This window comes from Nocardia elegans NBRC 108235, assembly GCF_001612845.1.
In the GTDB taxonomy this organism is placed as follows: domain Bacteria; phylum Actinomycetota; class Actinomycetes; order Mycobacteriales; family Mycobacteriaceae; genus Nocardia; species Nocardia nova.
The window spans coordinates 57,672-115,342 of the sequence record NZ_BDBF01000028.1 but is presented as its reverse complement, the minus strand read 5'-3'; the positions used below and the strand labels follow the sequence as shown (position 1 = coordinate 115,342).

The 57,671-nt window shown below is 69.2% G+C and carries 48 protein-coding genes and 1 pseudogene (2 of these 49 cut by a window edge); 30 read left to right on the top strand and 19 right to left on the bottom strand.

Annotated elements, in window-relative coordinates; all coding sequences use genetic code 11:
- The 12 genes from NE2_RS20585 to NE2_RS20530 all read left to right on the top strand — a co-directional run.
- A protein-coding gene (locus NE2_RS20585; protein WP_063028531.1) for an ABC transporter permease crosses the window boundary here: on the top strand, positions 1 to 290 show its end. It extends 574 nt beyond the left edge of the window; 290 of the gene's 864 nt are visible here — the last part of the coding sequence; its start codon lies beyond the left edge, outside the window; its stop codon occupies positions 288 to 290.
- Positions 291 to 294: 4 nt separating this feature from the next.
- On the top strand, positions 295 to 1,353 hold the full coding sequence (locus NE2_RS20580; RefSeq protein WP_063028529.1) for an MlaD family protein: 1,059 nt from the start codon (positions 295 to 297) through the stop codon (positions 1,351 to 1,353).
- On the top strand, positions 1,354 to 2,358 hold the full coding sequence (locus NE2_RS20575) for an MlaD family protein (RefSeq protein WP_063028527.1): 1,005 nt from the start codon (positions 1,354 to 1,356) through the stop codon (positions 2,356 to 2,358).
- On the top strand, positions 2,346 to 3,389 hold the full coding sequence (locus NE2_RS20570) for an MlaD family protein (RefSeq protein ID WP_233429839.1): 1,044 nt from the start codon (positions 2,346 to 2,348) through the stop codon (positions 3,387 to 3,389). The genes NE2_RS20575 and NE2_RS20570 overlap by 13 nt, the downstream gene beginning before the upstream one ends.
- Positions 3,389 to 4,492, top strand: coding sequence for an MlaD family protein (locus tag NE2_RS20565; RefSeq protein ID WP_063909443.1), 1,104 nt, complete (start codon positions 3,389 to 3,391; stop codon positions 4,490 to 4,492). The genes NE2_RS20570 and NE2_RS20565 overlap by 1 nt, the downstream gene beginning before the upstream one ends.
- Positions 4,489 to 5,586, top strand: coding sequence for an MlaD family protein (locus NE2_RS20560; protein ID WP_233429838.1), 1,098 nt, complete (start codon positions 4,489 to 4,491; stop codon positions 5,584 to 5,586). The genes NE2_RS20565 and NE2_RS20560 overlap by 4 nt, the downstream gene beginning before the upstream one ends.
- Positions 5,583 to 6,539 (top strand): MlaD family protein, encoded by a 957-nt coding sequence (locus NE2_RS20555; protein WP_063028523.1) that lies wholly within the window; start codon positions 5,583 to 5,585, stop codon positions 6,537 to 6,539. The genes NE2_RS20560 and NE2_RS20555 overlap by 4 nt, the downstream gene beginning before the upstream one ends.
- Before the next feature lie 40 nt (positions 6,540 to 6,579).
- On the top strand, positions 6,580 to 7,209 hold the full coding sequence (locus NE2_RS20550) for a hypothetical protein (protein WP_063028521.1): 630 nt from the start codon (positions 6,580 to 6,582) through the stop codon (positions 7,207 to 7,209).
- A 42-nt stretch (positions 7,210 to 7,251) separates the two neighbouring features.
- Positions 7,252 to 8,055 carry an acyl-CoA thioesterase domain-containing protein gene (locus NE2_RS20545; RefSeq protein ID WP_063028519.1) on the top strand — a complete coding sequence of 268 codons (804 nt, stop codon included), beginning with the start codon at positions 7,252 to 7,254 and terminating at the stop codon, positions 8,053 to 8,055.
- A gap of 142 nt (positions 8,056 to 8,197) precedes the next feature.
- Complete coding sequence (locus NE2_RS20540) at positions 8,198 to 10,444, top strand: glycosyl hydrolase family 65 domain-containing protein (RefSeq protein WP_063028517.1); 2,247 nt, start codon at positions 8,198 to 8,200, stop codon at positions 10,442 to 10,444.
- Between the two features lie 59 nt (positions 10,445 to 10,503).
- Complete coding sequence (locus NE2_RS20535; RefSeq protein ID WP_063028515.1) at positions 10,504 to 10,734, top strand: hypothetical protein; 231 nt, start codon at positions 10,504 to 10,506, stop codon at positions 10,732 to 10,734.
- On the top strand, positions 10,731 to 11,435 hold the full coding sequence (locus NE2_RS20530; protein WP_063028513.1) for an MBL fold metallo-hydrolase: 705 nt from the start codon (positions 10,731 to 10,733) through the stop codon (positions 11,433 to 11,435). The genes NE2_RS20535 and NE2_RS20530 overlap by 4 nt, the downstream gene beginning before the upstream one ends.
- A 32-nt stretch (positions 11,436 to 11,467) precedes the next feature.
- On the opposite strand, the gene NE2_RS20525 is transcribed toward NE2_RS20530, so the two are convergent.
- Positions 11,468 to 12,430: an acyl-ACP desaturase gene (locus NE2_RS20525; protein WP_063028511.1), complete on the bottom strand. Its 963-nt coding sequence runs from the start codon at positions 12,428 to 12,430 to the stop codon at positions 11,468 to 11,470.
- A gap of 413 nt (positions 12,431 to 12,843) precedes the next feature.
- Between NE2_RS20525 and NE2_RS37210 the strand changes: the two are divergent.
- From NE2_RS37210 to NE2_RS20515, 3 genes and pseudogenes are all read left to right on the top strand, one after another.
- A pseudogene (locus NE2_RS37210) lies at positions 12,844 to 14,451 on the top strand (MFS transporter); the annotation flags it as partial.
- A 129-nt stretch (positions 14,452 to 14,580) separates the two neighbouring features.
- Positions 14,581 to 15,414 (top strand): MSCRAMM family protein, encoded by an 834-nt coding sequence (locus NE2_RS37205; protein ID WP_228817037.1) that lies wholly within the window; start codon positions 14,581 to 14,583, stop codon positions 15,412 to 15,414.
- A gap of 519 nt (positions 15,415 to 15,933) precedes the next feature.
- Positions 15,934 to 16,269, top strand: a complete 336-nt coding sequence (locus NE2_RS20515) for a hypothetical protein (RefSeq protein WP_063012843.1) — start codon at positions 15,934 to 15,936, stop codon at positions 16,267 to 16,269.
- 89 nt (positions 16,270 to 16,358) lie between these two features.
- Here the strand turns inward: NE2_RS20515 and NE2_RS20510 are convergent, their stop codons facing one another.
- Both NE2_RS20510 and NE2_RS20505 read right to left on the bottom strand, forming a co-directional pair.
- On the bottom strand, positions 16,359 to 16,829 hold the full coding sequence (locus NE2_RS20510) for a hypothetical protein (RefSeq protein WP_030513711.1): 471 nt from the start codon (positions 16,827 to 16,829) through the stop codon (positions 16,359 to 16,361).
- 89 nt (positions 16,830 to 16,918) lie between these two features.
- Positions 16,919 to 17,614, bottom strand: a complete 696-nt coding sequence (locus NE2_RS20505) for a MerR family transcriptional regulator (RefSeq protein WP_063028559.1) — start codon at positions 17,612 to 17,614, stop codon at positions 16,919 to 16,921.
- Positions 17,615 to 17,728: 114 nt separating this feature from the next.
- On the opposite strand from NE2_RS20505, the gene NE2_RS20500 reads away from it, so the two are divergent.
- From NE2_RS20500 to NE2_RS20490, 3 genes are all read left to right on the top strand, one after another.
- On the top strand, positions 17,729 to 18,937 hold the full coding sequence (locus NE2_RS20500) for an erythromycin esterase family protein (protein WP_063028509.1): 1,209 nt from the start codon (positions 17,729 to 17,731) through the stop codon (positions 18,935 to 18,937).
- Between the two features lie 107 nt (positions 18,938 to 19,044).
- Entirely contained in the window at positions 19,045 to 20,202 is a 1,158-nt protein-coding gene (locus NE2_RS20495; protein ID WP_063028507.1) for a PucR family transcriptional regulator, read from the top strand.
- An 88-nt stretch (positions 20,203 to 20,290) separates the two neighbouring features.
- Positions 20,291 to 21,727: a lipase family protein gene (locus NE2_RS20490; RefSeq protein ID WP_167356762.1), complete on the top strand. Its 1,437-nt coding sequence runs from the start codon at positions 20,291 to 20,293 to the stop codon at positions 21,725 to 21,727.
- Between the two features lie 41 nt (positions 21,728 to 21,768).
- On the opposite strand, the gene NE2_RS20485 is transcribed toward NE2_RS20490, so the two are convergent.
- Positions 21,769 to 22,161 carry a hypothetical protein gene (locus NE2_RS20485; RefSeq protein ID WP_063028506.1) on the bottom strand — a complete coding sequence of 131 codons (393 nt, stop codon included), beginning with the start codon at positions 22,159 to 22,161 and terminating at the stop codon, positions 21,769 to 21,771.
- 238 nt (positions 22,162 to 22,399) lie between these two features.
- Between NE2_RS20485 and NE2_RS20480 the strand changes: the two genes are divergently transcribed.
- The 3 genes from NE2_RS20480 to NE2_RS20470 are packed head-to-tail and all read left to right on the top strand — an operon-like array spanning position 22,400 to position 25,298.
- Positions 22,400 to 23,071 carry a response regulator transcription factor gene (locus NE2_RS20480; protein ID WP_228816936.1) on the top strand — a complete coding sequence of 224 codons (672 nt, stop codon included), beginning with the start codon at positions 22,400 to 22,402 and terminating at the stop codon, positions 23,069 to 23,071.
- Positions 23,041 to 24,258 carry a sensor histidine kinase gene (locus NE2_RS20475; protein ID WP_084494188.1) on the top strand — a complete coding sequence of 406 codons (1,218 nt, stop codon included), beginning with the start codon at positions 23,041 to 23,043 and terminating at the stop codon, positions 24,256 to 24,258. The genes NE2_RS20480 and NE2_RS20475 overlap by 31 nt, the downstream gene beginning before the upstream one ends.
- A complete protein-coding gene (locus NE2_RS20470) occupies positions 24,255 to 25,298 on the top strand; it encodes a DUF8320 family protein (RefSeq protein ID WP_063028504.1) in 1,044 nt (347 codons plus the stop codon). The genes NE2_RS20475 and NE2_RS20470 overlap by 4 nt, the downstream gene beginning before the upstream one ends.
- Before the next feature lie 8 nt (positions 25,299 to 25,306).
- Here NE2_RS20470 and NE2_RS20465 read toward each other — a convergent pair whose 3' ends face one another.
- Entirely contained in the window at positions 25,307 to 25,603 is a 297-nt protein-coding gene (locus tag NE2_RS20465; RefSeq protein WP_063028551.1) for a LuxR C-terminal-related transcriptional regulator, read from the bottom strand.
- A 402-nt stretch (positions 25,604 to 26,005) separates the two neighbouring features.
- Between NE2_RS20465 and NE2_RS35820 the strand changes: the two genes are divergently transcribed.
- Positions 26,006 to 26,440 (top strand): LppP/LprE family lipoprotein, encoded by a 435-nt coding sequence (locus NE2_RS35820; protein ID WP_167356761.1) that lies wholly within the window; start codon positions 26,006 to 26,008, stop codon positions 26,438 to 26,440.
- Between the two features lie 30 nt (positions 26,441 to 26,470).
- Here the strand turns inward: NE2_RS35820 and NE2_RS20455 are convergent, their stop codons facing one another.
- Entirely contained in the window at positions 26,471 to 26,956 is a 486-nt protein-coding gene (locus NE2_RS20455; protein ID WP_233429836.1) for a GNAT family N-acetyltransferase, read from the bottom strand.
- Between the two features lie 82 nt (positions 26,957 to 27,038).
- Between NE2_RS20455 and NE2_RS20450 the strand changes: the two genes are divergently transcribed.
- Positions 27,039 to 27,932, top strand: coding sequence for a LysR family transcriptional regulator (locus tag NE2_RS20450; RefSeq protein ID WP_063028500.1), 894 nt, complete (start codon positions 27,039 to 27,041; stop codon positions 27,930 to 27,932).
- A gap of 9 nt (positions 27,933 to 27,941) precedes the next feature.
- Here the strand turns inward: NE2_RS20450 and NE2_RS20445 are convergent, their stop codons facing one another.
- From NE2_RS20445 to NE2_RS20435, 3 genes are all read right to left on the bottom strand, one after another.
- Complete coding sequence (locus NE2_RS20445; protein ID WP_063028498.1) at positions 27,942 to 29,477, bottom strand: aldehyde dehydrogenase family protein; 1,536 nt, start codon at positions 29,475 to 29,477, stop codon at positions 27,942 to 27,944.
- A gap of 188 nt (positions 29,478 to 29,665) precedes the next feature.
- Entirely contained in the window at positions 29,666 to 30,247 is a 582-nt protein-coding gene (locus tag NE2_RS20440) for a carboxymuconolactone decarboxylase family protein (protein WP_063028496.1), read from the bottom strand.
- Positions 30,247 to 30,558, bottom strand: coding sequence for a carboxymuconolactone decarboxylase family protein (locus NE2_RS20435; RefSeq protein ID WP_063028489.1), 312 nt, complete (start codon positions 30,556 to 30,558; stop codon positions 30,247 to 30,249). Before NE2_RS20435 ends, NE2_RS20440 begins: the two co-directional genes overlap by 1 nt.
- A gap of 161 nt (positions 30,559 to 30,719) precedes the next feature.
- Between NE2_RS20435 and NE2_RS20430 the strand changes: the two genes are divergently transcribed.
- Positions 30,720 to 32,258, top strand: a complete 1,539-nt coding sequence (locus tag NE2_RS20430) for an acyl-CoA synthetase (RefSeq protein WP_063028487.1) — start codon at positions 30,720 to 30,722, stop codon at positions 32,256 to 32,258.
- Between the two features lie 27 nt (positions 32,259 to 32,285).
- Here the strand turns inward: NE2_RS20430 and NE2_RS20425 are convergent, their stop codons facing one another.
- Complete coding sequence (locus NE2_RS20425; RefSeq protein ID WP_063028485.1) at positions 32,286 to 32,684, bottom strand: hypothetical protein; 399 nt, start codon at positions 32,682 to 32,684, stop codon at positions 32,286 to 32,288.
- Between the two features lie 214 nt (positions 32,685 to 32,898).
- Here NE2_RS20425 and NE2_RS20420 point away from each other — a divergent pair, with 214 nt between their 5' ends.
- Positions 32,899 to 33,435 carry a hypothetical protein gene (locus NE2_RS20420; protein WP_063028483.1) on the top strand — a complete coding sequence of 179 codons (537 nt, stop codon included), beginning with the start codon at positions 32,899 to 32,901 and terminating at the stop codon, positions 33,433 to 33,435.
- A gap of 10 nt (positions 33,436 to 33,445) precedes the next feature.
- Here the strand turns inward: NE2_RS20420 and NE2_RS20415 are convergent, their stop codons facing one another.
- Together NE2_RS20415 and NE2_RS20410 are read right to left on the bottom strand one after the other, a co-directional pair.
- The gene (locus tag NE2_RS20415) at positions 33,446 to 34,882 is read right to left on the bottom strand and encodes a glyceraldehyde-3-phosphate dehydrogenase (RefSeq protein ID WP_373862264.1); all 1,437 of its coding nucleotides are present in this window, start codon (positions 34,880 to 34,882) and stop codon (positions 33,446 to 33,448) included.
- Positions 34,883 to 35,068: 186 nt separating this feature from the next.
- Positions 35,069 to 35,554, bottom strand: a complete 486-nt coding sequence (locus tag NE2_RS20410) for a GAF domain-containing protein (RefSeq protein WP_063028479.1) — start codon at positions 35,552 to 35,554, stop codon at positions 35,069 to 35,071.
- Between the two features lie 297 nt (positions 35,555 to 35,851).
- Here NE2_RS20410 and NE2_RS20405 point away from each other — a divergent pair, with 297 nt between their 5' ends.
- Positions 35,852 to 36,100: a hypothetical protein gene (locus NE2_RS20405; protein ID WP_030513689.1), complete on the top strand. Its 249-nt coding sequence runs from the start codon at positions 35,852 to 35,854 to the stop codon at positions 36,098 to 36,100.
- A 69-nt stretch (positions 36,101 to 36,169) separates the two neighbouring features.
- On the opposite strand, the gene msrC is transcribed toward NE2_RS20405, so the two are convergent.
- Positions 36,170 to 36,655 (bottom strand): free L-methionine (R)-S-oxide reductase MsrC, encoded by a 486-nt coding sequence (gene msrC / locus NE2_RS20400; RefSeq protein ID WP_063028477.1) that lies wholly within the window; start codon positions 36,653 to 36,655, stop codon positions 36,170 to 36,172.
- Positions 36,656 to 36,796: 141 nt separating this feature from the next.
- Here msrC and NE2_RS20395 point away from each other — a divergent pair, with 141 nt between their 5' ends.
- Complete coding sequence (locus NE2_RS20395) at positions 36,797 to 37,168, top strand: nuclear transport factor 2 family protein (RefSeq protein WP_063028475.1); 372 nt, start codon at positions 36,797 to 36,799, stop codon at positions 37,166 to 37,168.
- A gap of 10 nt (positions 37,169 to 37,178) precedes the next feature.
- Here NE2_RS20395 and NE2_RS20390 read toward each other — a convergent pair whose 3' ends face one another.
- On the bottom strand, positions 37,179 to 38,171 hold the full coding sequence (locus NE2_RS20390; RefSeq protein ID WP_063028473.1) for an LLM class F420-dependent oxidoreductase: 993 nt from the start codon (positions 38,169 to 38,171) through the stop codon (positions 37,179 to 37,181).
- 134 nt (positions 38,172 to 38,305) lie between these two features.
- On the bottom strand, positions 38,306 to 39,091 hold the full coding sequence (locus tag NE2_RS20385) for an alpha/beta fold hydrolase (RefSeq protein WP_063028471.1): 786 nt from the start codon (positions 39,089 to 39,091) through the stop codon (positions 38,306 to 38,308).
- A 63-nt stretch (positions 39,092 to 39,154) separates the two neighbouring features.
- Between NE2_RS20385 and NE2_RS20380 the strand changes: the two genes are divergently transcribed.
- Both NE2_RS20380 and NE2_RS20375 read left to right on the top strand, forming a co-directional pair.
- Positions 39,155 to 40,126: an RNA polymerase subunit sigma-70 gene (locus NE2_RS20380; protein ID WP_063028469.1), complete on the top strand. Its 972-nt coding sequence runs from the start codon at positions 39,155 to 39,157 to the stop codon at positions 40,124 to 40,126.
- A 61-nt stretch (positions 40,127 to 40,187) separates the two neighbouring features.
- A complete protein-coding gene (locus tag NE2_RS20375) occupies positions 40,188 to 40,790 on the top strand; it encodes a maleylpyruvate isomerase family mycothiol-dependent enzyme (protein ID WP_063028467.1) in 603 nt (200 codons plus the stop codon).
- Positions 40,791 to 40,805: 15 nt separating this feature from the next.
- On the opposite strand, the gene NE2_RS20370 is transcribed toward NE2_RS20375, so the two are convergent.
- The gene (locus NE2_RS20370) at positions 40,806 to 41,609 is read right to left on the bottom strand and encodes a DUF5995 family protein (protein ID WP_307617863.1); all 804 of its coding nucleotides are present in this window, start codon (positions 41,607 to 41,609) and stop codon (positions 40,806 to 40,808) included.
- A gap of 179 nt (positions 41,610 to 41,788) precedes the next feature.
- Entirely contained in the window at positions 41,789 to 42,388 is a 600-nt protein-coding gene (locus NE2_RS20365; protein ID WP_063028463.1) for a helix-turn-helix domain-containing protein, read from the bottom strand.
- Positions 42,389 to 42,504: 116 nt separating this feature from the next.
- On the opposite strand from NE2_RS20365, the gene NE2_RS20360 reads away from it, so the two are divergent.
- Positions 42,505 to 42,990 carry a DinB family protein gene (locus NE2_RS20360; RefSeq protein WP_063028461.1) on the top strand — a complete coding sequence of 162 codons (486 nt, stop codon included), beginning with the start codon at positions 42,505 to 42,507 and terminating at the stop codon, positions 42,988 to 42,990.
- A gap of 24 nt (positions 42,991 to 43,014) precedes the next feature.
- On the opposite strand, the gene NE2_RS20355 is transcribed toward NE2_RS20360, so the two are convergent.
- Both NE2_RS20355 and NE2_RS20350 read right to left on the bottom strand, forming a co-directional pair.
- Positions 43,015 to 43,806: an FkbM family methyltransferase gene (locus NE2_RS20355; protein ID WP_063028459.1), complete on the bottom strand. Its 792-nt coding sequence runs from the start codon at positions 43,804 to 43,806 to the stop codon at positions 43,015 to 43,017.
- A protein-coding gene (locus NE2_RS20350) for a non-ribosomal peptide synthetase (protein ID WP_167356760.1) crosses the window boundary here: on the bottom strand, positions 43,800 to 57,671 show its 3' portion. It continues 10,506 nt past the right edge of the window; 13,872 of the gene's 24,378 nt are visible here — the last part of the coding sequence; its start codon lies off the right edge, out of view; the stop codon is at positions 43,800 to 43,802. The genes NE2_RS20355 and NE2_RS20350 overlap by 7 nt, the downstream gene beginning before the upstream one ends.

The window sequence follows — 57,671 nt, the reverse complement described above, 5'->3', positions numbered from 1 at the left end:
TGATCGTCACCACCATCCACGGCACGCCGGCCGGCACCTACAACCACTATTTCGATCAGTTCGTGCTGGGCTGGGACGTCATCGCCGCGACGATCAAGGTGATGGTCTTCGCGGTCGCCGTCGTCCTGATCCATTGTTACCAAGGCTTTTTCGCGACCGGCGGCCCGGAGGGCGTCGGCATCGGCTCGGGGCGCGCGATCCGGGCCAGCCTCGTCTCGATCATCGCGCTCGACATGCTCACCACCATCGTCCTCTGGGGATTCCAGTCCCCCATCACGTTCACCGGATGACTCCATGCCTCCTTATGCCCTGCCCGGCACCGAGGTCGGGCCCCGCCGCGCCCGGATCCTCGGCATCGGTGCGGTCGCGCTCGCCGCGGTGCTCGTCGTCGGCTGGCGGCTACTGCCCGACAGCCGACCGGCCGACGAGATGCGCGTCGACCTGGTCACCGCACAGGTCGGCGAGGGCGTCGGCGCCGGAACCGATGTCCGGCTCGACGGTGTCCGGGTCGGCTCGGTCGCCTCGGTCGCCATGGCCGGAACCGGCCGGCAGCGCATCGAATTGACGCTGCGCCGATCCCAGCTGTTCGGCCTGACCGACGCGCTGACCGTCGACTACGCGCCCGGGAATCTCTTCGGAATCACTGCGCTGCAACTGAATCCGAACAGCGGCGGCACTCGGCTACGGGACGGCTCGACCGTGGACCTGAGCGATCGCGATGCCGACCGGGTGCGCGATGCCACCCTCGCCGCGCTGCTGGAATCCACGGGCCGGCTCACCGACGACGTGCTGACCCCGAAACTCACCGAGGTGCTGCGCACCACCTCGCACGACATCAGCGCCTTCACCCCGCTGCTGCAGGCGATCGGCACGACCGCGCGCTCGTTCACCGAAACCCAGGAACTCCCCCCGTCGCTGGTACTGGGCCAATTCGGCTCGGCGCTGCACGGTGTGCCGGCACTGCTCGCCGGCGCGGCCGAACTGTTGCACGCGGATCTGACGAATCAGCAGCTCGCGACGAAGGAGAACGTCGATCGCTTCTCGGAGATGTTCAACCGGGTCCAGAACGAGATGCTGCCGGTGGCAACGGAAACCCTGTACACGGCGCAGCGAAATTTCGGCGGGCTCCTGCCGATCGCCGTCACGATGCTCGACCAGGTCGCCGGTTCGGTCTCCGACCCGCAGCGTTCGGAGAGCGAATTGCGTGAACTGCTCGACCGTCTCGGCGCCGGCTTCCACGACTCGCCCTCGGGCCCGGTGCTGAACGCCCGCGTGGATCTGACCACCGTCCCCGGCTTGGCGGCGCCACTGGCAGCCCTGCTCGCCCACCAGCCCGGTGCGGGAGGTCGCTGAATGTCGACCCGCGCGTTGTGGATTCGAGTGGCCGTGTCCGTGCTGGCCATGGCCGTCGTCCTCGTCGGGGTGTTCCGGTTGATCGAGCGGCCGGTCAGCGGCGACACCGACACCTACACCGCGATTTTCACCGATGCGAACGGCTTGCGGCTCGGCGACGATGTCCGGCTCTACGGGGTGCAGGTCGGAAAGGTGCGCAGCGTCGACTTGGACGGAGCGCTGGCCCGCGTGCGCTTCACCGTCACGCGGGGCCATCCGCTCTACACCGAGACCAAGGTGGCGGTGCGGTATCAGAACCTCACCGGTTTCCGGTATCTCGAGATCCAGCAGCCGGATCACCCGGGTCCCCGCCGCCCGGCGACAGCGGCCTTCGACACCGCGCACACGGTTCCCGCTTTCGACATCACCACCCTGTTCAACGGTTTGCAGCCGGTGCTGGCACAGCTGTCACCCGACGATCTGAATCGGTTCGCGAGCAGTATGCTCGCCGTCGTCCAGGGCGACGGCAACGGCATCGGGCCGGCGCTCGACGCCATCGACATGCTGAGCCGGTACGCGTCCGACCGCGCACAGGTGCTGTCGGTCCTGGTGAACAATTTCGCCCAGGTTTCCGCGCATATGGCCGGTAAATCCGGCAACGCCATGCAATTGATGACGAATCTGACCGAACTGTTCGTCACCATCACCGACAAATTGCCCGGCCTCGTGCAATTCGGAATGGAAATTCCGCCGATGTTGCGCCCGCTGCTGGACCTGCTGGATGTCCTGGGCGTCACCGGTGAGAAGAACCGCGACCTGGACGCGCTCCTGCATCGCGTCCTTCCGAACCCGCGTCAGGCCGCCGATGTGCTGGGACGGCTGCCCGGATTGATCCAGACCATGACGACGACCATTCCCCAGACCGGGCCCGACGCGGCGATGACCTGCTCGCACGGGATCGCACCGGCGCCCGGACCGCTGGCCGTCCTGATCGCCGGACAGAGGATCACGCTATGCCATCGGTAGTCACCCCCGCGTCGGTCACCGCCGCCCTGCGCACGGTCCGGCGCCGGATGTTCACCAGCCGCGACGAGCGCGGCGCCCAATTGCGCTGGGGCATCAGCGGAATAGTCACGGTTCTCGTTCTGGTGGCGGCGATCGGCGTGATCGATGTCGTCGGAACCACGCCCGAGCGAACATATTCCGCCGATATCGCCGAGGCCGGTTCGATCCGCACGGGTGACGATGTCCGGATAGCGGGAATTCCGGTCGGCAAGGTGAAATCCCTGCGGTTGCTTCCCGATCGGGTGCGGATGACGTTCACGGTGAAGGACGGGGTCGCCATCGGCGATCAGACCACCCTCGCGGTGCGAATGCTGACCCTCGTCGGCGGCTACTATCTGGCCGTTCAACCAGCGGGATCGAACCCGTTGGGCAACACCGTCATTCCCGTCCAGCGTGTGATTCTGCCGTACAACCTCACCCAGGCTTTCCAGGACGCCGTCGAGCCCGTGCAGCGGACCGACGGTGACGCCATCCGCCGGGATCTCGCCGCACTGGCCGGTTCGATCGACAAGAGTCCCGACGCGCTCCGGCACGCCGGCCGGGCGGTCGCCGACATCGTCGCCATCATGGACCGGCAGAACGCGGACGTATCCCGGACGCTGGCGCTGACCGACGAATATCTGACGGCGCTGAACAGGAATTCCGACACCCTCGTCACCCTGATGCGGACCTTCGGCACACTCGAGAACGTCGTCGCCGACAATCGGGAACAGCTCAGCTGGGCGCTGCACGGCCTGGCCCAGCTGGTGCAGAAGCTGGTCCCGCTCGGACGGATCTGGGACGACTCGCTACGCGAACAGGCGCAGCCGCTCGTCGACGCGATTCCGAAGCTGCGGGAACTCGGCGACCGCATGGGCGCCCTGCTCGATTCGCTGCACACCTTCGAGCAGCGCCTGACACCGCTGGTCCAGCCGGGCGGCGGAGTGAGCGTCGACCAGTCCGCCGCCACCGTCACCGGCATCTGTGTTCCGGTGCCCGGAGGGGGATGCTGATGCTGAGCAGGATTCTCGGATCGCGCGGCCTGATGTCGGCGGCGGTGGTGCTGGTGCTCGTCCTGGCCGCGGGATTCGCCGTGACGATGAGCAGATCCGAACCGGCGACGCGCAGTTACTGCGCGCGGATGCCCGACAGCATCGGCCTCTACACCGACAGCGCGGTCACCGTCATGGGCGTTCAGGTCGGCAAGGTCACCGCCATCGAGCCCGACAACGGCGCTGCCACAGTGCGTTTCACCGTGCGCGCCGACCGCAAACTCCCGGTGGACGTCGGTGCGGTGACGGTCAGCCACACCATCCTGGCCGATCGCACTCTGGCGCTCATCGGCGCCGAACCCGCCGGAGCCGGTTGGGATCCGAGCCGATGCATCACCAAAACCCTGACGCCCAAGAGCATGTCGGAGACCTTCGACGCACTGGCGAGACTCTCGGATCAGCTCGACGCGTCCGGTGATCCCGCCCAGCGCACCGCCGTCGGTGACGGTCTCGACGCACTCGACCGGGCGACATCCGGTACCGGCGAGCAGCTCAACGCGCTCATCGGGCAACTCAGCCGGGCGCTCGCCTCCCCCGACGCGGCGATCGGACATCTCGGTCAGCTCATGGACGATCTCGCCGCACTGGCCCATCGCGCCCGCAACGGATGGCCGGACCTGGAGAACATCGTGCCGCGGCTGACCCAGACCTTCTCCGATATCAACACCCTCGCGTTCCCGCCCGTGGCCGATCTCGTGACGGCGCTGGCCGGGCTGCTCCCGGAACTCAACGAGGTGATCATGAAGCTCGGCTCCCCCGCGCTGCGCGCGGTGAACGACATCCCCGGGCTGTCGAAGCTCATCGCGTCGGGAGTCGGCTCACTCGCCGAGATCATCCGCATGACCCCGGCCCTCGCCACCGGGTTCTCCGACGCGGTCGATCCGGTCAGCGGCGAATTCACCATCGGGTACGCGCCACCGAAACTGGCTCTGCCGCAGGCGCAAACCGACCAGATCTGCGCGGCGTTGCGGGCGGTCGCGGGGCAACAGTGCGGGACCGCCGGCAACGGTGTGGTGACGGTGCCCGCGCTTCCGGTCCTCCTGTCGGCGGTGAGCGCGAAGTGACACGACCCTCCGCGAAACTCCGCCGGATCTGCGCCCACACGCTGGTCGCCGCCACCCTCGCGGCATCGGCCGGGGCCTGCGGTTTCCAGCCGGCCGACGTCCCGGTGCCGGGCACCGGTGTCGGCGGACCGACCTACCATCTGCGCATCGAATTCGCCGATGTCCTCAATCTGCCGCAAGGCGCCAAGGTCATCGCGGACGGCGTGCGGATCGGGCAGCTCACCCACATCACCGTCGTCGACCCGGCGCCCGCCACCGGCACGGCTCCGGCGCGCACCGGCTATGTGATCGCCGATGTCGCGATCCGCACCTCGGTCCGGCTTCCGGTCGGCACCACCGCCCAACTGCGGCAGGCGACTCCGCTCGGCGACGTCCACATCGCACTCACCGAACCGGCCCACCCCACGGCCGGCGAGATCCGCCCGGATGCGACGATCCCGATCTCCGACACCCGCCCGCAACTTCCCATCGAGGACATCCTCGCGCAGCTGGCCACCTTCATCGGCAGCGGCGCGGTGCACGACATCCAGAACATCGTGCACAACGTGAACGGGATCATGCCCCCGAATCCGGCGGTGACCTCGCGGATTTCGGAGGTCCTCGGTTCGGATCTCGGTGACCTTGCCGCACATACCGATTCGATTCACCAGTTGGTCAGCGGTATTCAGGCCACGGTCGACGAGGGCCTGCTGAATCACACGTCGACGTGGGATCCGCTGCTCACCCCGGGCGGGGTGCAGCACACCACCGATGTGATCCGCGCCGAGATCGGCGTCGTCTTCGTCCTCACCGCCCTCGGACCGTTCGCGCCGTCGACGAAATGGCTGGGGCCGGTGCTGGATTCGACCACGGCCGCCGCGCGCGCGGTGGTGCCGATGTTGTTCGGCAGCGCACCGCTCGACACCGGCTCCCCGTCGAATATGGCGACACTGACGAATCTGCTGCAATCGCAGATCATTCCGTTCGCCGAGCGCGGACCGAAGATCAACCTGGTCGGCGTCGCGGTGCCGCCGTCCGCGGCCGTCGGCACGACACCCGAGGAACAGACCTCCCGCATCGTCGACACGCTGCGGATGATCGGAGCGGTGCGATGAGAATTCGATCGATCGTCTCGCTCACGGCGATCGCCGCCGTGCTCGTCTTCGGCATCGTCTACATGACGGTGGGCGTCCTGCACCTCGATCCGCGCAAGTCCTTCTTCACCGCCGATCTCCGGCTCGCCGAATCCGGTGGGCTGGGCCCGAATTCGCCGGTGCTGTTCGACGGGGTCGCGGTCGGCAAGGCGGAGACGGTACGCAAACAGGCCTCCGGCGTGCTCGTCCGGCTGAAGATCGACGACAAGTATCACATCCCGGCTACGAGCGAGATCCATATCGAACAGCTGTCGGCACTCGGCGAGCCGTACATCGAATTCGCCTCGACGAGCCCGGCTGGGCCGTATCTGCGTGACGGACAAACGATGTCGACCGAGCGGGTGCGCCTGCCGATGAGCATCACGGCGCTGTCGACGCGGGCGGTACAGCTGCTCGACCAGATCCACCCCGAGGCGGTGGCGCGGCTGGTCGACACCTTCGACACCGCGCTGACGGGTACCGATCAGGCGATGCGCACGCTGCAGCATTCGTCCGACCTGCTGGCGGCCACACTGCTGAGCCGTACCGGCGCCATGCGGCAACTGTTCGCCGACATGCAGGCCCTCGGCGGGAACATGGACTGGCTGGGGCCCTCGCTGGAAACCGCCGGACCGCAACTCGGACTGTTCGGCACCATGTTGATCAAGATCGTCGAGGGCGGGTCCGTGCTGTCGAACAAACAACCCGTGGACAACTACTACACCGGCGACGGCCTCGTTCCGTTCCTCGGGCAACTGACCGAGCTGCTGAACAAGATCGGGCCGGGGGTGGCGCCATTGGGCCCCGCCCTGCAGCCGGTCCTCACCGAAACCGTGCACCGCTCGCCACATATCGACGTCAGCGCGCTGATCAGCCAGGCGCTGCAGGGCATCGATCCCGACGGGACCCTGCATTTCCGGATCGCCGTCAAATAGCCGAGTACCAGCCAGCCCGACCGGCAGGAGGAACGAACCGATGAGCACAGCAGTAGACGAGAAGGACATCCGGGCGGCGGAGGCGGATCAGGACGAAAAATCCGGTGCCGCACAGTCTTCCGCGGCTGCCACCGAGCGGCGGGCGCCGCTGACGATCGCCGTCCGGCTCTCCACCGTAGTGACCACCGCGGTGATCGTCGTCTTGCTGGCGGTGGCCATCGTGTTCGGGTGCCTGTACTTCTCGGCGCGTTCCACCCTGTCCGATCGTGACGCCGCGGCCGCCGGCGACAAACACGCCGAGGACATCGCGTCGAAGTACGCCGTCGGCGCGTCGACCATCGACTATCACGATGTGAAGAGCTGGATCGAGCGGTTGAAGTCCGGCACCACCACGCAGCTGGCGGCGAAGTTCGACGCGACCGCACCGCAACTCGAGCAGATCCTGCTCCCGCTGCAGTGGACGTCGAAGGCGACGCCGCTGTCGGCCGCGGTGACCTCCGAATCGGACGGCATCTACAAGGTCAACGCCTACCTGGACGTGACATCGACCAGCGCGCAGACTCCCGACGGCGGTCGCACCACCGTGACCTACTCCCTCACCATCGACCGCAACGCGGACTGGAAGATCACCGACGTCGGCGGGTTGCAAAACGCCCTGCCCACCAAGTGAGTCGGCCGCAGGCCGCCGGCGGCGATAGGACACTATGAGCTGATGACCGATATGCCTGCCATGTTCACCGTCGACGACGCCGGTCGGTACCTGCCCCGGAAGTGGGCGTACGGCCGCTGGGGTGCGGACATGCTCAGCGGCCCCGCCGTCTGCGCGGCCGCCGCGCGCACCCTCGAACGGGAACACGGGCTGCCCGGTTTCGTGCCGGCTCGATTCACCATCGACCTGTTCAAGGCGGCGAAGGGACAGCCCCTCGAGGTGCACACCGAGGTGATCCGCGCCGGGCGGCGGATCCACATCGCCTCGGCCACGGTGCGCCAGGGTGAGGTCGAGGTCGCGGAAGCGCGCCTGGTTCAACTGCGCGCCACCGAGGCCCCTGCGGGCGAGGAGTGGCATTCCGAGCATCCGTTCGACCCACCCGCCGACGCCGGGGTGGATTGGTGGTACCGCAGCGACAACGACTGGTCGACGTCGATGGGCGACCACCAGAACTCCGGCCGCAAGAGCCTGTGGGCGGTGCCGCTGGGGGCGGTCGAGGGTGAGGAGCGCAGCGCGTTCGTGGAGGCCGTGGTCGCCGCCGAGTCCACCAGCCTGGTGACCAACTGGGGGTCGCGGGGCATCGGATACATCAATGCCGACCTCACCGTGGCACTCGACCGCCTGCCCGTCGGCGACCGGATCGGGCTGCGGGCCGAGACCCACCTCACCGCTAACGGTGTATCCGTCGGCACCGCAACGCTTTTCGATTCCCGCGGGCCGATCGGCACCGGCATGGTGACCGCCGTCGGCAACGCGGCCGCCCAGATCGACTTCTCCGCGAACGGGATCGACTTCTCCGAAGACTGAGGCGCCGGGCGATATTTCCGGCCCGATATCGGACCGTGCCGCGCGTGTCGGGTTGACCACGCGACGGCCGGTTCCGACGATCGTCGGGGTGAGCCCGATCCGAAGGACGCCCGCTGCGCGGCGTCGGCGCTTGTGGCCGGTAGTGATCGTCGTCCTCGGTGTGGTGGCCGCACCGCCACCGGTGGCCACCGCGATCCCGGCGGACGAGCTGTGGTCCTCGACAGCGGAATCGTTCGCACCCGGCGATTTCCATACCGCGCCATATCTGGGCAACGGCCGGATCGGGACGGTGCTGCCGCCCAGCGGCGGCGGCTACCACGACTACGGCGACGCGGCGCGGACCTCCTTCCCGCTGCAGCAATCCCGTTATACCGGAACGTATTTGGCGGGCTTCTACGCGCAGGCCGCACTGTCACCGGAATACCTCCGGTCGCCGCAGTACACCCAGGTGATCGCGGCGCTGCCTGCGTGGACGGGGCTGGCCGTCGAAGTCGACGGTCACCGCTACGACGCGGACGTGGACCCGGCGACCGTGCACGACTACCGGCAGACGCTGGACTACCGCACCGCGACGGTGACCACCCGGGCCGACTGGACACCGGATCCCGAGCATCGGCTGCGGCTTCGCTACGACACCTTCGTCTCCCGCGACCGGCCGGATCTCGCGGTGCAGAAACTGACCGTCACACCCGAGCGCCCGGGCGAGCTCGCGGTCGTCGACCGGATCGACGGCGCGGCGGCGCGGCGGGTCGTCCCGGTGACGACGACGGCCGATCCGAGCAGCGGACGCACGGTGTCGGGAGTCCGCGCCGAGGGAACCTCCGATACGGCATTCGTGGTGTCGTCCGTCGATTCCCCGCCGCAGGCCGCGGGCACCGCGCTGCCCGGCGCCGACGGGATCCGCTATCTGCTGCCCGTCACCGGGAACGACAGCTACACCTTCACCGCCTACACCGGCATCTCCTCCACCGACTACGGATCCGATCCCCTGGCCGCCGCCACCGCCGCGGCCGAATCGGGCCGCGCCCAGGGGTTCGACGCCACGCATTCCGCCCACGCCGCGCAGTGGGATCGGTTGTGGCAGCCCGCCATCGAGACTCCGGGGCGCACCGACTACACCCGATGGATCCGCGCCGCGCTGTATTCCGTTCTGGCCAGCGTGCGCGCGGGCGAGCGCTGGTCGGTGCAACCGGCGGGACTGTCGTCCGACGACTACGGGGGCATGACGTTCTGGGATGCCGAGACCTGGATCTTCCCGACGCTGCTGGCGCTGTATCCGGACCTGGCTCGCACCGTGGTCGATTTCCGCGCCGCCGCACTGCCCGCCGCCCGGGCCAACGCCCGCGGCTACGGACTGCCCGGTGCGCTGTATCCCTGGGACGACGGGCCCGCGCAGCGCTGCGCCTCCCCGATCGGCTGCGGCCTGACCGAGGAACATCTGCACAACGAGATCGCCCTGGCCCAATGGCAGTACTACCTGGCCACCGGCGACAGCGACTGGCTGCGCACCCGCGGCGCGCCGGTGATCACCGCGATCGCCGACTACCTGACCGCGCGGATCGGGCCGAAAATGCCCGACGGTGCCTACCATTTCGCCCCGGCCGCCGGATCCGACGAGTACGTCACCTTCTCGGTCGACAACGCCCTCACCAACGGCGGCGTGCGCAACACGATGGACATCGCCGCCCGGGCCGCCGGACTCTCCGGTCTTCCCGTCGACCCGCGCTGGGCCGATATCGCAGCGCATATGGCGATGCCGCCCGATATCGCGCCGGGGGTGCCCGCCGAATATCTCGGCTACACCGGCGCCCCGATCAAACAGGCCGACACGGTGTTGCTCAGCTACCCGTTCACCTATGCGGCGCCCGGCTATTCGCCGGCCGCGACCACGCGGTACTACTTCGACCGCACCGATCCGGACGGCCCGAATATGAGCAACAGCGTCGGCGCGATCCTCAGTGCCCGCTACGACCCCTGTCGCACCCAGTACTACCTGGACCGATCCGTGCAGCCGTATGCCCGCGAACCGTACGGATTCCAGGCCGAGGCGCGCGGGGACCGGTCGGGCGCCAACGCGCAGGGGCAGTCGGCGTGGATCTTCGTCACCGGTGCCGCGGGATTCCTGCAGGGACTGCTCTACGCACCGCTCGGATTGCGCTGGACCGAGAGCGGCCCGTCCATCGATCCGATGCTGCCCGGCGGCTTCCCCGACGGCCTGACCATGCGCGGCCTGGCGATCGGCGCCACCCGGGCGACCGTTCACATCACGCCCGCGAACACCACGCTGACCCTCATCTCGGGCGACCCGATCACCCTGCAGACGCCGGGCGGCCCCGTCGAACTGGTTCCCGGACAACCCCTTTCGATCCCCACCCGCGCCGCGTGCTGAGACGTACAGCGGATGTGCGACAGCGCCACCGGCGGGCCCCTCGCGACGGAGCGGCCCAGGTGAGCGGTGCGCGGTTGCGCGATGCGGCAACCACAACCACCATCGCCGGTGTGCAGAACCACTTCGACCTCGGCGACCCGCAGCACCGGGTCACCACACTCCGCCGCAACGCGGCACCCGACACCGCAGTCGTCCCGCGCTCGCCGAGCGCGCGGACGCGGGAGAAGACCGCCGCCGGCCGGTCGCGGCCGGCCGGTGAACAGCACGAGCGCGGGAGGATCGCCGCATGAGCGCCATCGAGCAGGTCGCCGATTCGGTGTACGTGGTGGCCGGAACCAACGTCAACTGGTCGCTGATCACCGGCGATTCCGGCGTGGTCCTCGTCGACGCCGGCTATCCGCGCGATACCGGCGCGGTACTCGACTCGCTCCGCCGGATCGGCCACGAACCGGCCGATCTGGTGGCGATTCTGCTGACCCACGCCCACCTCGACCACATCGGCGCCATCCCGACCCTGGTCGAACGCACGGGTGTGCCGGTCTACACGGGCGCGGACGAGGCCGCGCACGCGCGCCGCGAATATCTGCAGCAGATCACTCCCGTGGACATGGCCCGCCAGCTCGGCACTCCCGGTGGACCGCGGTGGGTGTTCCAGACACTGCGCGCGCTGGGCGGCCACGTCCGCATGAGCGTCCCCACCGCCACCACCTACGACGAGAACACCCTGCGGCAGTTGCCCGGCGGTATCGTGGCCGTCCCGACGCCGGGGCACACCACCGGCCACACCGCCTACCTCATGCCCGACGAGGGCATCCTGTTCAGTGGCGACGCCCTGGTCACCGGCCATCCACTACTTCCCGACACCGGACTCCAAGCACTACCCGAGGTCTTCAACCACGACGAGACACAGACCCATACCACCGCGGAATCCTTGATCGCCCACCGGCCGCGGCTGCTGATACCGGGCCACGGAAAACCCTTGGCCCGCTGATCTCACCGGCCCAACCGATTTCACCGGCCCGGCTACACCCGCGCCGGATCCCGGTTCTCCGCCTTGGCCGCCTCCCGGGCCAGGATGCGCGCCCGCTGCTCCTCGAAGCGCACGACGTCGCGGCCGAGCTTGTCGAGATAGTCGGCGAGCTCCTGGCGGGCGCGCTCGCCCCGCTCGGTGAAATCGGTGCGGCCGAAGACATTCCAGTGCCGCAGCACCGGGTTGAGCACCTCGTCGAGATGCTGGCGCAGATCGTAGATGCCGTGCTTGACCATCAGCACACCGTTGCGCCGCCAGTTCGGCATTCCGGTGCCGGGCATGGCGAAATTCTTCGCGATCTCGGTGACCGATTCCATCGCCTGATCCGGCGCCAGATCGAACGCCGCCGCCGCGATCGACCGGTAGAAGATCATGTGCAGATTCTCGTCGGCCGCGATCCGCGCGAGCATGTGGTCGGCGATCGGATCGCCGCACACCCGGCCGGTGGAGCGGTGGCTGATGCGAGTGGCCAGCTCTTGGAACGTCACGTAGACGACCTGGTCGAGCATGCCGTGGAAGTACTCGGGCGCGTGCACGCCGCGCGTCATGTGCACCATCCGGTCCTGCTCCAGCGCCACCGGGTCGACCCCGCGGGTGACCACCAGATAATCGCGCATGGCGATGGCGTGACGGTTCTCCTCGGCGGTCCACCGCCCGACCCAGGTGCCCCAGGCGCCGTCGCGGGAGAAATGCTCGCTGATGGTCCGGTGATAGGAGGGCAGATTGTCCTCGGTGAGCAGATTGGTGATCATGGCGACCTTCGCCACCTCCGACAGACGAGACTGTTCGGGATCCCAATCGACACCGCCGAGTGCGGCGAAATTGCGGCCTTCGTCCCACGGCACATAATCGTGCGGATGCCATTCCTTGGCGGTGGCCAGATGCCGGTCCAATTGGTCCGCGACGACCGGCTCCAGTTCGGTGAGCAACTGCAACTGCGTCAAATCCTTTGGCATGCAATTCCTTTCGAGAAGGTAACCATCGGGTTTACGACACACAAGGGCGATCCGAGAGCAGTGTTGCGCGGCGATACGCTACCCGTCGACCTGTGGTTGCCGGAAGTTTCCGCCGCTGTGTCCCCGGTTCGAGCGCGCCGATCACGTCGCACACCGATTACATGCCCGCCGAATCAAACCTAGAGTCCGGACAATTCGGACGTGACATACTCCTCTTCAATTAGTTAGCCATCGCAACTATATTATTTGGAGACCCATTCCGTTTTCCTGTCGATGAGGGAGAGAACTTGGCTTCCGCCCAACCCGCCGAGGACCTGGATACCTCCGACATCCAGACCGTCGGCCGCCGGCTCCGGGTAGATCACGACCACCCGCACTACAAGTGGGTGGCACTGTCGAATACGACCCTCGGCATGTTGATGGTCACGATCAACTCGTCGATCGTGATCATCTCCCTGCCGGCGATCTTCCGCGGGATCCACCTCAATCCGCTCGAACCCGCCAACGTCAGCTACCTGCTGTGGATGCTGATGGGCTTCATGCTCACCTCCGCGGTGCTCGTGGTGATGTTCGGCCGCCTCGGCGACATGTTCGGCCGAGTGCGCATCTACAACCTCGGCTTCGTCATATTCACCGTCTGCGCGATAGCGCTGTCGTTCGATCCGTTCGATCTCGGCGGCGGTGCGATATGGCTGATCGCCTGGCGTGTGGCGCAAGGTGTCGGCGGCGCGATGCTGATGGCCAATTCGACGGCCATCCTCACCGACGCCTTCCCGGCCAGGCAGCGCGGCATGGCTCTGGGCATCAACCAGGTCGCGGCCGTGGCCGGTTCGTTCCTGGGTCTGCTGATCGGCGGTCTGCTGGCCGAATGGGACTGGAAGGCCATCTTCTGGGTCAGCGTGCCGTTCGGCATCCTCGGCACCATCTGGTCCTACAAGTCGCTGCGCGACAACGGCGCACGCACGCCCGGGTCGCTCGACATCCCGGGTACCGTCACCTTCGCCCTCGGCCTGACGGCGCTGCTGGCCGGTATCACCTACGGCATCCAGCCCTACGGCGACTCCAAGACCGGCTGGGGCAACCCGTGGGTGCTGACCGGAGTCATCGGCGGCATCGCCCTGCTCGTGCTGTTCTGCGTCATCGAGGCGAAGTCGCGCCAGCCCATGTTCCACCTGAGCCTGTTCCGCAACCGGACCTTCGCGCTGGGCAGTTTCGCGAGTCTGATGGCCTCGATCAGCCGCGGCGGCCTGCAGTTCATGCTCATCATCTGGTTGCAGGGAATCTGGCTGCCGCTGCACGGCTTCGACTTCGAATCGACGCCGCTGTGGGCCGGTATCTACATGCTGCCGCTGACCATCGGCTTCCTGGTCTCGGGACCGCTGTCCGGCTATCTGAGCGACCGTTTCGGCGGGCGGTTGTTCGCCACCGGTGGCCTGTTGCTCGCCGCGATCACCTTCGTCCTGCTGATCGTGATCCCGGTGAACTTCAACTACTGGCTGTTCGCCCTGATCATCCTGCTCAACGGCCTCGGCATGGGCATTTTCACCTCGCCGAACACCGCCGAGGTCATGTCGGCGGTCCCGGCCTCGCAGCGCGGCGTCGCCTCCGGTATGCGCGCGACGCTGATGAACGGCGGTATGGCGCTGTCGATCGGCATCTTCTTCTCGCTGATGATCGTCGGCCTGTCCGGCACCCTGCCCGGCGCGATGAATTCCGGGCTGAAGGACCAGGGCGTCCCCGCCGACGTCGCGGGACACATCGCGGATATGCCGCCGGTCGGCAGCCTGTTCGCGACCTTCCTCGGCTACAACCCGTTCAAGGAATTGCTCGGCCCGAGCGGCACATTGGACAAGCCGGGGGTGCACTCCGATGTGCTGACCGGCCAGGAGTTCTTCCCGCACCTGATCTCCGACCCGTTCCACTCGGGCTTGGTGGTGGTGTTTCTCGCCGCCGCGGTGATGATGCTGCTCGGTTCGATCGCGTCCTGGTTCGCCCGCGGCGACTACGTCGAACACGAGGCGCAGGAACTGGCCGAAGCGGCCGCCGCCGGTCTGGTCACCGATGCGGACGCCGAGGCCGAAACCGGCCGGCCGGCCGCCAACGGGCATGCCGTATCCGCCGGTCGCCACGCGCTCGCGGCCACCGCGGTGATGTCCGCGGCGGCTCCGCCCGCCCGGTCCCAGCGTTCGATCACCGGACGCGTGCTGCGCACCGACGGTCATCCGCTCGACGGTGTGGCGCTGACGCTCATCGATCAGCAGGGACATCAGGTCTCGCGGGCCACCGGTGATCCGCAGGGCGGCTACGTGATCGCTCCGCCGGCCCCCGGCAGCTACGTGCTGATCGTGTCGGCCCGCGGACAGCAGCCGACCGCGGTCACCGTCTCGGTCGACGGCCGGCCGCAACGCCTCGACGTCACACTGCACGGTTCGGGTGAGTTGTCCGGCTTCGTCCGCGCGGCGGGCCGGGCGGTTCCCGACGCGACCGTCACTCTCACCGATCTGCGTGGCCAGGTCGTCGGCGCGGCGGTCACCGATGCCGACGGCGGATACCTGTGCTCGGGTGTCGTGGGCGGCACCTACACACTCGTCGCGGTGGCCGCGCATCTGCGCCCGGCCGCCATGACGCTGACCGTGCCCGACAGCGGCGTCCTGCACCACGATGTGGAACTGACCCCGCTGGCCGTGCTCACCGGCGCGGTCCGGGCCGGCGACCGGGCGGTGCCCGACGCCCTGGTCACGGTGCTCGACGAGACCGGCGCGGTACTCGGCACCGCCCGCACCGACGGCGACGGCCGCTACACCGTGACCGACCTGACCGAAGGCACCCACACCGTGGTGGTTCGTGGCTACCCGCCGCGCGAGGGCCGGGTCGAGGTCGCCGGCGGCGCGGTCGAACACGATGTGCGGCTCGGCTACGACCTGCCCTCCGGCAGCGAAGTCACCGAACCGGACCCCTCGGAACCGGCATACGACCGGGACTGACCGAGATCGGCCGAGATCGTCGGCCTCCGCGTGGCTCCAGCACAGTGCGGTGCCGGGGCCACGCGTGTTTCGGCGCGAGGAGGCGGCACAGCAGGGATGCCGACCGCCATCTCGCTTCGAAATGGCGTGCGTAGCAACCTGATTCGCCGAACATTTCGGGCTGGACGCGACATCGGCGCGGCACTGCGGATGCACGGGACGGCGGCCGCCTCGGGTCGACATTTCCGACCCACGCCATCTGCGAAGAAGAGGGCATCCGGCGGCGATGAAAGTGCCCTGAACGCCTGTCCCCGTTGATCTTCGGCGCACTCCGCGGGGCGCCGAAAAATGGCCGCTACCTGCGCAGAACGATTTCCGCCTCAGCAAACTCGACCGGACACCCGGCCGCCGGTGCCGCAGCGGCTGCTTGTCACGGCACGAAAAACGCCGTTAAGCTCGAGTTTGCCAGAAAGATGCTGAGACTGAAGCTCCCTGGCCACCGAGTTCGCCCGCGTGTAGTCGACTCGAGGATGGACCGACATGACCTTCCTTGCCCTCGGATATCTGCGCAGAGATGTCTCGCGACGGCACCAGCATTGGGACGAGTCCCAAATCCGATGGCTGGCAGGGCGTCTGGGCTACAACCTGTGCAAGACCGTGGCACTGAGCAACCGCACCATCGATCCGATCCAGCAGTTGATCGACGCGGTGGTACGCCTCGATGCCGAGGCCGTGGTCGTTCCGAGCCTCGACCACTTCGCCGACCGGGTGATCCCCGCCGACCTCCTCGCGATCACCGACGTCATCACGGTGACCCCCGAACACACCTATGCGCGCTGGGCCGGCGGCGAACTACCCGAATTGCACGGCATTTGATCGGCCCGGAAAAACCCTGGTGCGCAATCGGTCCGGCTTCCGTCCATCGGAGTGCGGGCGAATTGCGCCACCGGGGTTCGTCGGCGGGATCAGCTGCCGGTGATCTGCTCGTAGTAGAAGAAGTGGTGGCCCTTCGCATCACAGGAGAAGCTGCCGTGGAACCCGACCGCACACGTCGACCCGGCGTGCGAGACCGCGGGTCCGGCCGTCGGCCCGGACCCGGCGCTCTGGCCGTAGGTCGAGATGTCCGGATTGCCGCCGGGCAGGGTATGCGGAGTCCCGGCATCGAACCCCGGATGCGCGGGCGCCCACGGCACGTCGATGACGACCTCGCGGACCGGGAAGGGCACCGGCACCGACACATTGCCGCCGAGCTGGATGGACATCCACGTCGGATCGGCGAGGTCGCATCCCACGCTGCCGTCGTCGGCGATCGAGCAGTTCAACCTCCCCGCGGAGAAGTACACGGGCCCGGGAGTGTCGGCGCCGGCCACGCCGCCGAACGCCAACGGCGCCGCCGCACCGGCCATCGCCAACGTACGCACGATCCATCGTTTCACGCTGCCTCCTTGGGTGTGATCATGTTCCTGACGTACCCATCGCCACACCGCCACAACCCATTACGGCGCGGCGCGACCGTCCGGGCCGGCTACCGGACCCGATCCACCTGCGTCAGGTACTCGTCGAGGCGAGCCGCGCCGGTCACGAGATGTCGGCTGCGGGTGGTCAGGCGATCCTGCCACGCATCGAGAAAGGTACTCAGCGCCTGCGCGCCGCCCGCCGCGCGCAACGACTCCAGGAACTGCGCGACCTGCGGCAACAGATAGCCGCCGCGACGCAGTTGCCTGGCGATATCGGCGTCGCGCACGCAGTCCGGGCCGTACCGGCGATAGCCCGTCACGCGGTCGCGTTCCGGGCGCAGGATGCCGTGAGTTTCCCAGGTACGCAAGGTAGCCGGGTGTACCCCGAGCCGGCGCGCGAGCTCGCCGACGGTCAGGGGCGGGCCGGGAACCGGTGTGGGCGCGGCGGACAGGCCGCTCAAGGCCGCGGCGACTTCGGTGCGAGTGCCGCGTTCGGTCAGCAGCGCGACATGCGCGGCGTCGATGAGCCGGTAGGCCGATTCGAGGTCGCCGCGATGGATCGAGCGCATGATCTCCGCGGCCTGCTGATGTCCGTGCCCGGTGCGAAGGGCGAGGAATGCGCTCAGCGCCAGCGCGTGCAACGCGGTGTAGCGACGATACCCGGCGTCTGTGCGCTCGGCCGGCGGCAGGATGCCCGCCTCGTCGTAATTGCGGATCGCCTGGGCGGACAATCCGTGTTCGCGGGCGAGATCGACGGGTCGCAGGATGTACCTCCGTTTGAGACTTCTACGGGTGTTTTTCCAGGTCGCTTCGGCAGAAGTTTCACTCGAACCTTCAACGATAGTGTCGAAGGTATTCGCTGCCGGAAAGGGGTATCCATGTCCACTGCCACCACACTGCGTGCCATCGGCCGCCCACTCGACGACCCGGTGAACCTGGGCCGCACCCTCGACGAACTGCTCGCCGCGTGCCCTGAGGCCCCGGCCCTGCTCGGCCTCGGCGAGCCGACCCACGGCATCGCGGCATTTCCGTTGCTGCGCAACGATATTCTGGCCCACCTCGTGCAGCGGGGATTCCGGTCGATCGCGCTGGAGATCGACTTCTTCGCCGCCACCCGCGTCGACGACTACGTCCGCGGCGCCACCGCGGATATCGACGAGGTCCTCGCCACCGGGTTCAGCCACGGCTTCGGCGTAATACCGGGCAATCGCGAACTCGTCGAATGGCTGCGCGCCTACAACACCGGCCGGTCGCCGGAGGATCGCGTGCACTGCTACGGCTTCGATGCACCGGTGGAGATCTCCGCGGCACCGAGTCCGCGACGTGCGCTGGCCGCGGTCGCCGACTCTCTGCCCGCGGCGCTGCGACCGGCATCGGCAGCCGACCTCGACGCCCTGGCCGGTGCGGATGCCGACTGGACGAACGAGGCGGCCATGTTCGACCCGGCCGCCTCCATCGGCAATTCCGACCGGGCCCGCGCCCTGCGCATCGTCGCCGACGACCTCGCCAGTGCCCTGCACCGCGCGGGTCCGGGCCTACGGCCGGCCGATCCGACCGGCTACGACCGGGCGGCCGACCATGCGCGCACCGCACAGGGCCTGCTGCGTTATCACGCGGCCATGGCGACCCCATCCACCGATCGCCTCGGCGACCTGCTGAGCCTGCGCGCCGAGATGATGGCCGCCAATCTGCTCACGATCGTCGAGCGGGAGCGGCATCGCGGGCCGAGTCTCGCCTTCGCGCACAATGCCCACCTCCAGCGCGCGCACTCCCCCGGCGAGGAGGCGCCCGGCTGGGGCGGAGCCGGAGCCCTCGTCGCCCTCAGCCTGGGAGCCCGCTACACGGTCGTGACGACCGACGGCGCCCCCGCCACCGATCCGGCCACCCTCCAGGGCGTGCTGGCACAGGCGACGACGCGCCGAACCCTTTTTCCCACAAGCGAATTGCGCGAGCACCTGCCCTCCGCGATCGCCACGGGCGAACCGATCGTCCTCGGCCACATCCCGCTGCGCCGGGCGGATCTCGACACCGCCGACGCCACCGTCTTCATCACCGACACCGACGGGAAGCAGGTCCGCTACTGGTAGCGGAACCTTCGGGTTCGAATCCGAACCGCAGGCCACCCCGGCCCGGGACCGATACCATCGAGCGAATGTTGTCGCCGTAATCGTCGCGCGGGACGGAGGGGCCTGCCATGACATCGCTACCGGGACCGGGAATCGATGAGCTGCACCGCAGCGTCGTGGCGATGGTGGACGGGTTCTACGCAGTGGTGCCACCGTATCCGCGGCTGCCGGAATCGTTGGTGGCAGCGGATTTCGCGCACGGGGTGAAACTCAACGTCGACCTGTTCTTCTGCTATCTGCGCACCGGGATCGAACCCGGCGAGAACGACACCGCCGATATGGTGCGGCTCGCGGTCGAACGGGTCCGCGACGGTGCGGCGGTCACCGATGTCCTGGACCGCTACCGGCTCGGGGCGGCGTTCGTCTGGGATCGCCTGCTCGACTCGGCGACGGCGAGCGACCGCGAACTGCTGCTCGCGGCGGCCGCGCCGCTGATGCGCTATCTCGGCCTGCTCACCCAGCGCATCGTGGCGGCCGCGGCCGACCGCGCGCACGATCCCCACATTGAGCTCATGGAACACCGGCGCGCGGTGACCGACGCCCTGCTCACCGGGCATGATCCGCAGCAATGGCCCGGGCGGACCACCGTCCGGCTCGCCGAGCGCTACCTGATCACGGTGTTCCGGCTGGGCTCCGATATCGGTGATACGGCGGCCGATCTGCGCCACCGGGTCGAATCGATGCCGGGAGTTCTTCTGCGGATGGACATGTCGGGCTGGGTCGCGCTGATTCCGCTGCCGCCGGGCGACGACGGCCGCGACACGACAGCGCTGCTGCGCACCCGCCTGCCCCGGAGAGCACCGGCGTACTGGGTGGGCACGGCGACCGCGGCCCGGCCCGACATACCGTCGGGCTACGCCGAGGCCCGGATCCTCGCCGAACTCGGACGCTGCCTCGACCGTGACGAAAACATCTGCCGCAGAAGTGATCTGCAGTTCGAATACACCGTCGCCGCCGGTGATGCCGCGCGGCCCGGGCTGGCGGCGATGCTGGAACCACTCGACACCCAGCCCGTCCTGGCGCGGACGCTCGAGCTGTTTCTGGCGACCGGCCTCAACCAGCTGGCCACCGCGCGCCGCCTCGACATCCACCGCAACACCGTCAACTATCGCCTGTGCCGGGTCCGGGATCTCATCGGGCTGGACCCGCAGAACCCCACCGAGGCGATGACCGTGGCCGCGGCCCTCACCGCACAGCGGCTGCAAGCACACCACTTCGCGCCCTGAGCGCGTTTGGGCACTTTTCCAAACGGCGCCGCGCCCGGCTGTCGAATTGCCGGTACCGGCGGTACCGGCGATGCGGTGTGCTGACAGGGTGGACAAGGACGTCACCGCGCACAGCATCCGCCCGTCTCGTCGTCGGCACGCACTGGTCGTGGCCGCCCTCGCGGTGGCCACCGTTCTGACGGTCGCCGGGGTCTCGACGGCGGCCCCGCCACCGGATCCGCAACCGTCGGTTCCGGTGAAACCGCCACTGCCGTTTCCGGTTCCGCCGCTGCCGCCCGAACTCGACCCGCAGTTCTATCACCCGGATCGGTCGATCGTGGACGGTAAGCAGCCGGGCGAGATCATCGCGGCCCGGCAGGTCCACCTCGCCTATCTCGGTGTACTGCCGTTCACCATGGATGCCTGGCAACTGTCGTTCCGCTCGACCGACACCCGCGGCCGCGCGATTCCCGCGGTCACCACGGTGATGAGACCGCACGACGACAGCCCCACACCCCGGCCCCTGCTGTCGTATCAGTTCGCCGAGGACTCGCTCGGACAGTACTGCCGCCCTTCGTATCTGAGCCAGGTGGGCTCGCTCGGCCCGCTCGCCGGCTCCGCCGAAACCAGTAGCCTGTTCGCGGTCCCGATCGCCGCCGCGCAGATGGGATGGGCGGTGGTCGTCACCGACACCGAGGGCGCCGACCAGGCCTTCGGCGCGGGTCCGCTCGAAGGCCGGGTCACGCTCGACGGTATCCGCGCCGCGGAGAATTTCGCCCCGATGGGCCTGGACGGACCGCAGACCCGGGTGGGGATGATGGGCTATTCCGGCGGCGCGCTGGCCACCGGGCACGCCGCCGAACTGCATCGTGACTACGCCCCGGAGCTGACCATCGCCGGCGCCGCCGAAGGCGGTATTCCCGCCGATGTCGGCGCGGCGCTGAAGATGGCGAGCACCAACGCCGGCGCGGGCATCGTCTTCGCCGGCGCGGTGGGGGCGAGCCGCGAATATCCCGAACTGGCAGACCTTTTCGACAAGTACCTCACACCCCTCGGCCGGGCGATCGTGGCCGCCGAACAGAACCTCTGCCAGGTTCCGACTTCCCTGGTCGTGCCGTTCGTCGACTACGACAGCCTCTTCACGATCGCGCACCCGCTCGACGAGCCGCGCGCGGTGGCGGTGATGAACGAGATCAAGATGGGCCATCACGTGCCCGATATGCCGATGTTCATGCTGCACGCCAACCCCGACTGGCTGCTCCCCGTCGGACCGGTCAACGATCTGGTCGCAACCTATTGCGCCGACCCCGCCGCCCGCATCCGGTACCTGCGCGACCATTTCAGCGAACACCTGACCCTCGACACGTTCGCGATCCCGCTGATGATCAAATTTCTCGCCGACCGCTTCGCCGGCATCCCCGCCCCGGAAGGCTGCGCCACCGAGGACGCCGGATCCGTGCTCCTCGCACCGGAACTCTGGACCACCCTCCTCCCCCAGATCGCCCCCTTCATGCTGAACCTGTTCGGCAAGCCCGTCGGTCAGTAGGGAATAGCAGGATCACACGACGGGGACGACCGCCGGAGCGCTCAGGACAGGATCGAGTGGACGTGGCGGTCCTGGAGGGCGTCGTGGGTGTGGGCGGCGAGCCAGGCGGCGAAATCCGTGTGGGCCGTGGGTGTTTGGTCGAAGAAGCCTGCGCTGACGAGGGTGTCGTCGCGCTCGATGACGACGTCGATCGTTTCCCCGCGCTGGGTGACCGCGAAGGCCGCCGCGGGGGTGCGGAGCAGGTGATGACGGCGTCCCGCATCCGAGGGGCGGATATCGCTGAGCGTCGCCGCGACGATGTCGACGACGTTGTCGTGCCGGCGGCGCAGGCGGCGCGGCACATCGGTGACGACCGTGTGCACGGCGAGAATCAGCTCGGCGAGATCGTCGAAATCCACCGTGACCGTGGGTACATGGCGCGGTTCTGCCGTCACGACAACCACGCCTCCTTCCTCGAACCTGGGGCGCTGCCATCCCATACCGCTCAGTCTGCCCCGCCGTGGCGAGTGCGTCAGTCGGCGTTTCGCACGACAACTGGTCAATTGTCCGTGAACGCCCGAACGGCCGGACGTAATGAATTACCCCGGCGGAGTGAATAACAATCATCATTCGTCGGCGGATTCGCGCGCCGAGACCGGCGTAGCCGGGCGCGGGTCGGCAACAGGAGGGGGCATGATGCGGGAGAATGTCGCGGACGGGGACCCCTATCGCATCGGTGTCGTCGAGGATCACCAGGTCACCATCGCCGGCCTGCGCCAGATACTCGCCGGTGAGCCCACCGTCACCATCGCGGCCACGGCCGCATCGGTAGCGGAATTGCTTTCCTTCACAACGGATCTGGGGCTCGTCGTCCTCGATCTGCGACTACCCGACGGCTCCTCCCCCGCCACCAATATCGAGCAACTGCGGGCCGCCGGCATCGAAACCCTCGTATTCACCTCCGGCGACGAACCGTTCCTGGTGCGCGCCGCCGCCCGGGCCGGCGTTCTCGGAGTCGTGCGGAAATCCGAACGCGACGAGGTGGTCGCCGCCGCGGTGCGCGACGCCGCGGCCGGCCGCCAGGTGCCGACGACGGAGTGGGCGGTCGCCATCGACTCCGACGAGAACTTCGCCACTGTCACCCTCAGCCCTCGCCAGCGCGACGTTCTCGCCCTGTACGCCTCGGGCGAATCGGCGGCCCGGGTCGCGCGGCTCACCGGCCTCACCGAAGACACCGTCAACGCCTATCTGGCCCGGATCCGGCAGAAGTACGCCGAGGCGGGGCGGCCGTCGCGCACCAAAACCGAACTGTTCAAACGTGCTCTGGAGGACGGGTGGCTGCCGATACCACGTCGACGCCGGTAGCTCCGGACGCCGGTCACCCACGGACGACGGTAGGCCCGGCGGAGGACCGCATCACCCGGTTGTTCGCCCGCTTCCTCTCCTCCGGTTATGTGGCCTATCTGTTCCTGATGGCCGCGACCATCTCCAGCCAAGCCGACGATCTGGCCCTCTGGTGGACGGTGCTCGCGGTGGGCGTCGTCTACGGCCCGGCGATCGTGACGGGCCTGTTCTCGTTTCATTCCGACCTCCGGTGGCTCCGCGCGACCGCCGCCGTCACCGCGCTCGGTTTCGTGGCCGCGGCCGTCCTGTGGCCCGTGGCGTGGAACGGCGAACTGCTGCGCGCCGATGCGTGGATCTCCACCATTCCCGGCCTGGCCGGACTGTCCGCGGCGCTGGTCTGGCCGGCGGGCCGGACGGTGGCCGTCCTGCTCGCGGCGGTGGTTCCGGTCCAGCTCATCAACCATGTCTGCCGCGCGCCCGGCCACAACGGCCGCTTCGTCCCGGATCTGATGTTCGCGATCAGCTTCTGCCTGCTCTTCGTCGCCGCCGGGCTGATGGCGATGCGCACCGGACGGATTCTGGACGCGACCAGGACCGAAGCCCACGAGGCCGCGGCCGCCGCCGCGGCAGCCACCGCGCGCATCGTGCAACGCGCCCGCTTCAACGCCCTGCTGCACGACTGGGTGATGTCGACATTGCTGGCGGCCGCGCGAGGGACGCAGCGGTCGGAGGTGCGCCACCAGGCCGAACTGGCGCTGGCCAAGCTCGACGACGTGGGTTCCGAAGGCGCGCAGCGCTTTACGGCGTCGACGGCCGCCGCGCACATTCGCACCGCGGTCGCCGATGTCGACGACCGGCTGCCGGTCACGGTGAGCGAGGACGCGGCCACCGGCGACCGCTACTTCCCCGCCGAACCGATACAGATCCTCGGTGCGGCCGTCGCGGAAGCCGTGCGCAACAGCGTCATTCACGCCGGAGCACACGCCGCGCGCACGGTGAGCCTGCGATTCGCCGACGGCCGGATCGAGGTCACCGTGGCCGACGACGGCCGCGGATTCGATCCGGCGAAGGTTCCGGCCCACCGCCTCGGGCTGGCCGTCAGCATCGTGGAGCGGGTGCGCCGCCTGCCCGGCGGCGACGTCGAGGTGCGGAGCCGTCCGGGCGCGGGCACCCGGATTCACCTGTCCTGGCAGGCGGACGAGCGATGAGCGCCGCCACCGGTCCGGTGCGCGATGCTCGCACCCTGCTCGGTATGGACACCCGGCCGGCCTGGCTGATCGCGGCCTTCTACCTGATTTCGGAAGCGGCACTGAGTCTTTCGTCCGCACAACAGACCCGTCACCTGTGGCCGGTACCGACCGGATTGGCCATCACCGCCGCGGCGACCGCGGCACTGTTGCGCATCCGCCCCGATCCGCTGCCCCTGCCCGCCACCGCCGCGCTGGCCGCCTCGATTCCGGCGACAGCCGCTCTGACCCTGTTCAACCTGCCGATACCCCCGACCTCGGTCGCGCAACTGTGGTCGTTCGGGGCCGGCACCGTGACCGCGACCTTCATGTGCGTGCGCGGACGCACGGGAGCCGCGTGGGCCGGTCTGCTGTCGCTGATCGCCACCTCCGCCGTGTGGTCGTGGCAGAGCGGACAGGGATTCGGTCACGGCGTGGCGATTTCGGTGATCAACCTGGGCCCGCTGATGATGGCGACCTTCTTCGCCTACACCCTGCGCCCGGCGGCCCGGGCCATTTTCCGGTTGCGGGAGGAGTCGACGCGGCAGGTGGGCTCCGAAGCCGCCGCGGCCGCCGCACTCGACGAACGACGAGCCCAGGTCCAGCGCCTGGACGATATGGTCCGCCCCATCCTCGAACGAGTCGCGGGCCCCCAGCCCCTCGACGAGCGCACCCGCGAGGACTGCCGGCTGATCGAGGCACATCTGCGCGATACGCTGCGAGCCCCCGCACTCGCCACCGAACCGATCACAACAGCCGCGCGCCACGCGCGGTTGCGCGGCGTCGACGTCGTCCTGATCGACGACCACGGCCTCGACGACCTTCCCGCCGCCACCCGCCGACGGGTACTCGGTACCGTCGCCGCAGAGCTGACCACCGCGTCCGCCGGGACGGCTCACGTTCGAATCCTGCCGCCGCACAGGGCGATTCTGGCCACCATCGTCGTCAACGATCCCCGCTCCGGCATCCGCCGGATCGAGATCGACACGCCGGCACGCCCGGCACTGCGACCCGATCCGTAACCGCGAGCTCAGATGTCGTCGAGGCTCAGATACCCGTCCTGCAGCGCGCGTGCCAGCAGCGCGGCCTTCGTCGGCGCCGGCCGACCGGCCGCGCGGTACTTCTCCCGGATCCGGGCGAGGTGCGTGTTGACCGTTCCGGGCGCGATGAACAGTGTGCGGCAGACCTCGCCTTTGGTCTCCCCGAGGATCCACGCGAGCAGTACTTCCACTTCCCTGGCGCTGAGCTGCGGCCGTGGTTCCGAGGCAGCGGCGGGCGCTGTGCGATCGGCGATCGCGTGGGCGAGACAGGCCGGAACCGGCGACAATTCGGACACGATGTCTTCCTGTTCTGCAGAAGCCGACGGCGTCGCCGTCCCCGGCGACGTGTGTGTGGACACGCTACGCAGTTGCCGGGCCGCCCGGCAGGTTCCAGTTGCTCGACCCGAGAACTGGGGTCACCGTTCGCTCGGAAAACGAAGGGACTCATCGCGTCGATCCGCCACACTCGACAGATGACCGTCGCCGCGCAACGCTCCGCCGCCTCTCGCCTCCCGCACCGACAACTCCGGCGGGCCTGTCTGCCGGTGATTGCCGGCACGGCTCTCGCCACCGCACTGACCGGATGCGGCAATGGACCCGAAACCGCTTCCGCCACTCCGAATTCCGCTACCTCGGCGGCAGTGTCGCCGACGCGGGTGGCGCCCACCACGCAGGGAACCGTTCCCCCCGTGACGACCTCCGGTTCGGCGGACTGCGCGACCGACCTCTCGGCACCGGAGATTCGCCGGGCCGTCGCCACCCTGCCGCCCTACGACGCCGGTGGCGGTGACACCTGGGCATGGAACGACAACCCACCCGCACTGCGCGGCACCTACAACCGGTGTTCGACACTGTCGGTCGTGGTGGTCACGATTCAGCGCGCCACCGCGAGCTCACCGGAGCACGCGCTGCTGTTCCACAAGGGCGACTACGTCGGCACCGCCACACCGAAAGCCCAGGCGTTCACCACGATCGACACCGGAGCCGGTACCGACGACACCGTCGTATTGACCTACAAGACGCCCGGTAGCTGCAACGCCTGCCCCGACGGGACCTCGACGACGGTGTCATTCCACTGGAACGGCTCGGGCGTGGACATGCAGGGGCGTCCGCCGATCAACTGATCGCCGGATTCCGGACCGGCCGCCGGGGGTTCAGACGGACGAAACCTGTTCCGCCAGATCGAATTTCATAAACACATCGGCACGATCGTAGGGAATGGGCCGCAGCTGCTCCGGCGGCACATGGACGAATCCCACCGATTCGTACAGATGCACGGCGTCGGCCAGGCGCCCGTTGCTCGCCAGGAACAGCGAGGTCGCGCCGCATGCGCGCGCGTGGTCGATGGCGGCGTTCAGCAGCAGACGGCCGATGCCCCGGCCCCGGGCCCGCGGCGCGACCGCCATCTTCGAGATTTCGAAGACGCCCGGATCCTCCGCGACCAGCGCGACGCACCCGACGCGGTCGTCACCGTCGCGCGCGATCAGCACCTGCCCGCCGTCGGCCACGATCCGCTGCGGATTGCCGAGGGTGGCGAGGTCGGCCGGTTCGACGCCGAACAGAGCGGTGATCCATTCCAGATTGAGTTCTTCGAAGGCGGCGGCGTCGGCCGGCCCGGACATCGGTTCGACGAGAATCACGTCACCAGGATGCGCGCCGGAACCCATAGCGTCCAATATTCGATAGCTCCGATTGATATCGTGAACTTATGGATGGCGGCCTGTGGACGGGGTAGAGCTGCGGCACCTTCGCTACTTCCTGGCGGTCGCGGAGGAACTGCATTTCGGCCGTGCCGCGACCCGGCTGCACATCGCCCAGCCCGCCCTGACCCAGCAGATCCGGCGGCTCGAGACGCTACTCGGCGCCCGGCTGTTCGATCGCACCTCGCGCACGGTGGCCCTGACTCCCGCCGGCGCCGTCCTGCGTGATCGCGCCGAGGCGCTGCTCGGGCACGCACAACGCGATCTGGCCGAGGTCTCGCGGATCGGGCAGGGCGGGCAGGGGACGCTCTACCTGGGCTTCGTGCCGTCGGTACTGCCGCTCGAACCCCTGCGCGGCGTGCGCGCGTTTCGCGACCGCTATCCGCTCGTCGAGGTCGACCTGATCGAGGGGTTCACCAGCCATCTGATGGAGCGGCTCGCCAACGGCGCCCTGGACCTCGCCATCGTGCGCGATCCCGACCCGCGGCCGGGCACCACCATCACACCGCTCATGACCGAGCCGTTCGTCGCGGTGGTGCCCGACGACCATCCGCTGGCCGGACGCGATTCCGTCACCGGGGCCGAGCTGGTCGATCACCCGGTGGTCTTCTTCCCGCGCGCCGCCGGCTCCCTGGCCCACGACCGGAATCTGGCTCCCCTGCTGCGATCGGGCCGCCGCCCGCGCATCGTGCAGGAGGCCACCAATTGGACCATCATTCTCTATCTGGTGGCCGCGGGCCTCGGCATCACGGTCGCGCCGCGCAGCGCCACCTTCACGGCGCCGGCTTCGGCGCGGATCATCCCGCTGACCGAAACCGACGCGGACACAACCATTTACACCGCGCACCGCACCGGCGACGAGCGAGCGCTGGTCCACAATCTGCTCACCCTGTTGCCCGGCCCGGCCGCGGCGTGAGCGCGACCGTCAGGACAGCAGTTTGCGCAGGATCTTGTTGCCGAACCCGTAGCGGATGAGACCGTCGAGGTTGCGAATGGTCTTCTCCGAGTAGGGGTACCAGATGCTTTCCTGCTTGGACTGCCAGCGGTCGATCAGGACCGGCTGGGCATGGGTGAAGCTGCGCAGCGCGCCCGGACCGTTGACCTGGCCGACGCCGCTGTCCTTGCGCCCGCCGAAGGGCGCCTCGGGCACACCGTAGATGACAGCCGCGTCGTTGTGCACGACCGAACCCGTGGTGAGCTGGGCCGCGATGCGCCGGGCCTTGGCGGCGTCCTTGGTGAACACCGAGCCGCTGAGCCCGTATTTGCAGTCGTTGGCCAGCCGGATGGCCTCGTCCTCGTCACGGACCCGCATGATGGTGGTGACCGGACCGAACGTCTCCTCGGTCATCAAGTCCATGTCGTGGTGCGCGCCGACGACGACGGTGGGCTGGAAGTACAGGCCCTCGCCGGTGTCGGCCGCGCCGCCCACCACGATGTCGGCGCCCTTGGCCTTCGCGTCGTCGATGTGCCGGATCACGATGTCGCGCTGGCGATCCCAGAACAGCGGGCCCATATCGGTGTCGCCGGGACCGTAGGTGACCCCCGCCGCCTTCTCGGTGACCAGCCGGATGAACTCGTCCGCGACGCTGTCGACCACGTAGATGCGTTCCACGCTCATGCAGACCTGGCCGGTGTTGAACATCGACAGATACACCGCGCCGGCGGCGGCGCGCTCGAGATCGGCGTCCGCGCAAACGATCATGGCGTCCTTGCCGCCCAGCTCCAGGGTGCACGGCAGCAACCGGGTCGCGCAGGCGGCCGCGATCTTGCGGCCGGTGCCGACGCTGCCGGTGAAGCACACCTTGTCGATATCCGAATCGACCAGTGCCGCACCGGTTTCGCCGTCGCCGTGCAGCACCTGCACGACATCCTCCGGCACCCCCGCCTCGTGCAGCACCCGCGCCACCCATTCCCCCGAACGCGGCGTCACCTCGGACGGTTTGAACACCACGGTGTTGCCGGCGACCAGCGCCTGCACCACCGGATTGAGCGACAGCACGAACGGCGCGTTCCACGGCGTCACGACGCCGATCACGCCGAGCGGCTGATACTGCATGTACAGCTTCTTCATCGGTTTCAGATAACCGTGCAGCCGCTGCCGGTGCGAGCGCAGATCACGCCGGGCGCGCGCGGTCCAGTAGTTGAGGAAGTCGCAGGCGGGCACGATCTCGACGCCGAGCGCCTCGGCCTCCGGCTTACCGGTCTCGGTGCGGATGGTCTCGGCGATCTCCGCGCGCCGGGCGACGATCACACCGATGGCGGCGCGCACGATCTCGGCGCGCTCGGCGATGCTGCGGGCGGCCCAGGCGGGCTGGGCGGCGCGGGCGCGCGCGACCGCGCTCTGCACCTCGGCGGTGGTGTCCACCTCGAGTTCGCCGATGCGCCGGCGATCCACCGGACTGTCCAGCGCCAGCGTGCGCCGGTCACCCTCGGTCGTCGGCAGTGGGTGGACGATGGCCATGGTCTTCCCCTCGGTCGGAGCTGGCGTTCCAGTGCGATTTCGGTTGTGACACAAGGTTTGTCGCAACCGAATCGACGGCACGGCGAAACCCTCGTGAACTAGTAGACAACTTACCAAAACTGTCTACCCATTGCGAGAACTTGTTCTAGATTTCCACCGGACAGACATCCGCGGACCGCTTCCGCTCGCTACCGATAGCCTCGCTTCAGCAGGTATTTCGCGCCCGCGTCGAAACCGTCCGGACCCAGGACGTCGAATCCGAAGGCGTCGGCAAGCCGGTTGGTCGTGTTGAAGGCGGCGCAGACGGCCAAGGCGTCCTCGACCTGTTGTGGCGACACTCCGGCGGACAGGACCTTTCGGACGTCGTCGGCATCGACCTCCCCGTCGCGGGTCAGCTTGCCCAGGAGCAGCAGCGTCGCGCGCAGGCCCGCGTCGATCGACGCGGAGTCCGGATCGTCGAGCACCGCACGGACTTTCGCCTCGTCGGCATACGCGCGCCTCGCGGTCGCGCTGTGGGCACCGACGCAGAACGCGGAGTCGTTGACCTTCGACACGTACGCGGCCATCAGCTCCCGGTCGGCGACCGCCCATTCGGAGGGTCCGCGCATCGCCGCGTGGGTGAACGCCTTCGCTCGCGTGCCGTAGAAATCCGGTCGATAGAACACCAGCTTCGCGGCATCGGGCAACGGCTGACCGGAGAACACTCGGATCGCCTTGAACAGGAGTTTGGTTCCGGGGCGATAGCCGTGGTTCAGGATGCCCGGCCGCATCAGCCACGCTCCCCGGCCGCTTCGGCCAGCGCCGCGAGCCCGGCGTCGTACTGCCGTGCGGACTGCCCGACCGCGGCGGCGATGACCAGTTCGACGAGCTCGTCCTCGCCGAATCCCGATGCCCGCGCCGCCACGAAGTCGGCATCGGTCACCTCGGTCGGGCGGGTCGCGACCTTGTCGACGAGTTCACGCAGCGGAGGCGGTCCGGCGTTTCCGAAGGCTTGCGCCCGCTGCTCCCGTGGGGCGCTGCCGTCGCCGTCGCGAATCCGCTTCACCAGAGCCCGGAACACCTCGCGCTTGTCCTGCGCCATCTCGCCTCCTCACAGCCGGTTCCGTGTGATGGACGCGAGCCGTGACGGGCAGGCGCCACGGACACGAATGTACGCCCCGGGAGCCGGTTCGCAGGCTCGACCGGCAGAACAGGCTCGCGATTCCCCACCAAACTAGTTGGACGTCCTATAATCTCCGGCCTATGAGTCTCGATCCCCGCACGCACACCATCGACGGCGTGCTGCACCGTTCGGCGGCGAAGGTCCCGGGCCGCACCGCGCTGACATTCGAAGGCCGGGCCTACACCTACCGGGAACTCGACGCCGCGGTCACCCGGGCGGCGGCCCATCTGCTCGACCTCGGCCTGGCCGCGGGCGATCGGGTCGCCGCCTACGGCACCAATTCCGACGCGTACGTGATCGGCTTCCTGGCCTGCGCGCGGGCAGGCCTGGTGCACGTACCGGTGAACTACGCCTTGAAGGGCGGCGAGCTGAGCTACCTGGTCTCCCAGTCGGGCGCGCGGGCAGTCCTGGCCGATCCCGCGCTGATCGGCACGCTCGATCAGGTGCGGGGCGAACTCACCGCGGTCGACCACGTGGTGCCCCTGCGCGATGCCGACGGATCGCTGCGGGAGGTCGCCGACACCGCGGACGAGGTCTCGGACTTCTCGTCCCGGGCGTCCGCCACCGATCTGGCCCAACTGCTCTACACCTCGGGCACGACGTCGAAACCCAAGGGCGCCATGATGACTCATGAGGCGCTCGTCTTCGAGTACGTCTCGTCGGTGATCGCGCTGGACCTGCGTGCGGACGACAATCCGCTCGTCGCCATGCCGCTGTACCACTCGGCGGGCATGCACGTGTTCATGCTGCCCTACCTCGCGGTCGGCGCGACCGTGCACCTCATGGCCACCCCGGATATCCCGGAGATTCTGCGCCGGGTCGAACAGGACCGGATCGGTTCGCTGTTCCTCGCCCCGACCGTCTGGGTGCCGCTGTCCAACCACCCCGACCTCGACCGCCGCGACCTGTCCTCGCTGCGCAAGGCCCAGTACGGCGCCTCGATCATGCCGGTGACCGTGCTGAACAGGCTGCGGGAACGCTATCCCGACCTCGGCTTCTACAACTGCTTCGGACAGTCGGAGATCGGGCCGTTGGCCACGGTGCTGCGCCCGGAGGAACATGCCGAGCGGCCGTCGTCGTGCGGGCGGCCGGTGTTCTTCGTGGAAACCCGTGTGGTCGACCTCGACGGCAACGATGCCGGCCCCGGCGAGCCGGGGGAGGTCCTCTATCGCTCACCACAGCTGTGCCGGGGGTACTGGGACAATCCCGAGGCGACCGCGGAGGCCTTCCGCGACGGATGGTTCCACTCCGGCGACCTGGTGACGCGAGATGCCGACGGGTACATCACCGTCGTCGACCGGATCAGGGACGTCATCAACACCGGCGGCATCCTCGTCGCCTCCCGCGAGGTCGAAGACGCCCTCTACACCCATCCCGCCGTCGCCGAGGTCGCGGTCGTCGGCACCCCGGACGAGAAGTGGATCGAGGCCGTCACCGCTGTCGTGGTGCTGCACGAGGGCCGCGAGACGACGGCCGATGCGCTGATCGCGCACGTCAAGGAGCTGATCGCACCCTTCAAGGTGCCCAAGAACATTCGCTTCGCCGAGTCGCTGCCCCGCAACCAGAGCGGGAAACTACTCAAACGCGAACTGCGCGAACCACTTACGACTGCGGATTGATCGGACCGGCGGTCATTACGGGGCTCGTCACCACGGGCCGATGACGTGCTCGAGCAGGGCGAGCGCGAACGCGCCCAGCACCGCCAGCCCGAATCCCGCCGCGAAGGTGAGCGCCAGCGAACGCCCGAGGCGCCGGCCGTGCGCGCGCACGATCGTCAACCCCGCCGCACCCCCGAGCACGGCCAGCAACATGCCGCCGCCCATCACGAGATAGAACACCGCGGCCAGCGCGGCGTTCACCGCCTCGCGAAGTCCTTCGGCGTACTCACCGAACGGAATCGGGAACCGATAGACGCTCGCCACCACCGCCGCAGCGAGCGGTGCGGTGAGCACGGCCGCCAGCGCTCCCCACAGCACACCGACCCACAGGGCCACCCCGGTCACGCCGCGCGGCTCCCCCGCCGGACCGCCGTCCCCGAACCCCATAACCTGACCTCGCGTTCCACCTGTCGCCGGGCACTACACTCGCGCACGCGCCGGGCCCGAATGCCCGGCTCTGCCAGAGCAAACCAGACGAACGCGCCGCACCGCCAGGTGGGCCGGTCACCGATGTCCTAGGGTTGTTCGCGGCGGCCCGCCTGCCCCACCCGTGCCCGACCCGTGGCCGCGCCCGCACCGGACGATCAGAAACGGGAGACTCATGGACGGCAGCCGCGACGCACTGCTCCACGGTCCCCTGTTCTCCCGGCGCAATCCGCTGGACCGCAGCAATGCCGCCAGCCGGATCAGCGCCTACGTCTACGGAAACATCCTCATCCTCGCCGCGCTGATCCCGGTGACCACCACCGAGGAGCACGTCGGAATCCTCGTGGTCGTCGGCACCGCGCTGTCCACCTTCGTCGCGCACGCCTTCGCCGAGGGCGTCGGCCAGGCCGTGCGGGAGAACCGCGCGCTCACACCGCGGCAGCGGTGGGAGGAACTGCGCGATTCGGTGCCGATTCTCAGCTCCGCGGTGCTGCCATCGATCATCCTGGCGTGCGCCGCCGTCGACTGGCTCGAACCCCGCACCGCACAGATCGCCGCCGAGGTGGCGATGCTCGTCCGCATCGGCGGCATCGTCTTCGTCATCGAACGGCTCAAAGGCGCCAGACCCGGCCGCTCGACCATTTTCACGGCACTCCTGCTGACCGCCGTCGCGACGACGGTGGTCGTCGTCAAGGTCGTCCTCACCCACTAGAGGGACGCGGCTATCCTGCCTCGACCGCCGCGAGCGCGCGCACATCGGCCGCATCCTGCGACCGATCCGCGAACCGCGGATAGGTCGGGTACTCGATGCCCGAGATGTACTGCACCGTCCGGACCACCTGGGACGAATAACCGAATTCGTTGTCGTACCAGCAGTACAGGATCGCGGTATCGCCCTCGACGATGGTGGCGTTGGCGTCGATGATCGAGGCCGCGCGCGAGCCGATGAAATCGCTGGACACCACGTCGGACGCGGCGATGTAGTCGAGATTGCGGCTCAGCGGGCCGGCGAGCGACACCTGCCGCAGGTACTCGAGCACCTCGGACTTCGTCGTCTCCCGTTCGAGTTGCAGGTTCAGGATGGCGACGGACACATCCGGGGTGGGGACGCGAATCGAGTTACCGGTGATCTTGGCCTTGAAGTCCGGCATCGCCTTGGCGACGGCGGAGGCGGCGCCGGTTTCGGTCAGAACCAGGTTGAACGGCGCGGAGCGGCCGCGGCGGTCCGCCTTGTGATAGTTGTCCAGCAGATTCTGATCGTTGGTGAACGAGTGCACGGTCTCCACGTGGCCGCGGGTGATGCCGAATTCGTCGTCCATGGCCTTGAGCGGCGGCACGATCGCGTTGGTGGTGCAGGAGGCGCACGAGAAGATCCGCTGCGTCAGATCCAGGTCGCGGTGGTTGACGCCGTGCACGATATTCGGGACGTCGCCCTTACCGGGCGCGGTGAGAACCACCTTCGCGATGCCGGGGCGCAGATGCTGCGACAGCCCGTCGCGATCGCGCCACTTGCCGGTGTTGTCGATCAGGATCGCGTCGTCGATTCCGTATTCGGTGTAGTCGATGGTCGTCGGATCGTCGCTGTAGATGAACTTGATGACGTTGCCGTTGGCGATGATCGTGTCGTTGTCGGCGTCGACCTTGATGGTGCCGTTGAAGTGCCCGTGCACCGAATCCCGGCGCAGCAGCGACGCGCGCTTGGCCAGGTCACCGTCGCCGCCGCGGCGAACCACCACCGCACGCAGGTTCAGCCCGTTGCCGGAGCCGACCTTCTCGATGAGCAGGCGGGTGACCAGCCGGCCGATCCGGCCGAAGCCGTACAGCACGACATCGCGCGGACCCTGCGACTGCGCCTTGTTGCCGCCGATCACCTCGGCCAGAACCACCTCGGTGAACTCACGAACCGAGAGCCCGCGGTCGTCGGCGCGATAGGCCACGACCAACTGCCCGAGATCGATCTTGCACGGGCCGAGATCCAGTTCGTCCAGGACGCGCAGGAACGGCAGCGTCTCGTCCACCGACAGCTCTTCGCCCTCGATCTGGCGGGCGAACCGGTGTGTCCGCAGAATGCTGATCACCGACCGGTTCACCAGCGACCGGCTGTGCAGCAGGACCGTCACACCCTTCGCCCGATACAACGTGCCGATGATGGGGATCATCGCCTCCGCGGCGGCTTCCTGGGCGTTCCAGCGGTCAAGTTGTTCGGTAGTCAACGCAGGTCCTCGGTTTCCTCGACGGGTACGCCACGTCGATGCTAATGAGGGCCCTGATATCACCGACGGCGGATCCCCGGCGGTGAGCTTTCGAGTGGCGGCGACCACACCGCCGCCGCGACGCGTACCGCGTCAGTCCCGCCGCAGCCGCGGTGGATTGCGGCGGCGGATCTGCAACAGATCGGTGGCACAACGGCACACCGGATGCAGTGCGTCCGCGAGTTCTTCGGTGAGTACATTCGCGGCGGGGGTGTAGATGCTCAGCACCCCGACCACCGCGCCGTCGTCGTCGGACAGCGGCTGGCACTGCACCGCCTGCACTCCCCACAACCGCAGTTCCGCGCCGCACCCCGGCCAGCGCGAACTGCCGGCCAGATCGGTGATCACGATCGGCACGCCGGTCGCCGCCACCTCACGAGCGGGGCTGTCGGGGTGGAGCAGCTGAGCCTCCTCGACCATTCGCGCGCGATGCGTCGTCGCCGCGACGATCTCGAGCACCGTTCCGCCGTGCGCGGTCACCCCGGCCATCGGTGAGCCGGGCAGGGCACGCAGCAATGCGGCGACTCCGGCCGCCGAAACAGGCGACGCACCGGTGCGACCGGGTGGGTCACTGTGCATAACGGACCTCGATCCGACGCGATGAGTCAACAACACCGGCCGCATACCGACCCGGCAAAGCGGGGCCGAGGTATGACGACCAGTCTTCGAGTGCCCCGCTGCCCACCGCGGCAAACCTCGTCCCGGCGAGCCCGCCGGCGCGGAGGACGAATGTTCGTCCGGTACAAGCCGTTTGCCTCATTGCGCCTCGAACGGGGAGCGCCGTTTTCACGGCGCGTCGCCGGGGTACCCATCGACAATCCGCACCGGAACGAACCTCGTCACCGTCGAGGCCCATCACCACAGGAGGTGTGCTGTATGGACGATCTCCAGCGCAGAGTGTTGACCGCGTTGACATCTGCGCGGCGCGGGCTGAAGACCGCGGACGCACGCCTGCTGGAACGTCGAATCGTGGGGCTGCGGGCAGAAGTCGACGCCGCCGGCTATCCCCGCCCCCAGCATCTACGCCTGAAGGCGTCGTGTGCGGAGGCACTGGCCGCGGCCAGGTGGACGTTGGGGCGACCGAGCCCCCAGGCCTTCCGGCCCGCGATGCAGGCGGCCTCGTAGCCGACCGGCGACACCCGGAACACGCCTCCGATTCGGTTGCGGCACTGCGACTTCGAGCCGGACGTCCGCTCAGTCCCTCCCCTCGACCGAGGCGAGATAGATGGCCGCGATCTCCTCCAGGCCCCGCTGATCGACCGGACCGAACCGGTCGAGTTCGGGACTGTCCAGATCGAAGACGCCGAGCAGCGTGCCCTCCGACACCAGCGGCACCACCAGTTCGGATCTGCTCAGCGGATCGCAGGCGATATGGTCGGGCACCGCGTGCACGTCGGCGACGCGTTGAGTCCGGCGGGTCCGCGCCGCCGCACCGCACACACCGCGATCCAGCCCGATCCGCACACACGCCGGGCGGCCCTGGAAGGGGCCGACCACCAGCTCCCTCCCGTCGTAGAAATAGAATCCCACCCAGTTCAGACCGGGAAGACCGTGATAGACGAGCGCCGACAGATTGGCGGCGTTGGCGATCCGGTCGTGTTCCCCCGCCAGCAGGGATCGGGCCGACGCCGCGAGCTCCCGACAGCGTTCGTCGTCCGTGTGCTCGTCGGCGGCGCTCATACCCCACCCGCGCCCATGCGATGATTCATGAGTATCCCCTTCCTGGTGGCGGCTTCGGATGTCCTGCCGACGGCTCGCCGACCGTCCCGGCAGGCGGGATCGGCCCGCGGCACCGCGCCGGATCCGTGTTTTCGTTGGTCCATGGCTTCAGCGGAACGGATTCGAGCAGCGGTGCACCGGTATCTCGAGGCGGTGGGCTCGGGGTCGGCCGCCGATGTGGCGGCATGTTACAGCGAGGACGCCACCGTGGAGGATCCGGTCGGCTCGCCACCGCACGTCGGCCGGGCCGCGATCGAAAAGTTCTACGGCGCATTGGATTCCGCGCATGTGCGCACCGAACTGCTCGACCTGCGGATCGCGGGCGGCGCGGCGGCGTTCCGGTTCCGGGTGGTCACCGACACCGGTTCCCGCACAACGACGATCGAACCGATCGATGTGATGACCTTCGACGAGGAGGCGCGGATCACCGGTATGCGAGCGTTCTGGTCACCGGAGGACGTGCGCGTCGACTGAGGGCGGCGGTTCATCGCAGCGCGGGAATCACCGCACGCTCGAACAACTCCACACCGGAGAGGTCGTATGCCGATTCGGGGAAGTTGTGGATCGCGTACGACAAGCCCAGATCGCGCACCCGGGAAAGGTTTTCGACGATCTGTTCCGGTGTGCCGACCGCGGGGGAATCAGCGGAGAGGTTGGCGACCCAGTTCTGCGCGGCGTCGGCCCCGAGTGCGGGAGCGAGCCGCGCGGCGAGTGCGTCCAGCCGTTCGCGCACCTCGGCCTCGGTGGCGCCGATCACGGTGTTGAAGTTGGAACTGCGGGTGATCGCGTCGAAATCGGTTCCGACGGAGGCGCAGTGCTCGCGCAGCAGCTCGGATTTGTGGGTGAAGGTCTCGGGATCGCCCGCGAAGTTGGTGTACTGCGCGTATTTCGCGGCGATGCGCAGCGTGACCTTCTCCCCACCACCCGCGATCCAGATCGGAATACCGCCGCGCTGGAGCGGCAACGGATACACCCGGGCGCCGTCGACCCGGTAGTACTTGCCGTCGAGGGTGGCGGTGCCGGTGGTCCACGCCTGACGGAAGATCTGCACACCCTCGTCCAGCCGGCCCAAACGCTCACCCGCGGAAGGGAATCCGTAGCCGTAGGCGCGCCACTCGTGCTCGTACCACCCGGCGCCGATACCCATCTCGACCCGTCCGCCCGAGACGAGATCCACCGTCGCGGCCACCTTGGCGAGGTAGGCCGGGTTCCGATAGCTGATCGCCGTGCACATCTGGCCCAGCCGGATGCGCGTCGTGGTGGCGGCGAACGCCGACATGAGCGTCCACGCCTCGTGTGTCGCTTCCTCGGTGGGAACCGGCACGGTGTGGAAGTGGTCGTAGACCCACAGCGATTCCCAGACTTCCGCGCCGTCGGCTCGCTGCGCCAGGTCCCGCATCACACCCCACTGCGCCTCCGGTTCGATGCCGGCCAGATCCAGTCGCCAGCCCTGCGGAATGAAGATGCCGAAACGCACGCCGCGCCTCCTCGTCGAGAGAACAGATCCGGCGGCCACTCTTCCCATCGATGCGCTCGCGGGCAAGAGTTCGGCGCTCGGCGCGCCGAACTGCCCGCAAAGACCCGGCGAAGCCGGAATCGGCCGGGGGGACGTCACGGTCGATCGCCGGCGCGCGCCACGCGCGTGAGCCATTCGGCCAGCAGGGCGCGCAGCAGGTCCGGCTGTTCGTGCGGAAGGGCGTGTCCGGCCTCGTCGACAACGGCGAGCGTCGCGTGCGGACTGCGCGCGAACAGGTCGGTCGCCGCCGCGCAACCGACCGTCGAATCCAGCCGTCCGGCCACGATCGTGGTCGGACCCGGATAGGGCGGTGCGCCGTCCGGGCTCAGCTGCCACCGCTCACCGATGCGCCGGGCCGCGGCCGGATCGGCCCGCGCGGCGGCCGGGGCGACGAAACGCTCGTAGCGGTCGAGCATTTCGGGAGTTTGGACGACGAAGTAGCCGCGGAAATCGTCGTCGCCGAGATCGCCCGGCCCGGCCACGACGCGATGCGCCGGAATGTTCCGCAATCCGGGCAACAGCGGGCAGACCAGCGCCAGGCCCGCCACCCGATCGGCACGCCGCGCGGCCATCGCCTGCGCGTAGTACCCGCCGGCCGAGTGGCCGATCAGCAGGAAACCATCGCCGGTCACCTCGTCCGCGAAACCCAGCAGCGCGTCGAGGACATCGTCGGCGCTGCGCAGCGTGTCGGGTGCGGTGGTGTATCCCGTTCCCGGCAGGTCGGGGTAGATGCGCCGCAATCCGGCGATGTCCCCGAGTATCGGGTCGAAGCACGCCTCGGCCTCGCGGTGATCGACACCGGCGCCGTGCAGCACCAGAACCGGCCGGCCCGTGCCGTGCTCCACGTAGTGAAAATCGACCCCGCCCGCGCGCAGCTTCATGACCGGCAAACTACCCGGCCGGTCCCGCTGTCGCCGGCGAGACGCTGGTGCGAGCATGGGGCGGTGAGTGTATCCGCGAGTGAACCGCTGTCGGAGTCCGATGCACTCGAGGCGCTGCGGATTCCGCTGACCGGCTACTGCTACCGTCTGCTCGGTTCGTCGGCCGATGCCGACGATGCGGTGCAGGAGACGATGATCCGCGCCTACACCCGATTCGACAGCTTCGATCCCGGCCGCGGCCGGCTGTCGACCTGGGTCCACGCCATCGCCACCAACATCTGCCTGGACATGCTGCGCTCGGCGCGGCGCCGGATGCTGGTGTGGGAGGGCCCGGTCTCGACCGGATTCGATCCGGATGCGCTGGTGCCCGCCGACCGATGGCTCGATCCGATCCCCGACGCGCGGGTGCTCGACCCGGCCGACAGCGTGATTCGCCGCGAGTCGGTCCGGCTGGCCTTCGTCGCGGCGTTGCAACATCTGCCGCCGCGCCAGCGGGCGGTGCTGGTCCTGCGCGAGGTGCTGGCGTTCAGCGCCGCCGAAACCGCGACCATGCTCGATGTGACCCCGGCCGCGGTCAACAGCGCCCTGCAACGCGCCCGCGCCACCCTGGCCGCGGTCAGGCAGTCCGCCACGGATCCGCTCGATCCCGACGATCCGGGCGACCGGGAACTGGTCCGGCGCTACGTGGCGGCCTTCGAAAACCACGATGTCGGCGCTCTCGCCGCGCTGCTGTGCGAGGACGCCGAATCCGGTATGCCGCCGTTCGCGTGGCGACTGAGCGGGCGCGACCTCGTCGTCTCGGTTTTCGCGGCGGGCGAGGCGTGCGTCGACGATCGGCTGATACCGGTCCGGATGAACGGTTCGATCGGATTCGGTCAGTACCGCCCCGACACCGAGGGTGTGCTGCGGCCGTTCGCACTACTCGCGATCGAGGCGCGGTCGGGATCGATAGCGCGGCAGGTGACATACCTGGGCAGCGGCGACCGGTTCGCCGAATTCGGCCTCCCGCCGATTTTTCCGCGCACCCGCCGATGAATTCCCGCCGTCGGGTTCGTAACAGAGGTGACCACTGCCCTGCGACCGAAACGACAGGTTCATGACCTCGACCGACACCGACACCGCATTCCTGCGCGAGCACACCGTGGCCGAGCGCCGGCGCCTCGCGGATCTGCTCGCCACCCTCACGCCGGAGCAGTGGGCCGCGCCCTCGCTGTGTGAGGGCTGGCGAGTCCGCGAGGTGCTCGCCCACATGACGATGCCCTACCGGACATCCACCTGGGCGTTCGTGCGCGGCCTGGCCGGCGCGCGCTTCTCGTTCCACCGCTACGCCGACCGGGCCGCGCGCGCCGACACCGCACGGATGAGCGATGCCGCACTGCTCGCGTCGCTGCGCGACAACGTCGATCACCCGTGGCGTCCGCCGGGCGGCGGCGTGGTCGGCGCGTTGAGCCACGACGTGATCCACGGCCTGGACATCACCGAGCCCCTGGGCCTGCCGCCCGCCCCGCCGGAACGGATCGCCCTCGTGCTCGACAATGCGAGCCCCACATCGCTGCGTTACTTCGGGGTCGACCTGGCCGGTCGGCAACTGCGGGCGTCCGACGCGCCGGTCACGCTGGGTTCGGGGACGCCGATCACGATGTGCGCCAAGGACATTCTGCTCACCGTCACCGGCCGCCGCCCGCTGCCCGCCGACTGACGGGGCCGGCCGGGCTCACAGACCGCCGAGGCGTGCGAGTACGGCGAAGGCCGCGTCGTCGGCCGACCAGAGGGCGTTGATCTCCGCGCGCGTGGCCTCGGCGGTGGCGGGATTCTGCAATGCCAGCCCGTTGGTCCAGACCACCACGTTGTAACCCAGGTCGGCGACCTCGAGCAGCGGCCCGGTGGCCACGCCCTGACCGAACAGCCGGTCGAGCCCTTCGCCGACGAAGTAGAACCGCCACAGCGGCCCGAGGTCGGCGTTGTAGACCTGCCTGGTCCGATCGACGATCAGATCGCCGCTGCGGGCGATCGGGTCAACGATGTGGAAGAAGTCCGGCGCGTTCTCGGGTTTGCTGCCGACCGCGGCGACCGCGTAGGCGAGGTCGACCGTCAGGTGTGCGTTGTAGCCGGCCATCGCGACCCTGGCGGGCGACTGGTCGCATTGACCGGCCAGCTGGAAATACCACGCCCAGTGCGGCTCGGGCGTGCCGCCGGTGAATTCCGCGTGCAGGTTCACCAGGAACCGGCGCAGCAGTTCGTAGCTGATCGCGTGGGCGTATTCCGGGTCGGCGAAGGCGCCGGGATCGTGCTGCAGCGGCAGCACCGGCGACTGTTCCACGGCGTCGAGTCCCACATCGAACAACCCGCGCCAATCATGGTGGGAGGCAAGTATGTCGGCGATCCGATGGTTTCGCGCCACGGCCTCGTCGAGCCGGTCGAGGGTGGGCCCGGCGCCGATGGTCGTGGTATCCGACAGCGCGGCGACGGTCTGGATCTCCGCGGCGGACAGCGGGGTGCCGCACTGCGCCTCGGCCACGGCCCCCGCCTGCGGCGCGGACGCGATCAGGGACGAAAAGCCAAGAGCCACAACGATCGACGCGATTCGGAGCATACGATGTCCATCCTGTCCGATGACGTACGGCGGTGTTGCCGATACGGTACTGCGGTTCGATCCGTGACTGTGCGCACGACCTCGGCGGTGTCGTCGGTTTCCGCTCACCACCGGCTCTCCCCCTCGGCGGACGCGCCGGGACGCACATGAGCGCGCATCCCCTGCGGGCCGAACAGGATGAGCAGCTCCACCACCCCGCCGTCGGCACTGCCCAGCCAGTGCGGGACCGACGTGTCGAATTCCGCCGCCTCGCCGGGCGGCAGGGTCAGATCGCGGTCGCCGAGCACCAGGCGCAGCCGGCCGTTGAGCACGTAGAGCCATTCGAAGCCCTCGTGTGTCTGCGGTGTCGGCTCCAGCGGTCGCGGGCGCGCGGGAATGATCATCTTGAACGCCTGCACGCCGCCGGGCCGCCGGGACAGCGGCACGAAGGTCATGCCGAATCGCCGGATCGGCTTCAGGTGGATGCGCGGGTCGCCGGTGCGCGGAGCCCCGACCAGGTCGTCGAGCGGGACGTCGTAGGTGCGGGCCAGCGGCAGCAGCAATTCCAGGGTCGCCCGCCGCTGCCCGCTCTCCAGGCGCGACAACGTACTTTCCGACACCCCGGTGCTCGCCGCGAGGTCGGCGAGGGTGATCCCGCGCTCGCGGCGCAATGCGCGCAACCGCGCGCCCACAGCACCGAGCACCTTGTCGGTGTCCTCAGCCATTCGGGTCCTCAGCCATTCGGGCCATCTTGCCGGAACAGCAAGATTCCGTGCCAGTTCGCCACGTCCGGCGCCAGGCTGAAGATCTACGACCGCACCTCGACCGCGAAGGAGCCGCCATGCCCACCGCCGCCCGCCGAAGGGACACCCCGCCGCCGCGGACCGGGATCGATGAGCTCGCGGTACTACGCGGCTTCCTCGACTATCTGCGCACCTCCGCCGCGGCGAAGGTCGAGGGAGCACCCGAACCGCAGGCCCGAGAAGCCGCGGTGGCTTCGGGCACCAATCTGCTCGGTCTGCTCGTCCATCTCACCGCCGTCGAGCGCTCGATGTTCCTCGGCGCCAGGGTGACCGACTGGCAGGCGACCTTCCGGGCCGCCCCGGACGACAGCGTGGCCGATGTGGTCGCCCGCTATCGCGACGCGGTCGAGCACGCGAACCGGGTGCTCGACGGATGCACCGATCCCGCCGCGACACTGCCGCGACCGGGACGCCCCGGGCCCAGCGTCCGCTGGGCCCTCACCCACATGATCGAGGAGACCGGCCGCCACGCCGGTCACGCCGATATCCTGCGCGAACTGATCGACGGCGCGACCGGGCGCTGAGCTCAGCGGGTGCGCACCGGGTGCTCACCGGTCGATTCGCGGGCGGACGGCGAAGACCTCGTGCATCTCGGTGCCGACCAGATGCGGGTCCTGCCGGGTCTGCGCCGACATACCCCGACGTGTGAACAGATCGCAGATCTCGCGCAGCCGGCCGTCGCGATCGTGCACCTCGGCGACGACGACGCGGATGCGCCGCCAGTCCGCGTCGGTAATCCCGCGCAGCACATCCAATTCCGCGCGTTCGACGTCGACCTTGAGCAGGCCGATCTCGCACCCGCGGCAGTGCTGGTCCAGGATCGCCGACACCGTGGTGACCCCGACCTCGAGTTGTACGCCGTCGTGCAACCCCTGGGTGATGACCGCGATGGCCTTGTCGTCCAAGCCGTTGTTGCGCAGATAGATGGCGGTCGCCTCGTCGTCGGCCGCGCGATCGGCGAAGAATCCGGAATTCGCCGTCGCGCGCGGGTACCAGGTGAAGGCCCGGGTCCCCGGCGTGGCGCCGACCGCGGTTCGCAGCGATATCCCGCCGGGAACATGCGCGGCGATATTGCGATCCAGGCAACGGAAGGTCATCGGCACCGGTTCGACCGCGATGACCCGGGTTCCGGGGCAGGTGTCGGCGAACATCATCGCGCTCAGGCCGATGTTGGCGCCGATGTCGAGGACCACCTGGCCGGGACTGAGGAATTCGGCCGCGCGCCGGTAGAACCCGTCCGCGGCGGTCGTCTCCCCCCACAGCATTCTGGCTTCGGCAGGACTGGTGCACGTCACCGTTCTGCCGTCATCGAGTCGCACGTGTTGCAGAGTGGTCAGCATTGTTCCATGAACCTTTCGAGGACGGGGCCGACGACGGCCAGCGCACGGGGATGACTCATTTCGAGATGGCGGGCGTCGACCACGACGTTGTGAATGTCGCCGCCCACGTAGGGCCGCCAGGTATCGGCGAGAGCGTCGTGGTCCGGATGGTCCTGTCCGGCGGTGAACAGGACCAGGTCACCGTCGAAGACGTCCGGACGATGAGCGGCGGAGATATCGCCCGCGGTGCGGAAGCTCTCCATGACTCGATCCGTCTGTTCGGCGGTGAACAGTCCGGTCGCGATCACCTGCCCCCGGATGACATCCCACGCTTGTTCGTGGGTGCTCACCGCGAGCTCGTCACCCAGGTCGAACAACTCCCGCCAGCCGCCGAGCAGATCGGCCATCAGCTGCCCCGGCGCTGGTTCACCGGCCGCGGCCGGCGGCTGCGGTGGCGCAACCGCCGCACTGTCGAGCAGGGCCACGATGCCGACCCGGGTGCCGTCGCGGCGCAACCGAACCGCCATCGCGTGCGCGATCTGACCGCCCAGCGACCACCCCAGCAGGTGATAGGGCCCCGTGGGCTGGACGCGGCGGATCTCGGACACGTAGCGGGCGGCCAATTCGTCGACCGAGCCGGCGGCGGGTTCACCGGCGACCACGTGCGGATCCTGCAGACCGTATACCGGGCGATCCGGATGCAGATGTTCGACGAGTCCGCCGTAGAACCACGCCAGACCGCCCGCCGGATGGACGGCGAACACGGCCGGCTCGGATCCGTTCGCGCGCAACGGCAGCAGTACGTTCAGGCCGGATGCGCCGTCGGCGTCGTCGGCTCGGCGGGCCAGCGTCTGCGGTGTCGCGTCCTCGAACATCCACGGCAAGTCGAGCGTCACACCGCGCGTTCGCAATTCGGTCACCGCCATGGTGGCCAGCAGCGAATTGCCGCCCAGATCGAAGAAGCCGTCGGTCGCCCCGACCCGCGCGGACCCCAGGATCTGCTCGTACACCTCGGCGATGATCTTCTCGGTGCGCGTGCGCGGTGCGACGAACCGTTGCGCGGCCGTGTCGAAATCGGGCGCGGGCAGGGCTTTTCGATCCAGTTTGCCGTTGACCGTCAGCGGCAGATCGGCCAGCACCATCACCATCGAGGGCACCATGTAACTCGTCAGCACCTCGGCGGCGGCCGCCCGGACCTCGCCCGGATCGATGTGCTGCCCGTCGGCGGCGACGACGTAACCGATCAGCTGGTCGACCTCGCGTTCGTGGCGGTGCACGGCCGCGGCGGCCCGTGCGACCGACGGATGCCGCAGCAACGCCGACTCGACCTCCCCCAGTTCGATCCGGTACCCGCGCAACTGCACCTGCGCGTCACCGCGACCGGCGTAGCTCAGTTCCAGGCCGTCGCCGGTTTCCCGCCAGCTGCCGAGGTCGCCGGTGCGATACAACCGGCCGCCGGCCGGGTCGAACGGATCCGCCACGAACCGGCTCGCGGTCGGGGCGGGTGCCCGCAGGTAGCCCCGCGCGAGTTGTGCTCCGGCGACGCATATTTCGCCGCGAACGCCGACCGGCACGGGGCGCAGCCGGTCGTCGAGGACATAGATTCGCAGGCCCGGGAGCGGCACCCCGATCCGGTCCGCCGCCGGACCGTCGACCTCGGCGAAGGTCAGATGCACCGTGGTTTCGGTGATCCCGTACATATTGACCAGCCGCGGCGAGCCGGGCTCGTGGGCGGCGAACCACTCCGGCAATCGCGACGCATCCAATGCCTCACCGCCGAAGACGACATAGCGGAGCGCGAGATCGCCGCTGCCGCAGCCGGATTCCCGATATCGACGTTCGGCGTCGGCGAAACCGTAGAATGCCGAAGGGGTTTGACTCAAGACGGTGACGCGTTCGCGGGCGACCAGTTCCACCAGCGCGTCGGGCGAGCGGGAGGTGTCGCGGTCGACGACGACCAGCCGGCCGCCGGTCAGCAGCGCGCCCCACATCTCCCACACCGCGAAATCGAATGCGTAGGAATGGGACATCGTCCACACGTCGCCGGGTTGGACGTCGAATCGTTCGGTGGCGTGGGTCAGCAGTGTGACGGCGTCGCGGTGGGTGACGGCCACGCCTTTCGGGGTGCCGGTCGACCCGGAGGTGTAGATCACGTAGGCGAGGTTGTCCGCCCGCGCGGCCACCGGCGCCCGAGCGCTGCCGGCGTCGAATTCGGTTTCGGCATCGTCGATCGACACCAGCGGCGTCGCGCACCTGGGCACCTGTGCGGCGATCTCGGCCGAGGTCAGCACTACGACCGGGCGCGCGTCGTCGATGACGAAGCGCAGGCGGCGCGGCGGATTCGCGATATCCAGCGGCAGATATGCCGCGCCCGCGCGCACGACCGCGAGCAGCGCGACGATCAGGTCGACCGACCGCGGCAGCGCCACCGCCACCAGCGTTTCCGGTCGTGCGCCGTGCGCGGCGAGGCGGGCGGCCAGCCGGGTCGCGCGGCGTTCCAGTTCGGCATAGGTGAGTTGTGCCGTACCGTCGCTCACCGCGATCGCGTCGGGGTGTGCCGCGACGCGGGCGGACAACAGCTCGGACAGGGTCTGCTCCGGGACCGTGCTGCCGTCGGTTCCGGCGGCGGACAGTATCCGGCGGCGTTCGTCCGGTGCGACGATATCGATATCGTCCACGGCGACGGCGGGATTCGCGGTCGCCTGCTCCAGGATGCCGACGAATGCCCGCGCGAATCGCCGCATCGTCTGCTCGACGAACAGGTCGGCGGCGTAGGTGAGGCGACCGGTCATTCCGCCCGGCCGGCCGGCGGCATCGCGCCGTGGGACGAGTTTGACGTTGAGATCCGCGCGTGCCTGATCGAAGCCCTCTTCGATCGGTTCGACGGTGAGGCCCGGTAGCTCCAGCGCGGCCGCGCTGAGATCCTGCACGTCGAGCGTCACCTGATAGAGCGGCATGTGCGCGGTCGAGCGCCGCGGATTCAGCTCCTCCACAATCTCTTCGAAAGGCACGTCGGCGTGAGCCAACGCCGCCAGATCCGTGTCCCGGACGGCGGCGAGCAGTTCCTCGAACTCCTGCCGCGGCGCCACCCGCGTTCGCAACACCAGCGTGTTGACGAACATGCCGATCAGATCGTCGAGTTCGCGGTCGCCACGGCCGGCCACGGGGGTGCCGATCGCGATATCGCCGACCGCGGCCAGCTTCGACAACAGGACCGCCAGCCCGGCGTGCAGCACCATGAACACCGTGGCGTCGGCCGCGCGGGCGAGGGCATCGACGCGGGCGTGCAGGTCGGCGGACAGCTCGAAATCGAGGGCGCTGCCGCGCATGGACGCCACCGGCGGCCGGGGCCGGTCGGTCGGCAGTTCGAGAAGTTCCGGCAGCCCGGCGAGAGCGCCGGTCCAGAAGCGCAGTTGCCGGGAGATCAGTGAGTCCGGGTCGGACTCGTCGCCGAGCATCTCCCGCTGCCACAGCGCGTAGTCGGCGTACTGCAGGGGCAGCGGCGGCCAATCCGGTTGTGTTCCTTGCCTACTCGCCTCGTACGCCACCGCCACGTCCCGGGCGAGCGGCAGCATGGACTGCCCGTCGGCGCAGATGTGGTGGACGCCGATCACCAGCATGTGGTCACGGTCGCCGAGGGCGAACAGTTCGGCACGCACCGGCGGCTCCCGGGTGACGTCGAAGCCCGCCGACACCACCGCCGCCGCGCGCTCGAGGACCTCCCGTTCGCCGGTTCGGATCGGGACCAGCGCGGGCGCGACCTCTTCGGCGTCGACCACGACCTGGCACGGAGCCCCGTCGATCATCGGGAACCGGGTTCGCAACGACTCGTGCCGGTCGATGACCAGCGCGCACGCCCGGCGCAGCGCGTCGACGTCGAGGTCGCCCCGCAACCGGATCACCAGCGGAATGTTGTACGCGCCGACCGAGGTGTCGAAGCGGTTGAGGAACCACATCCGCTGCTGTGCGGGCGAGAGCGGGATGCGGTCCGGGCGGGTACGCGGCACCGGCCGCGCCGCGACGACCCGGTCGGCGCCGGCGAGACGGGCGGCCAACTCGGCGACCGTCGGAGCGTCGAACAGATCCCGGATGCCGACGTGCACACCCAGCGCCGTGCGCACGCGCGCGACCGCCCGGGTCGCCGACAGCGAGGTGCCGCCGAGTTCGAAGAAGTTGTCGGTCGCGCCGACGTCGCCGACACCCAGGACGTCACCGAAGACGTCCGCGATGCGCTGTTCGATGTCGCTGCCGGGGGCGATCCGGCGTCGCCGCACCGCGAAATCCGGTGCGGGCAGCGCCGCCCGATCGAGCTTGCCGGTAGCGGTCAGGGGAAGTTCGGCGATGCGCAGCACGACGTCGGGCACCATGTGCGCCGGCAGACGGCGGCGCGCAACGGCTTTGACCTCGTCCGGATCGATCCCGGCGTCGCCGACCAGATATCCGGCCAGCCGGGCGGCGCCGCGCTCGTCGGCGCGCACGGCGACCGCCACCCGGTCGACCCCGGGATACTCGCCCAGGACGGCCTCGATCTCGCCGAGTTCGATGCGCTGACCGCGGATCTTGACCTGGAAGTCGCGGCGGCCGAGATACTCCACCGTGTAGTCCGGTGTCCAGCGTGCCAGGTCACCGGTGCGGTACATGCGAGAACCGTTGGGGCCGAACGGATTAGCGACGAACGCGGTCGCGGTCGCTCCGGGCCGGTTTGCGTACCCGCGCGCCAACTGCGGGCCCGCCAGGTACAACTCTCCCGCCACGCCGACCGGCACCGGCCGCAGCCACGGGTCGAGCACCACGGCCTCCATTCCGCGGATCGGCACGCCGATGGTCACGGCCGCACCCGGCGACAGCGCCGCGCTGATCCCGGCGAAAATGGTGGCCTCGGTCGGCCCGTATCCGTTCAGCAGCCGCCGTCCCGGCGCCCACACCGCGACCAACTCCGGTGTCACCGCCTCTCCGCCCGCCGCGAGCACGCGCAACGAATCCATGCCGTCCGGGGACAGGGTGGCCAGGACGCTCGGGGTGAGGAAGGCGTGGGTCACCCGTTGTGCCCGAACCACCTCCGCCAGATCTTCCCCGGCATAGGCGTCCGGTCCCGCGACGACCAGCACCGCGCCGTTGGGATGGGCCAGCAGTACCTCGAGGACCATCGCATCGAAGCCCGGGCCCGCCGCGTGCAGCACCCGTGAGGCGGTGTCGATGCCGAAGTGGTCGCGCACCACCGCGGTGAAATTCGCCAGCCCCTCGTTCGTGACCACGACGCCCTTGGGCGCGCCGGTCGAACCGGAGGTGTAGATCACGTACGCCGCGTCCGCGCTCCGCGGTGTCCGCACGCGTTCCGCGTCGGTGACGGTGGCCGCGGATGTCGCGGCGATCGTGATATCGGTTTGCGGATCGTCGAGGACCAGCGGGAATACGGTGTCCGGTAGCAGATCCCGCGCCGCCGCGACCGTGAGTGCCACTCGCACATCGGAATCGGCGAGCATGTGGGCGACGCGTCCTGCGGGATTGCGCGGGTCGACCGGCAGGAACGCCGCGCCCGTCTTGACCGTCGCCCACAGTCCCACGACGAGTTCCACCGATCGCGGCATCACCAGTGCGACCTGCTCACCGGGACCGATCCCGCGCTCGAGCAAGGACCGCGCCAGCCGGTTCGAGCGCGCGTCCAGCTCGGCGTAGGACATCGTCTGCCGGCCCGAAATCAGTGCCGGCGCGGCAGGATTCGACCACACACCCGCGGCGAGCAACCGGTCCGCGCGTTGCGGCGCTGCGGCGGCGCCGCCGGTGGCGGGGACCAGGGCGTCACGATCGGCGTGGTCCAGCAGATCCAGCGTCATCAGCCGTGCACCCGGGTCCTTCGCGATCGCCCGCAACACCCGTGCGACCCGGTCGGCGAGTCCGGACGCCGTCGCGTCGGTGACCTGATCCTGCCGGTAGCGCAGCCGGATGTGCAGCCGGTCGGTGTGGTGGGCCTGAACGGTGACCGGGTAGTGCGCGGCGTCGCGACCGTCCGCCGCGACCACCCGCATGCCGTCGATGTCGGCGGCACCCAGGCCACTGCCGTCGACCGGATAGGACTCGAATACCACCAGCGTGTCGAACAGCGATACCGCATCGACCGCCGACAGGATACGCGGCAGTTCGAGGTAGTGGTGGTCGAGCAGGCGAGTGTTGCCGGCCTGCAGCCGGGTCAGCGCCTGCTCGAGCGTATCCTCGCGGCGGACCTCGGCGACGACCGGAATCGTGTTGATGAACAGCCCGATCATCGACTCCACGCCGGGCAGGTCGGCGGGCCGGCCGGACACCGTACTGCCGAACACGACACGGTCGGAGCCGAGTAGGTTGCCCACGACCACCGCCCAGGCGAACTGCACGATCGTCGCCATCGTCACCGCACGGGACCGCGCGAACTCCGCCAGCTCGGCGCTCACCTCGCGGTCGACCTCCACGGGCAGATCGACCGGCATGGTCGCGGCCGCATCGGCACGCGGATCGGCGACCAGGGTCGGTTCGGTGACATCGCGCAGCGCGTCGCGCCACACCGCCACGCTCGCGGCACGATCGCGCCGGGACAGCCAGTCCAGATAGTCACGGTAGGCGGCCGCATCCGGCAGCAGCCCGGGCTGCCCGCCCGCCGCGTACAGGCCGATCAGTTCCCGCCACAGCAGTGGCAGCGACCATCCGTCGAGCAGCAGGTGGTGGGCGGTCAGGATCAGGCGGAAGTCGCGCGGCCCCAGTTCGGCGAGCACGAATCGCAGCAGTGGCGGTTTCGCCGGATCGAAGGACGACTCCCGCTCGGCATCGAGGAGCGCCGCTGCCTCGGACGGGCCCGCGGACAGCGCGACCTGTCGCCACGGCACTTCGAACGTAGCCGGAATCACCTGCACCGCAACACCTTCGGCGGTGCGCGCGAACGCGGCCCGCAGGTTCGGGTGGCGCACGAGCAGGGCCTGCGCGGCGCGCCGGAACCGGGCTGCGTCGACCTCGCCGGTGAGAGTGAGCACGGATTGGGCGAGATAGACGTCGAGCCGGCCCGCGGCGACTTCGGCGTGGAAGAGCAGCCCGGCCTGGAGTGGCGCCGACGGCCACACGTCGTCGAGTCGTCCGTAGCGGCGGGCGAACGCGTCGAGATCCTCGCGGGTCACGTCGACCAGCGGCACATCCGCGCGGCTCAGTCCCCAGTCCTGGTCGGCCGCGGCCGCGATGGTGGTCAGCGCCTCCACCCATTCGCCGGTGAGTTCGTCGACCTCGTCGCGGTCGAGCAGCCGGGAGGCGTAGCCGACATATGCCGACAGCTGCGGTCCGGCTGCCGTGTCCAGAATGTTCACATCGATCGTGAGCACCGCCGCCGCCGGCATCTCCGGCTCGAATGCCGCGCGCTGATCGAAGGTTTCGCCGGAGGGCACCCACGCCGGATCGGCCGGATCCGTGCCGTCCATGCCCGTGCGCCCGAGGTTGTTGTAGGCGATCTGCGGTTCCGGCAGCTCGGCGAATCGCTGCGCGATCGCGGGATTCAGATAGCGCAGCAGGCCGTAACCGATTCCCTTGTCCGGGATTTCCCGCAGCTGGTCCTTGACGGATTTCACCGCGGCGGGCAGATCGGCGGAGTCCGTCCCTTCGAGGTCGAGCACCACCGGATATCTGGTGGTGAACCAGCCGACGGTGCGGGACAGGTCCGCCCCTTCGGCGATCCCTTCTTCGCGGCCGTGCCCTTCGAGCATGACACTCGTTGCCGGACAGTCGATGCCGCGGCGTTCGCGCAGGCGCCGCACCGCCACGGCCAGCGCCGTCAGCAGCGCGTCGTCGACGGTGCCGTGCGCCGCCGCGGGCACCTCGCGCACCAATGCCGAGGTCACCTCGACCGGCAGTGTGACGGTCAGGTGCCGCACCGTCGCCTGGGTATCCAGCGCGGGGTCGATATTCGCGCGTCCGAGTATCGGGTCGGGGGCGGAGCAGATCCGCTGCCACAGTGGGAATTCCTCGGCCCGCGCCGCCGCCGCGGCGACCAGCGCCTCGGCCCACCGCCGCATCGAGGTGCCGGGCGCGGCCGGCTCGACCGGACGCCCGGCGATGATCCGCTGCCACGCGACGGCGAAGTCGGGCAACAGAATTCGCCACGACACCGCGTCCACGGCCAGGTGATGGATCACGACGAGCGCACGTGCCTCCGCGTCCACGCCGGGTTCCGGCAGCAGGCAGACGACGTGCACCATCGCGCCGGTCGCCGGATCGAGACGGTCGACCGCCGCGGCGAAGGCCGCCTCCACCACAGCGGTGAAACCCGGCGAACCGGGCCGCTCGCCGGTGCCGAAGGTTCGCATAGATACCGATCCGGCGCTCTCGGACGCGCTCGGCGGCAGCACATCCCAGCGACCCGCCCGCAGCCGCGAACGCAGCACATCGTGGTGTTCGACGACCGCCCGCACGGTCGCGCACACATCGTCGACCCGCGCGTCCTGCGGCAACCGCACCAGCACGGACTGCGCGAACCGCGCCGGTGCGCCGAGGTGCTCGACGAACCACGCCACGATCGGCGTGAGCGCCACCTCACCCACGCCACCGCCGGGCAGTTCCTCGATCATTGCCCGAGCGGGCGCCTGCGCGATCTGCGCCAGACCGCGAACCGTCTTGCGCTCGAAGATGTCTCGCGCCGTCACGCCGATGCCGACGGCCCGCAACCGCGAGGCCAGCTGGATCGACATGATGGAATCGCCACCCAGCGCGAAGAACGACGTGGTCGCGCCGACTCCGGGCACACCCAGCACATCGGTGAAGGCCGCGGCGACGGTGCGTTCGAGCTCGTCCGAGATCGCCGCCGGGCCTTCGGCGGTGACCTCGAAGTCCGGTTCCGGCAACGCTTTTCGATCCACCTTGCCGGTCGAGGTGAGGGGCAGCCGGTCGAGTACGGTGACGGTCGCCGGCACCATATGCGCGGGCAGGGTGGCCGCGAGCCGATCCAGGATGTCGCCCGGCGCGGCGGTCGTGGCGGGATCGGTGGTGACGTAGGCCGCGAGCACGGTCCGCCCGCCCGGGCCGGTGCGCGTCACGGTGACCGCGGTGGCGACGGCCGGATGCGCGAGCAAGGCGGCATCGATCTCCCCCAGTTCGACCCGCTGGCCCCGGATCTTGATCTGGAAATCGAGCCGGCCGACGTACTGCATCGTGGCCTGCGCGGTCCAGCGGACGATATCGCCGGTGCGGTACATCCGGGTTCCGGGCGCACCATAGGGGTTCGCCACGAACGACGCCGCCGCGACGGCGGGACGATTGAGGTATCCCCGTGCCAGTGCGGCGCCGGAGAGGTACAACTCCCCCGGTATCCCGATCGGCACCGGACGCAGCCGCGCGTCCAGCACCACCGCCTCCGCGCCGCGGATCGGCCCGCCGATGGTGAGTGTTTCGTCCGGGCCCACCGGATCACTGATCGTGATCACGATCGTCGTCTCGGTCGGCCCGTAGATGTGGTGCAACCGCCGCCCGGCCGCCCAGGCCGTGATCAGGTCGGGCGCCACCTTCTCGCCACCGACCGCGAGCATCCGCACCGAATCGAGCTCGGCCGGAGACATCGTCGCCAGCACACTCGGCGTCAGGAACGCGTGCGTCACCCCGTGCGCCGTGATCAGCGCGGCCAGGTCCGCGCCGCCGACCACCTCCGGCGGCGCCACCACGAGTGCCGCGCCGGCGGCGTGCGCCATCAGCGCTTCGAGAAGGACCGCGTCGAAGGCCGGTGAGGCGACTTGCACGATGCGCGAGGTGCGCTCGACGCGATAGCGGTCGCGCTGCTCCGCCGCGAAGGCGGCGAGCCCCTCGTGGGTGACCATCACACCCTTGGGCGTTCCGGTCGAGCCGGATGTATAGATCACATAGGCCACATCCTGAAGCCGCGGTGCGCGTGGCCGTTTCACCGCGGGTTCGCCCGGGTCCCGTGGTTCGTCGAGCATCAGCCAGCGCACATCGCCGGGCAGCGCGGCGCGCGCGGCGGTCGTCGTGATACCGAGGGCAGCGCCGGAGTCGTGCAGCAAGTAAGCGATCCGCTCGGGCGGATAGCGCAGATCCAGCGGCACGAAGGTGGCGCCGGTCTTCACGATCGCCCACATGGCGATGTGATAGTCCGCCGAGCGCGGTACGGCCAGCGCCGCGCATACCCCCGGTTGCGCGCCCGACGACACCAGCCGGGCGGCAAGTTCTTCCGCGCGATCGTCGAGTTCTCGGTAGGTGAGCGCGCGAGTACCGTCGATCAGCGCGATCGCCTCGGGAGCGGTCGCCACGGCCGCGCCGAGCAGTTCCGGAAGCAGCCGCGGCGCGGGTGCGGCGCCGCCACGTGCCGGAACCAGCCGCTCGGCCTCGTCGGCGCCGATCAGCGCGATATCGCCCACCGGCCGGGCCGGATCGCCGACCACCGCGTCGAGGACGCGCACGAACCGGTCCGCCAGCCCCCGCGCGGTGGACTCGGCGAAAAGGTCGGTGGCGTAGATGATTTCGCCGTCCATTCCGGCCCCGTCACGGTCGGGGTTGTCGGTCAGCAGGACGGTGAGATCGGTTTTGGCCTGGGCGACACCGGGATCGATCAGCTCCACCTCGACATCGGGCAGCCGGAACCGGGCGGCCCCTGTGTTCTGCACGCCGAACAGCACCTGGTACAGCGGCGTATAGGCCGTGGACCGGGGACGGTCGAGCAGATCGACCAGCCGCTCGTAGGGCAGGTCCGCATGCTCGAGCGCCTCGAGGTCGACGCCGCGCACCTGCGCGACGAGCTCGGTGAACGACATGTCGTCGCGGACCGGCGTGCGCAGCACGACGGTGTTGACGAACATGCCGACCAGATCGTCCAGCGCCGCCGTGGCGCGCCCCGCCACGGGCGTGCCGATCGACACGTCGCCGGTATGCGCGGTGCGCGACAGCACGATCGCCAGCGCGGAATGCAGCACGACGAAGACGGTCACGCCCTCGCGCCGGGCCAGCCGCACGACCTCCTCGTGCAGCCGCGGCGGTATGCCGAACCGCACACTGCCCCCGGCCATCGACATGGTCGCGGGCCGCGGACGATCGGTCGGCAGATCCAGCAGCTCCGGCGCATCGGCCAGGGCTGCCGTCCAATAGGCGGCCTGGCGCGCCGTCACCGACGCCGGATCCTCCTCGTCGCCGAGCACGTCCCGCTGCCACAGCGTGTAGTCCGCGTAGTGCACCGGAAGCGGTTCCCATTGTGGCGCTTCGTCTTTCACGCGCGCCGCGTACGCGGTGAAGATATCGCGGGCCAACGGTGCCATCGACGAGCCGTCGGCGGCGATGTGATGGACGGCAAGGACCAGAATGTGCTGCTCGGGAGCGAGGCGATATATCCGCACACGCAGCGGTACCTCGGCCGAGACGTCGAAGCCCGCCTCGACGGTCTCCCGGATCCGCTCCGCCAGCACGGCCTCCTCGACCGGCTCCGCATCCGGCGTCAGGCGCTCGGCCACGGCGGCCACATCCCGCACCACCTGGCAGGGTTCGCCGGCCACCGTGGGATAGACGGTCCGCAGAGGTTCGTGCCGGCCCACGACGTCCTCGAATGCCGCACGCAGCGCGCCCAGGTCCAGCGCGCCGGTCAACCGCGCGGCGAAGCCGATGTTGTAGGCCCCCGAGGCGGGATCGAACTGGTTGATGAACCACAGCCGCCGTTGTGCCGCCGCCAGCGGGACCGTGGCCGGGCGCCGCCGCGGCGCGAGCGGGAGCAGCGACGACCGTGCACGCCGGCTGAGGCGAGCCGCCAACCCGGCGATCGTCGGCTCCTCGAAAATATCGCGAATCCCTACCCGCACCCCGAGCGCCGCCTCGGCACGCGCGGCCACCCGGGCGGCCGAGAGCGAGTCGACACCGATCTCGAACAGATTCGCCGCCACGCTCACTCGCTCCGCGCCGGTGATCGCGGCGACGATATCGGCCAGTGCCGCTTCGTGATCGGTGCCCGCGGGCACGAAGTCCGCCACGTCGTCGAATTCCGGCTGTGGGAGCGCGGCCCGGTCGAGTTTGCCGTTCGCGGTGAGCGGCATCCGGTCGAGCACCTCGACGCGCACCGGAACCAGATACGACGGCAGCCGGCGCGCGAGCCGGTCCCGGATCGCGCGGCCGTCGATCGCCGCCCCCGGTGCGAGCGTCACATAGGCCACGATTCGCTCCGCGGTAGCGATCGCGACCGCGCGCACGACCTCCGGGAGGGCACATGCCGCCGCCTCGATATCCCCCGGCTCGACGCGCTGGCCGTGGACCTTCACCTGGAAATCGCTGCGGCCCAGGAAGTCCAGACGGCCCGATCGGGTCCACCGCACCAGATCCCCGGTGCGGTACAGCCGCTCCCCCGGTGCGCCGAACGGATGCGCGACGAAGGCCGCGCAGGTGAGATCGGCGCGGCCGTGGTAGCCGCGCGCCAGCTGCACACCCGAGACGTACAGGTCGCCGACGACGCCGACCGGCACCGCGCGCAGCCTGCGGTCCAGCACGTACACCCGCATGCCGGAGACCGGTGTGCCGATCGGGACCGTCGCGGGGACCGCCGCACCGGGCGAGCATCGCGCGGAGGTGACCACCTCCGCCTCGGCCGGGCCGTACCAGTTCACCACCTCCGCCGCGGTGAACACGCGCGCCGCGGCATCGACGGTGGACTGCGCCAGCGCCTCCCCGGCGACGAAAACCCTTCGTACCGAGGGTAACTCGGTGCCGTCGACGGCTTCGAGCAGGACGTCGAGCATCGACGGGACGAAGTGCACCGTGGTGATCTCCCGGTTCGCGATGCACTCCGCGAGATAGGCCGGGTCGCGGTGCCCCTCGGGTTCGGCGATCACGATGCGCGCGCCGGTCTGCAACGGCCACAACAGTTCCCACACCGCGATGTCGAAGGTGACGGGCGTCTTGTACAGCACCGTATCGTCGGCGCCGTGCGGCCACTGCCGCTGCGCCCAGGCCAGCTGACTCGCGGTGGCGGCGTGGGTCAGCGCCACTCCCTTGGGCACACCGGTGGAGCCGGAGGTGAACAGGACATAGGCCACGTTGTCGGGCCGCAGCGGCGCCCGCCGGTCCGCATCCGTGATCGGGTCGCCGGACAGTCCGGACAGATCCAGCCGATCCAGGTCCACCCGCGGATATTCCGGCGGCAGGCCGGCGCCGTCGGCCGACGTCGTGAGCACCAGGAGCGGCCGTGCCGCGTCCAGCACGTCGGCGACGCGCCGGCTCGGCTGCTGCGGATCGATCGGCACGAAGGCCGCGCCCGACTCCAGCACCGCGTACAGCGCCGTCACGAGGTCGACCGAACGTCGAACCGCCACGGCCACATGTGTTTCCGTACGCGCACCGCGCGCGATCAGCCATCGGGTCAGCCGGTGGACGCGGTCGGCGAAGTCGGTGTAGGTCAGCGGGTCACCGTCGGCGGGCAGGATCGCCGGAGCGTGCGGAGTGCGACGCACCTGTTCGCCGAAGCCGTCCACCAGCGTGCGGCCCACCGACACCGGGTCGCCGGTGTCGTTCCAGCGTTTGAGCACCAGCTCCCGTTCGGCGGTATCGAGCAGATCGAGCTCGCCGAGCGGCGCGTCGGCGTCGGTCGTGAGCCCGTCGAGCAGGCGGACGAACCGGTCCGCGAAGCGCTGCGCCGACTCCGCGTCGAACAGGTCGGTCGCGTAGGTCAGTCGCAGCGTAATTCCGGCCGGCTCACCCTCCGGTCCGTGGTCCTCCGTCACCATGAACAGCAGGTCGTAGATCGCGGAACTGTCTCCCGCATCGAGGGTTTCGACGGTGAGGTCCGGCAACTCCACGCGCGCCCGCACCATGTTCTGGTAGGCGAGCATCACCTGGAACAGCGGCGAATGCGCGGTCGAGCGGGCCGGACGCAGTGCGTCGACCAGCTGCTCGAACGGCAC

Bases quoted from the DNA above. Each gene is read 5' to 3' on its own strand.
- NE2_RS20355 (WP_063028459.1), bottom strand. From the start codon at position 43,806: ATGCTGACCACTCTGCAACACGTGCGACTCGATGACGGCAGAACGGTG.
- NE2_RS20410 (WP_063028479.1), bottom strand. From the start codon at position 35,554: ATGCACAGTGACCCACCCGGTCGCACCGGTGCGTCGCCTGTTTCGGCG.
- NE2_RS20435 (WP_063028489.1), bottom strand. From the start codon at position 30,558: ATGGCGCAGGACAAGCGCGAGGTGTTCCGGGCTCTGGTGAAGCGGATT.
- NE2_RS20375 (WP_063028467.1), top strand. From the start codon at position 40,188: ATGACCTCGACCGACACCGACACCGCATTCCTGCGCGAGCACACCGTG.
- NE2_RS20480 (WP_228816936.1), top strand. From the start codon at position 22,400: ATGATGCGGGAGAATGTCGCGGACGGGGACCCCTATCGCATCGGTGTC.
- NE2_RS20580 (WP_063028529.1), top strand. From the start codon at position 295: ATGCCTCCTTATGCCCTGCCCGGCACCGAGGTCGGGCCCCGCCGCGCC.
- NE2_RS20440 (WP_063028496.1), bottom strand. From the start codon at position 30,247: ATGCGGCCGGGCATCCTGAACCACGGCTATCGCCCCGGAACCAAACTC.
- NE2_RS20495 (WP_063028507.1), top strand. From the start codon at position 19,045: ATGACATCGCTACCGGGACCGGGAATCGATGAGCTGCACCGCAGCGTC.
- NE2_RS20445 (WP_063028498.1), bottom strand. From the start codon at position 29,477: ATGGCCATCGTCCACCCACTGCCGACGACCGAGGGTGACCGGCGCACG.
- NE2_RS20470 (WP_063028504.1), top strand. From the start codon at position 24,255: ATGAGCGCCGCCACCGGTCCGGTGCGCGATGCTCGCACCCTGCTCGGT.
- NE2_RS20515 (WP_063012843.1), top strand. From the start codon at position 15,934: ATGACCTTCCTTGCCCTCGGATATCTGCGCAGAGATGTCTCGCGACGG.
- NE2_RS20525 (WP_063028511.1), bottom strand. From the start codon at position 12,430: ATGCCAAAGGATTTGACGCAGTTGCAGTTGCTCACCGAACTGGAGCCG.
- NE2_RS20570 (WP_233429839.1), top strand. From the start codon at position 2,346: ATGCCATCGGTAGTCACCCCCGCGTCGGTCACCGCCGCCCTGCGCACG.
- NE2_RS20565 (WP_063909443.1), top strand. From the start codon at position 3,389: ATGCTGAGCAGGATTCTCGGATCGCGCGGCCTGATGTCGGCGGCGGTG.
- msrC (WP_063028477.1), bottom strand. From the start codon at position 36,655: ATGAGCGCCGCCGACGAGCACACGGACGACGAACGCTGTCGGGAGCTC.
- NE2_RS20555 (WP_063028523.1), top strand. From the start codon at position 5,583: ATGAGAATTCGATCGATCGTCTCGCTCACGGCGATCGCCGCCGTGCTC.
- NE2_RS20430 (WP_063028487.1), top strand. From the start codon at position 30,720: ATGAGTCTCGATCCCCGCACGCACACCATCGACGGCGTGCTGCACCGT.
- NE2_RS20500 (WP_063028509.1), top strand. From the start codon at position 17,729: ATGTCCACTGCCACCACACTGCGTGCCATCGGCCGCCCACTCGACGAC.
- NE2_RS20420 (WP_063028483.1), top strand. From the start codon at position 32,899: ATGGACGGCAGCCGCGACGCACTGCTCCACGGTCCCCTGTTCTCCCGG.
- NE2_RS20365 (WP_063028463.1), bottom strand. From the start codon at position 42,388: ATGGCTGAGGACACCGACAAGGTGCTCGGTGCTGTGGGCGCGCGGTTG.
- NE2_RS20545 (WP_063028519.1), top strand. From the start codon at position 7,252: ATGACCGATATGCCTGCCATGTTCACCGTCGACGACGCCGGTCGGTAC.
- NE2_RS37205 (WP_228817037.1), top strand. From the start codon at position 14,581: ATGTCCGCGGCGGCTCCGCCCGCCCGGTCCCAGCGTTCGATCACCGGA.
- NE2_RS20425 (WP_063028485.1), bottom strand. From the start codon at position 32,684: ATGGGGTTCGGGGACGGCGGTCCGGCGGGGGAGCCGCGCGGCGTGACC.
- NE2_RS20360 (WP_063028461.1), top strand. From the start codon at position 42,505: ATGCCCACCGCCGCCCGCCGAAGGGACACCCCGCCGCCGCGGACCGGG.
- NE2_RS20415 (WP_373862264.1), bottom strand. From the start codon at position 34,882: ATGATCCCCATCATCGGCACGTTGTATCGGGCGAAGGGTGTGACGGTC.
- NE2_RS20550 (WP_063028521.1), top strand. From the start codon at position 6,580: ATGAGCACAGCAGTAGACGAGAAGGACATCCGGGCGGCGGAGGCGGAT.
- NE2_RS20575 (WP_063028527.1), top strand. From the start codon at position 1,354: ATGTCGACCCGCGCGTTGTGGATTCGAGTGGCCGTGTCCGTGCTGGCC.
- NE2_RS20395 (WP_063028475.1), top strand. From the start codon at position 36,797: ATGGCTTCAGCGGAACGGATTCGAGCAGCGGTGCACCGGTATCTCGAG.
- NE2_RS20530 (WP_063028513.1), top strand. From the start codon at position 10,731: ATGAGCGCCATCGAGCAGGTCGCCGATTCGGTGTACGTGGTGGCCGGA.
- NE2_RS20405 (WP_030513689.1), top strand. From the start codon at position 35,852: ATGGACGATCTCCAGCGCAGAGTGTTGACCGCGTTGACATCTGCGCGG.
- NE2_RS20385 (WP_063028471.1), bottom strand. From the start codon at position 39,091: ATGAAGCTGCGCGCGGGCGGGGTCGATTTTCACTACGTGGAGCACGGC.